Genomic DNA, 56,781 nt, shown 5'->3' with positions numbered 1-56,781 from the left:
TGGTGTTCCGGAAGTTGGGGCGCTGGTACCAGCAGGTGGAGGCAGGACAGCACTATGCCGCCGACCATCCAGCAAGCACATCCGGTGTCCTGGAAGCCGCTTTCGAACTGCAAGCCGCAGCACAGCAGGCAACCGAACTCCGGAGGACCCTTGGACGGGCCAGTAAGGCAGCAAGCAGGATCCGGTGGTGCGAGGACCAAACCTGACCAGCCCCTGAACCGCGGTATCACCCTTGTCGGGCCGACGCCGGGCAGGGCGGCCCTTCAACCCGCCCCGAAATAACCCGATTGACGATGCCAGGATGTGAGAAGCAACAGTGAAACACACACCAGTGAAGTTCGGTAACGACCGGCAGAACAACCACGCCGTCGAGGAACCAGACACCGCAGCAGAAACCGGTGCTGGTGCTGGTGCCGGTGATGCGGCGACGGTCACGAAGAGCGCACCGTTCGAGCCAGTGGTTGTCGGGTTGTTCCATGACCCGTTGGACGGAACCGGGTCACGGTCCCTGCCCACCAGCCCGCTACGGGTTGATACCCGCGGCTACAGCCAGTGGGACCACGGGTACGGCCGATCGTGACAGCAAACGCCGATGGGAAGTCCTTGAGGATTTTAGTTGCTGCGGATACGTATCCTCCGCATGTGAACGGGGCGGCAGCGTTCGGGTCCCACCTGGTTGCTGCGATGGCCGAGCGCGGCCATGATGTCCATGTGCTGGCCGCACGGCCGGAGCGAGGCCCTGTCCGGGTTGAGGTCACGGATCAAGGCAGAATCTACCGGTTGAGGTCCCGTGCGGCACCCACTCACGAGTATTTCCGGATCTGCCTGTCGTGGGAGATCCGGCGGGACATACGGCGTATCTTCGATGAGGTCCGCCCCGATGTGGTGCATGCTCAAAGCCATTACATGCTCGGCAGGGCCGCCATTGATGAGGCTTCCCGGCGGGGAATCAGGGTGGTCGCGACCAACCATTTCATGCCCGAGAACCTTGAGCCGTTCTTGCCGTTCCCGCAGTGGTTCCGCGACATCATCGCCAGGAACTCGTGGAAAGACATGGGCAAGGTTCTGGGTGCCGCGGACGTGGTCACCACCCCGACACCGTTGGCTGCGCAGGCGATGCGCGAGCACGCGTTCCTGCACGAAGTCATCCCGTTGTCCAACGGCGTCGATGCCGCCCATTACGAACTGGCACCGGGCGAAAGCGTTCCCGTGGCGGAGCACCCGGTGGTGCTTTTCGTGGGGCGCCTAGCGAAGGAGAAAAACATCGACGTGCTGCTCACAGCCCTTGCCCGGACGGACCCGGCCCTGAACGTACACGCGGAGATCGTCGGCGGAGGGGAGATGCTGGCAACGCTGCGGGCCCTGGCTGTCAGGTTGGGCGTGGAGCACCGGGTCAGATTCCTGGGCGTGGTCGACGATGAACAGTTGCGCCAGGCATACCTGCGGGCGACGATCTTTTGCCAGCCAGGGACAGCGGAGCTGCAGTCCCTGGCGTCTTTGGAGGCGATGTCCGCAGGCAAACCCGTTGTCCTGGCCAATGCCATGGCCTTGCCGCACCTCGTGGAGGACGGAATCAACGGGTACCTGTTTACCCCGAACGACCCTGCAGACCTGGCAGCGAAGCTGAACAACATCCTCGTCCAGAATCCGGACCGATTACAGGACATGGGTATCGCGAGCCATACCAAAGCCACGGACCATAGCCTGAAAGCGACCATGGATGCCTTCGAAAACCTTTACCGCAACGACCCCGCCCCACACCGACCCTAAAAGGACGCACCATCAGCAACGGCGGCCATCGTCCATTAGATGACAGTAACAAGCCGGCCCATAAGCCTGTCCACGAGCCACCCGGAAGCATCGCTTTTTGAGAGGAGTACTGATGAACATCCCGAGGTGCAACAAGTGCCAGACAGACCGTTTTCTGACGTTCACCGGGGCCGGTCACGGCCACACCGAATACCCCGACACCAACACCAGGGCCGACACCAACACCGACACTGACACTGACACCGTCACCAACAGCGTCACCGACACTGACACCGGCGCGGTCTTTGGCACTAACACTGAGAGCCTGACCGCAAGCCTGACCGGAGACAGGAACGGCCCTGTTGATCATGTCGTCCACTACTTCTGCCAAGCATGCGGAACCAACGACGGGCACGCAGTCCCGGAGGACTGGGTGCAACCGCCAGATGCCCCGGATGTTGCAGAGCTCAGAGAGCGTGGAGAAATTTGGCTTACTCCTACTCAACGAAGTGTACGCAAGGCTGACGGCCGCTGGATCACCTCCGTCGAGGTATAGCCAGAATGCCTGCACCCTTTCGCGGGACGGGGGTGTTCCTTGCTTTGGTGACGCAACTTCCGCCGGTCTCTGGCAGCCATCCTCGGTGCCGGGTTTTTGGGCCCGCGGTCAATCCCCACGGGGAAGTCGTCGTGTCTCGACCAAATGTGTCGTAACTTAACGGCGGTTGTGAGACGACAGTATTCACTGTCTGGGCGGTTCGCCGGACTTCTCCGTAAAACGTCCGGTGAGAAATTTTTAGTGAGCATTGCATGGTAGGTCTGCGCCGAAGTGTGAGCTGAAAGCGGCGGCGCCGGGGGAGCCGTTTATGGGGGTGGTAATCCGGGCACCGCTTTCTGTTCCCGTTTGAGGGGAGTAGGTGGTCCGGGGCATGACTGTCACAATCAACCCGATGTTTTGCCAGCGGAATAAACTCTAGTCCTCGTTGCTGAGGAGCCGTCGTCGGGCGCTGAGCAATTCCACTTCCGGCCGCGCCGCAACATACCGCTCCACACAATCCAGCACATTCAACACATGCGGCCGACCCCCTCCTACCAAACTCCCCCCGACAACAACCCGACGATGCAGCTCCTGGTTATCGGCTTCGGCTACGGCTACGGAAACTTTAAACTTCCGGCCCAAATCCGACACCAGTCGCCGTACCACCGACCGCTTACTTTGCAACGAATGAACGTCACCGAGCAATACATCGAACTCAACAAAGCCGATCCATATGACTGTCCTCCTCTTCGCTTTGGAACTTCTGGATACCTAGGCTGTGGCTAAATTCCTAATCTTCGATTCTGTTGCAAGGGTTGAACCAGTAGTGAAGTTAAAAGCGTTTACCCCGGACGCGTTCCGCTGGCCCTTTTCAGCCGCCGCCGGGGACCTGCTGGAGTACCGACAAAGACCGGTCGCACGGGTGGACCCTCTTTACGAGGGCTGGTATCCCCCTTAGGCAGGGCCGAAGTCTGCAAGCCTTAGCGAGACTCGAAGCAGCATGATCATCTCTGGGTTGAGTTGACTTGCCTCCCGGCTAACTCCCACGATGAACAGGACCATCAGCTTACTGACAATCCAAGGAGCCCCATGATCACCCCGGAAGTCGCCGAAGGAGTCCACTTCATCACCCACGCCCACGTCAACTGCTACATCATCGAGGACGACGAGGGTGTGACCCTGGTGGACGCGGGCTTACCGAGCATGTGGCCCATGGTCCTGGAAGCTCTCGAAAGCCGCGGCCGGCGCCCGGATGAAGTCAAAGCGCTGATCCTCACCCACGGGCATTTCGATCACGTCGGCTTCGCCGCACGTGCGCAGCAGGAATGGGATGTGCCCGTCATGGTGCACCCTCTCGACGTGCACCTGGCCGCTCACCCCTACCGGTACAAGCCCCAACGCAACCGCTTCCTCTACCCGCTCACCCACCCCAAATCCCTGCCGCTGCTGGGCCGGATGGCCGCAGCCGGCGCACTGACGGTCAAGGGCGTGAAGGACGTCAAGCAACTGCCCACCGGCACGATCCTGCCGGTACCGGGCCAACCGATCGCCGTGCACACTCCCGGCCACACCGACGGGCACTGCATCCTCCACCTGCCCGACCGCGATACTGTCCTCAGCGGAGACGCCCTGGTCACCCTGGATCCCTACACCGGGACGACCGGTCCGCAGATCGTCGCCTCCGCAGCCACCAAAGACACCCGTCTGGCCCTTGCATCCCTGGACGCCGTGGCCGCCACCGGCGCCACCACCGTGCTACCCGGTCACGGAGACCCCTGGACCCAGGGTGTTGACGCTGCTGTGCGCCACGCACTGGTCATCGGCCCACACTGAAAACCTGCGGCCTGGCCGCTCGTGTCGTGCCCGGCGGGAAAACAGAAGTCCTTTTGCCCCTGCCCAGGTGCTGGCGGTGAACACCGGTCGCAGGACCTGTGCGGCGAGTGTCTTCTAGGAGAGCGGCCTACCCGGCAATACCGTCGGCCCCTCCACCAGCTGATGACCACTGCAGTAGCCCTTGCAATGTTTGCCATATTTGCGGTGGTTGCGGATGCTGCCAGGTAGGACAATACTCGGCAGCATGCCTACCAAAGAGAAGCCTTCCGTAGTGGGGTCGATTACCCGCGGTATCGTCGCAGGTGTTGCCGGGACGGTGGTGATGACGGCCTTCCAAAAATTCGTCGAAATGCCGTTGACCGGGCGGAAAACCAGCTACGCGCCGGCGAATCTTGCCGTGCGTATCCTGCCCATCCACCCGAGGACCCAGCAGGGGCGCGAACAGCTGAACTGGGTGACCCATTTCGCTCTTGGGACCATGTGGGGTTCGGCCTACGCGATCACGGCCCGCACCGGTCTTCGTGGCGCCACAGCAGTCGCTGTCGTCTTTCCCGTCGTCTACACCGGCGACGTCCTGCTCAATACGGCCCTCGGACTGTATAAGCCCGGCACATGGAGCGGTCAGGACTGGGCCGTGGACCTGATCAACAAGTTCGTGCAGGCCGCAGCGACCGGCGTGCTTTACGACCACACTTTCCAACCAGCCAAAGCCCTTCAAACCTAGGAACGGATTCCCGAAAGTGCGCGACTACTCAAGCTCTGGCACCCAAGCAACCCATCTCATTACCCGGAAATAGTCATAGCTGATGATCAGGGACAGCTCGCCGTGGTTTTCGTCCGCGCTCGAAGCGGAAGACACTTCTCTCCTGCCCCTTTCAGCGGCAGCAATTGATGCCCTCGCTCGTGGGGACCTGAAGAGCGCGCAGACTTTCTCCGGCCTGGCTTTGCCCACATACCTGGTATCCGAGGAATGCAGAAGGTCCTGTCACATAGCGGGTGATGACCCGACAAGGACCGCGGCTCCGATGCCGAATGGTCGTTTGATCCTCGACTACGAGCATCAGCGTATCGTCGGACAGATCGGATTCCGCCGAATCGGCGATGAATCCGGCGTCCTGGAACTTGGTGTTGCTGTAGATCCAGCCCATCGACGACAAGGGTATGGAAAAGCAGCCCTGCAGATTTTGTTGGACATGGCCCGGAACTCGCCTGAAATTTGTGCCCTGCAAATACGTACTGGAACGGACAACACCGCTGCAGACTATCTCAGAACCCACTACGGCTTCACGGAAACCGTAACCCCTCACAGCGCTTTTCCAACTGTGTGGAGATGTTGGCGGAGCTGATCATCTCGCGGACGTACCAGTCGCCGCGGGTCTCGCCGTCGACCTCTTCATCCTTCTCCTTCTCCTCCGTGAACGTGTCCGTTCCGTCGCGGAAGTGGCCGCAAAAGATGACGGCGTGCGCCCAGAAGTTGTGAATGGCATTGGCGGCGAGCGTCCCGCAGGGGGCCTGTTTACCGGAATCGGTCACCATCACGCTAACGGGGGTGACCGCGTAGTCCTTGGGCTTCCGGCTCTTGATGGCGGTTATGACATGCGGTTATGACCTGCGGTTATGACCTGCGGTTATGACGTGCGGCTAGGACAGTCAGGCGATCCGGATCATGGAGATGGGGGGAGGCGCAGTTCGGGTGTGACGGCGTGCAGGATGCGATGCAGGCTCATGGATACTGAGCTGGCTGCGCCGAAGGGGGTTTCACGGGAGGCCGTGTCGTAGATGGTGGTCTCCAATACGCGTAGAGCCCTTTGAGCCGCAGTGAGCGTTTCGTCGTCATTTTCCTCCACGGTCCACAGATCGAGGACTTCCCCAACGGCTGTGATGGCGATCCGCATGGGAGCGCGGATCACAGGTGGCAGGGGTTTTTCATCAGGAGTTCCATGAAGTGCGTCCTGCAGCATGTTCGTGATGTTCAGCGTGTGGAAGGCCACGGTTTCCAGCACACCGACGTGCTGATAGTCCTGGCTGACGTCCCGCGGATGAAATCGCCGACGGATGTTGGCTTTACGGCTTTCCTCCGCATACTGGACGGCATTACGGGCGTTTTTGGCGGCACGGGTGAGGTCCTCGCGTCGCTCGGACCACCGCTGGTCATTGGCATCCCAGTTTTCTTCAAGCGCCTCGCCCATGTCCTGCAGGTGACGTGCAGCGGTTCTGCGCAGCTGACTAATCTGTCCTACGGCGTCGTTGAGGTGCAGGGGTGGCACGATGAACGCGCTGACCGCCAGTCCTACACTGACCCCGATGAGTGTTTGGATGAAGTAGCCAAGTGAGTACCCCAGATCATTGTTACCGATGATTAGGACGAACAGTCCGGCAGAGGCAATTCCTGATCCGCCGCCCGCGGTGCGTTTGAGCATCGCGGCTAGCAGCACCCCCATGCCGACAACGAACGCCACGGTCCACAGGTTGGGTTCACCGACCCAGAGGGCCAGATACGCCAGGATGATGCCGACCGTGAGCCCTATGACGGTCTGCAGTCCGTTTTTCGCCGTCCCGGCGACCGTCGGATACATTGCCAGCAGTGCGCCAAGCGGTGCGTAGTACGGGTACTGCGCTGGAGCTCCCGGCACAGCAAGCGCGATCGTCCACGCGATAGCCGCGGCAAGCCCTGCTTTCCCCGCCAGGAGGATGTGGGAAGAAGCCACGAACCGTCGCAGCCAGTGCCCTACACGCTGATACCACCGCTCGTCAGGAGGCCGCACTGTGGAGGACTTCGATAACTGCATCATGCTCGCAGCACCTCCTCATCGTTTGGTTAGACCACCGGCCCAAGCCAATGACCATGAAGTACTAACCGTAAAGGTTCTGACTTCTTCCAGGACTTGACCGATCTGCTGGCCGGGTATGAGTAAGTGGTGATGAGGATGTGGGTGTTCGCCCGGCTGGTTCGCGGGCCTTACGGCTGCGCTCCTCGCGCTCACGACGACGGCGTGCGCCTGGTATGAGCTACGCCGATGAACGAGCAGTGTTCGCCTGCTCACCCGGGGCATCAGCTCGACGATACCCTGGGCATCCGGTTCGGTTCTCGCTCATGGCGGCACTCGCGCAAGCCGAGGAGATTGCCTTCGCGTCCCTTGCGCCACCTGCCGGTGTCCGGCTCCGCGCTCAGCAAGCAGATAGCAGGCCTCGAGGTCGCCAGCTTTGTCAGGTACTCAAGGGCTTCATCGGCAAGCGGCCCTGGGCGTGGCTGAATATGACGAAGAACGGCGAGGTTGTGGGGCGCGATTAGTTGGCCTTATGGGAAGTCGCTGGCGGCCTCTGCCGTCAGCTGCGCGGAGAGACGCCGAGGTGGACGGAGTAGTTGTCCATGGTGCCGGGCAGTGGGCGGGACGGGTCCAGCGCTTGGCCTTTTTCGACCTGGAAATCATTCCCGCTGACGAGTGTGGCGACCGCTGCGCTGGTGAGGAGCAGCACCAGCTGCTTGCCCGGGCAAACGACGGGTCCGTCGCTGAAGGGTACGAGGGGCCAGCCGTCGTCCTCTTCGGTAAGCCAGCGCTCGGGTGAGAAGTTGTGGGCGTTGCGCAGGGAGCGGTCGTCGCGGTGGAAGTAGGGCGCGTAGATTAGGAGGCCGCAATTGGCTGGCATCGTGCCCTGTTCCCATTGGACCGGTGTGGTGGTCTGGCGGAGGATCATCGGGGTGGTGGGCCAGAGCCGCAGTGCCTCGAGGATGCTGGCGCGGAGGTATGGCAGGAAGCGCCTGCCTGAATCATCGTCGTCGGCCTCGCGCCTTGCCGCGGCCATTGCTTCTGGATGGGTTGCAAGGACGGTCAGGGTCCGGAAGGTCGCCATGCCGGCGGGATCGAAGGCGAACAGCCATTGGGGCACCTGCTGTGCGGGTTGGGTGCCGTCGGACTTCGGAGCCGCGGCCATGACGGCGGCGAGGCTCCCAGGTTCTGCGTTCGCCAACTCCTGCTCGATGCGCGTCATGAAGTGGGCGCGCGTCTTTTTGCGCACCGGTTTGAAAAAGGCCCAGTTACCGTCCTTGCGCAGGCGGATCATCATCGTGGTGAGTTCCTTGTCGTCGCGCGCATGATCACCGAACACCACGCGGCGCACCACGCGATACCAGGCGTCGAGGAAGTCTCCCCAGGGCAGGACACCGCTTTTCACCGCGTCGGTGAGGAGCTGCTGCATTTCCTCTTCCACTACAGGGACGAACTTGTCGGCGAGGTGATGCACGGGGTGGTCGGTGTCGAGGACCTGCTCCTGCAATGCTCGGCGTACCGTGCGTACGGTGCCCTTTGAGATGAGGACGTTATGGGGCTGAAAGTGGGACAATGCTGCCCGCTTCTCGGTGCTGGCCGGCGAGAAAGGCTCGGGAGACTGGGCCAGGACGGTGTTCACGTCATCCGGCGCCAGCACCACCGCCTGCTTTCGAATCGGAATCTTCAGCATCAGTGGGCCCTCCGGATGCTTCGCGTGGATTTTCTTGACGATTGCCACGGCCTTTGTGTCCAGCTCGAGCCGGGCGGAGAGCCCGACGGCCCAGGGGCGTCGGATGATGGGGCCCTTCGCGATGGTGGGCAGGAAAACTCCCAACAACAATCGTGCGGTGTCCAGTGCGGACGCGGTGGGGAGGGTCGGGGGAGGCATGGGGAGTCCGTCCTGTTGCTGTCGGATGTCCTTTCCACCCTGCCAAGCATGGGCCGCGACCACAACGCCTTTCAATACTCCCGCCGGTCGCGTCCGGTGCCACCGCTGGGTGTGATGGGTTTCGATGTTGTAGCCGTCGATGAATCGTGTCCCCTGATCTGTCCCATCGTCAACGATGCACGTCCTCGTGGTGGAGCCCTTTCACGCGGCGCCGCTGACTGCGTCGAATGCGCTGTGGCACAAGCAGATCCATGCCGCCCATGAGGAGCTTGTCGGAAGGAGTGGAGGAGACACGACCCCGATAGTCGGAGACTTGAACTACCCGTTCTTTATTCGCAGCCTCACAGACCGCCTGAAGGACTCAGGGTACGACCTGTCCCTGAGTGACTCAACGCACCTACACCCGGTACAAGGTATTCAGGGGAAACTTCGATGTCGTCACCTCGCTCAGATTGGACATCTCAGACGTGGACATCCTGCCACGGGGCAAGTCCAACCACATGCCCATTCTCATCACCGCGGGCTACCGATACTTACCAGCGATACTTACCAGCACTAACAAGCCCCGAGCAAGACCTGAGCAAGCCTCGAGCAAGCCCCGGACAAGAGCTGCCAGCGATCCGCCTGAATCTGGGGCTGCTCAGTCGTGGGAGGGGGCACGGACTTCGCTCCCGGTGGTGAGGGTGACTGCGGCAGCCACGACATCGGACAGGTTCCCGGTGGCATCAAGGATGCCGCGTTGCTGCTGCGCTCCCGTGCCGCGGGTGAGCAGCTCGCCAAGCAGGTTTTGGGCCATGGATTCGTCGCCGGCCTCGCTGAGGGCGGGACGGACATGTTCCATCAGTGCATGCACGGCATCCTGGGCAGGGCACGGTTTACCGGTCACGGGATGCAGCAAATCCCCGGTCAGGCCAAACCTGCTGGCTCGCCATGCTGCCATGGCCAGCACCGCGGCGGGTACCGGTTCCGGTGTTTCACCGGCTTCCCACCGCCGGGACGCAGTGTCCACCAGGGCACGAACGAGTGCCGCGAGCAGGGCGGCGTCCCCGGCGTGCAGACAGACATCGGCGACCCGGATCTCAACCGTGGGGTGGTGGGAGGAAAGACGTGCGTCGAAGTAAACCATCGCCTCATCCAGCGGGACACCGGTGTCCAGCAAATCCCGTACACGTCGGCGGTACGCAGCAGTGGATCCGAAGATTTCGTTGGGCCCTGTCGTGGGCCACCTGCCCCATACCTGGGACCGGAACCCGGCGTATCCGGTGTCCTGGCCCTCCCAGAAGGGTGAGTTCGTCGTGAGAGCGGTCAGGACAGGCAACCAGATCCTGATCCGGTCCAGGACCGCGACGCCTTCCTCTTCTGAAGCGATAGAAACATGCACGTGACAGCCGTTGGTCAGCTGCTCCCGTGCCGTCAGTCCGGCATGGGCGGTGATGGCATCATACCGCCGGCCCGGCGTGCCGGTGGGAGTGACCGGCACGGGAGAGGTCGCCAGAGCAGCGATTCGGGCACCGGCCCTACGGGCCGCCGTATCAGCGATCACCCGTGATCGCTGGACATCGGCAGCCAGCTCGCTCAGCGAGGAATGGACCCTGGTGCATGTCTCGACCTGTTCGAGTTGCAGCTCACTGCTCATCCGCCCACCCAGACGCAGACTCCTCATCCCAGCACCAGCCGGTTGCGGCACACCACTGGCGGGATCCACCAACAGGAACTCTTCCTCAATGCCGAACGTACGCATACCACATCCTCCTTCTACACCTCCCCGCGAAGGGGCCTCATAAAGCTCTTCTACGGCCGGTTCACCGTTCGGCACGGACAGAACGCCCCACCACTCGGCAATGCTGGTCGATACCGCTTCCACGGCCCACATCGTGCTGCCATCTAGGCAGACAGCTCCTCAGACACCCCTCCCCGATCACGCACCCCACTAGTCAGGCATTCCGGATGCCATTGACCAAATGCCCAGGCGAAAAGCAATCAGACGATCAGGCAGTCAGGCACTGCGGGCGCTCCGCGTAGCCCGAACACGGTTGGCACCTTCATCGACGGGAGGCTCGGTGAGTAGGTGGGTCTGGAGTTTCACCAGGGTGCGGGCGAGCATCCGGGAGACCTGCATCTGTGTCATCCCCAAATCTGCGCCGATAGCCTGCTGCGTCTGTTCACGAAAGTAGCGACGGAAAAGAAGCTCCTTCTCCTTCATGGAGAGCCCTGTGATCACGGCCCGGAGCATGATCAGGTCCTCGGATCTGCCCAGCCGGCCGTCCTCCAGGCCAATGCTGTCCGCCAACTGCCCGTCCTCCTGCCCATCTTCCCGCCCGTCACCGCTCTGCCCGCTGTCAAGGGATACCGGGTAAAGACAGCTATGGCATGTAAGGGCCTCGGCGACGACGGACCGTTCATGGCCGAGCTCGTCTGCGATCTCCTGCACGGTTGCTTCCCGGCCCAGACGCTGGGCAAGCGCCGGGGCAGTCCTTGCGATAACCGGGCGAAGATCCTGCAGGTGTCTTGGTGGACGGATCACCCACGAATGATCACGCAAATAGCGTTTGAGTTCACCGTGAATGGTGGGGGCGGCATAGGCGGGGAAGGGAACACCGATGGCGGCATCAAAACCCTGCACGGCCTTGACCAAGCCCAGATAAGCGACCTGACGAAGATCCGCCATGTCCCGGCCAGCACCCGTATAGGCTGCCGCTACCCGGTCCGCGAGCGACAAATTCCCGAGCACAAGCTCATCATGCAGCACCCGCTGCACGGCACCCTGGGCGCGTCGTGCCTGCCCGGAACGGGCAGTCCTACCACCGTTGGAAGCATCCTCGCCCATCGGCTCATCCTCCCTTTCCCGTCTCAGCCCCACTGATCAGGGAAACAGAAGGGTACTTATTGTCCAAATGCTGTTCCCGGTTCCACCCCGCTCAGGTTCCCTCGACGGCTGTCCTTCCTCCACCGGGTCGGCGAGAGATGTGGGTCAATCACCTGTCGGCCAGTGGAGTCCTTCTCCGGGTTCTGCATAGGATAGGAACTTCTTGTCGGCCCCGCTGGTCTCATGCGCTGTTCACGGGGTGGTAGCCACAGGTGTACTGCCAGTTATCGAGCCGGGAGTTTGTTCGTGAGTAGCCACAACAGCGTCGTGCCAGGTTTCATCGTCGAGCGAATCGACAGGTGTGCAGTCCTTGTGGCCCCAGATTCTCATGTCTTGGTCACCGCGGCGCACGCCGTGGCCATCCTCCAGCGTAGTTTCGAACTCACCGAACACCGTCAGTACGTCGTGCTTGTCGACATGGGAATGGTTGACGATATATCCCCTGAAGCCCGCAGGGCATTCATGTCTGCCAGACATATTTTGGCCGCTGCGATGCTTGGCAGGAAACCAATGGATCGGATGCTGTCAGCCCCCTACGAGGATGCTGTCTACCCGTCGGAATACTTCACCGATAAAGGAACAGCGGTGCAGTGGCTGAACCTTATGCACGACCTGATGTGTGAGGATCCGGTTGAGCACACCATGAGTCTGACCGTGGACCTCGACCCGTTCGGCACACGACCCCGATCACGCCAGCTGAACCTCATTTCGCGCAAGAGCGATCTGCCGCAGGAAGCGACGTACCCTCAAGCTGTACAACCTCGGTCAGCAGCCGAGAGTGTCAGTTGACGATGACGATGATGATGCCGTCACGAATAGGAGAGAGCGAAAAGCGCCTCAGCTCTCAGGGCGAGAGGCGTCAACAGGCTTACGCCATCAGCTCAATCCACCATCGGACGTGGTTCATGAACCGGACCGCGTTATCCATAAAAGACTAATCAAAGCCAACGGCCAGGAGCGGAAGCTGCTCGTCGTCACCGTGCGAACGGCAGCCCTGCAGCAGCTCCCCGGCAGTTTTTCGACAGCGCTAGGGGACCTGCGGGCGGGATGGGCATGCTTAGACTGGGGGTATCGGCTCAAGAGCCGGTCAAACGACCACTGAAGTCAACCGTAAGGAGAACATCATGGGACTGGACGACAAAATCGGCAACACCGCAGAGAAGCTCGGCGGGCAGGGCAAGGAAGCCGCCGGCAACGCTACCGGTGACGAAAGCCTGAAAGCCGAAGGCCAGGGCGATCAGGCCAAGGGCGACCTCAAGCAGGCCGGCGAAAAGGTCAAGGACGTCTTCAAAAAGGACTGACACTCCGTCTCTCCTACGGTTGACCTAGCCGCAGGAGATTGAACGACGTGAAAGGGGAGTGCACCCGGGTCGGGTGCACTCCCTTTTCCGTGCTGTCTTTTCTGTGCTGTCACGGGCGGCCAAAATTCCTTAACGTATTGATGCTGCCGCGCACAGCGGCGTAGAGCCATGTCGGATTCTGTAGTGGTGTGGGTACGTTTCACTTGAACCCGCACCTCGATGCTCACCTGGTTCACGCATCTGCTGAAACGGGCGTGGCCAGGCGACCCGCGTGAAGCCGCTCGAGCCGCCCGCTAAGTTTCAGGCGTCGTCTTGGTTGTGGCGTCGTTTGATGCGCCGTCTGATGAGCGAGGCGAGGGTGAGCAGGATGGCTGCGTAGACGGCGTAGTTCAGGTACTGGGAGTACTGGTCGATCAGCTGGTACTGGCTGCCCAAGAGGGCCCCGAGCCCGATCAAAAGGGCATTCCATGCAGCGCTACCGGCGACTGTGAAAATGCTGAAGGTCACCAGGTTCATGTGTTCGGCACCTGCGGGTAGGGAGATGAGGCTGCGGACGCCTGGCAGGAGCCGGCCGAAGAAGATCGCCGATTTGCCGTGCCGCTCGAACCAGCCTGCGGCCCGCTCAAAGTCGTGCCGGTCGACCAACGGTAGTTTGGACAGCCAGCGGATGGAGCGCTCGAGTCCAAGTCGTGCGCCGATGCCGTAGAGCAGGAGGGCGCCGAGGTAAGCGCCGAGGGTGCTGGTGATGAAGACCAGGACAATGTTCATGCTGCCCTGGCGGGTCAAAAAACCTGCCAGGGGGAGGATGACTTCGCTGGGGATGGGTGGAAAGACTGTTTCCAGGAAAGTGAAGAGGCCAACGCCCCATTCGCCCAGGGCTTCGATGGAGCGGGCGGCGAAACCGACAATGCCTTCCATCTCCTCAGTCGGGCTTGTCTGCTGTTGTGCGCCCTGCACTCTTCACGCTCCTCTCAGTACGGCAATCGGCGACCGGCGTTCGGCGTTCGGCAACCGTGGACCGTCATACGGCGGGAGTGTCAGGGGGTTTGAACGATTTCGCCGCTGAAACGGGTGACGGGCGGCTATGACGTTGTCAGTACAGTCTTCAGCCAGCCTTCCTCGCGACGGTCGAAAGTCAGGTAGGCGTCTACGACGTCGGTGATGGGTTCGTGCTGGGTGATGAAGCGGGTCGGATCGAAGACGCCGGAGGCGACGAGGTCCAGGAGCGGTGGCGTGACGGAGCGGTGGTCGCAGTTGCCCATCCGGATCGTGAGGTTCTTGTTCATGGCTTGCCCGATCGGGTAGGACATCATCTGCGGACTGTAGACACCGATGATCCCGATACGCCCGTACTTCCGGACCGTCTCCACGCTCCACTGAGAGACCTGCGAGGGCGCGTTGCCCGGCACCCAGTTCTCGCCCTGCACGTTGGTCTTCGGGGCGACCTCGGCGACCTCCCGGGCGAACTGGTCGGCCTGCTGCTCGCCGGCAGCAGCCGCCGGACCAGAGGAGGGCCTTTGAGCGTCCACGCCGACGGCGTCGATCACGGCGTCTACCCCGATCCCGAGCGTGGCCTCCATCAAAGCTTGCACGGGGTCCTCGCGGTTGAAATTGATGACGTCAGCGTTCTGCTCCAGGGCCTGAACGAGGCGGGTTTCGACACCGTCGATCGCAAATACCCGGGACGCACCTTGGCGGAACGCGGAGGCGATGGCGAACTGCCCGACAACGCCCGCCCCGTACACGGCGACCGTGTCACCACGCTGGACACCCGCGAGTTGAGCGCCGAACCAGGCGGTCGGGAAGATGTCCGAGAGCAGGATGGCCTGTTCGTCACTGACAGTGTCGGGCAAGGCTGTCAGGGTGTTGGAGGCGTAGGGGATGCGGGCGTACTCGGCCTGCAACCCGTTCACTGGGCCGGTGGTCTGCGGGCCGCCGAAGAAGCAGGTCCCGGCCTGGGGGCCGTTGGGGTTCGCGGTGTCGCACTGGGCGGTGTGTCCGGCACGGCACTGCCAGCACACGCCGCAGGACATGGTCGAGGAGACGACGACCCGGTCACCGGGGGCGAAACGGCGCACTGCTGCGCCGACGGCGGTGACTTCTCCGACGGCTTCGTGGCCGAGGATTGTGCCTTCCTTCATGCCCGACATGGTGCCGCGGATGAAGTGGAGGTCCGTGCCGCAGATCGCGCTGCGCGTGATCCGGACAATCGCGTCGTTCGGGTCCAGGATGGTCGGATCATCGACGGTATCGAGGCGGATGTCGCCTTCACCATGCCAGACAAGGGCTTTCACGATGCGTACTCCTTCTGCGGTGCAGGGCCGCGGGTCGGGTGCTGCTCATCCAGCACTCCCTACGCTAAGAGCCCTGTCATGAACCGACAACCATGGAAGAAGGAAAGCGACCCTCGTTGTGACGTGAGCCAGGCCCGGGTACGAAGTAATTTGTATAGCTCGAATCCGCGGCCAGGTGAATGAACGCCGCGATCGGCTCCGGTCGTTGCAACACTAATCACTCGATCGCATCGCGAAGCTCCGACGGAACGAGTTCCGTGCCGCAGTCAGCCCATTGGAATCATTGCAACCTGGTGGATGTGGATCGACGTGGATGCAGATCGACGCGATACTTAGCAGCCCGCCGAGGTGGGCTGCGGTTGCAGCGAGGCCGTCCTTTGTGCGGTCAGCTCATAAGATCATTCTCGAACACAGAGACTCTCCGCGAGCAGGGACGGCCGGGACGGAGAGTGTGTGAAGGCCGTCCGCCCCGGCTACCCGGCAGCGAGTCTAAACCAAACTGGTGCCTGAGGCACCGAAACACTCTCCCTGCCGTAAATCGAGGGGGACGCATCTCAGCGGGGTGCAGGCCGAAGGATCGCCACAAGAGGCAGGGGATGCTTCGAGCTGACCAGCCCGCCCGAACCTGCTGGAGACAACACCGTGTGCGTGAAATGTGGTCACGCCTCTGGTTTACAGGATGGGTCGCCCTCCGGTGACAGCGATGCGGGAGCCTGACATGTAACTGCCGTCTTCGGAGGCGAGCAGGACGTAGGTCGGTGCCAGTTCGGCGGGCTGACCGGCCCGTCCGAGCGGGACGTCATCGCCGAAGGACTGTACTTTTTCCTCGGGCATGGTCGCTGGAATCAGTGGGGTCCAGATGGGGCCCGGAGCCACGCTGTTGACTCGGATTCCTTTCTCGCCCAGCAACTGGGCCAGGCTGGCCGAGAAGTTCGCTATCGCAGCTTTGGTTGCTGCGTAGGGAGCAAGCGTGGGACTGGGCGTGTCGGAGTTCACGGAGGAGCTACCAATAATCGATGATCCTGGTGCCATATGTGGGACGGCAGCCTTGACAAGATGGAACATCGCACCGATGTTGACTTTGAATGTATAATCCCATTCCTCATCCGATATTTCATCCAAGGACTGATGGTTCATCTGATAGGCGGCATTGCTTACCAGGACATCGACTTTCCCGAATTCGTTTACTGCACGATCGATAACAGCGCGGCAGTGGTCGGCTTCGGACAGGTCGCCCGGCACCAGCACGGCCCGTCGTCCGGCTTCTTCGACGTATCGGGCAGTTTCCTGGGCATCTTCGTTCTCGTTGAGAAAGGAGATCAGTACATCCGCGCCTTCCCTGGCGAAAGCGATCGCCACAGCACGACCGATTCCGCTGTCACCACCGGTAATGACCGCTGCCTTGCCCGCAAGCTTTCCCGAACCACGGTAACTGAGCTCACCACAGTCCGGGATGGGATCCATGCGGGCCTGAATACCCGGAACGTCCTGCTGCTGCTTTGGCTGACTCATACCCACGAACTCCTTCGGTAAATTTGATACTTGGTGAACTTTCGGCGGGTGGACCAGTGACATCACTCTGCTGGACCTGGATTGTTCAACGGTAGATGCCCCCGCTTGCTTATAAAAGGTGATCATCAGCTTTGACATCCACGCAAACACGCAAAGTGGGTACCAGGTGACCTGTTGGTCGAATTCACGCCCCGTTACGCAAGTCGTCACTTTGTCCGATCGTCGCGAGGTGTGTTGCGACATCATTGAGTGCTTGGCCGGTTCAGGTGGCTAGGACCGTGGGGTTATCGCCGTGTGAGGATGCTGCGGATCCTTGCGCTGACGCCCCTTGAATCGGGTGTGCCGGCTCCGTTCCTGCCGGGAGTGTCTGGGCCGCTGCCGGGGCCGGCACGCCACCCCATGGGGTTGACCCTGCCGGCGAGTCGTCCGGCAACGTTTCTGATGGTGTTTGCTAAGCCCATGAGGGTTTCCTTCCGATCGATAATGATGTGCTTGCGGTGCCGAGAGCTTTCTGACTATATGCATCCTGCTGGGCTACGACCACAAGGAACTGCCATCGCACGCCAATAGGGGGAAGGTAGAGCCTGATTATGTGACTGTTTAATCGCCGGTGGGCCATGTGGCCATCTCCAGACCCTGCCCGGTAGCGGCCAGTGGTACGAGGGGCGTTGTCTGATCGATCCAGAGGAAAGCGTCGTAGCGGCGGTTGAGCACTGTCGGTACGTAGTTCCCCTGCCGTTCGGCGTCGGGGTGATACACGACGCCAATGGCACGGTGGGCGCGGCTACGGCCGGCCCACCCTGTCTCGCCGCTGTTGAAGACAAACAGCGCCGATTCACGCTCCGTCAGCGCGTCATGGAGCAACTGCTCGATGCTTCCGTCCCTTGCCGCAGGCACCGGCATCGCCGCAACATGCCCGCCCCAACGATCGGCGGCCAGGACGTGCCCTTTGCGGGATCCGAAGCCCACGAGGATGACGCCGTCCTCGGAATGCTTCTCCCGCACGAGCTGGCCGACGTTGACCATGCCGGCAGCGGCCATGTCTGTCCACCGGGCATCACCGATGTGGGTGTTGTGTTCCCACACGATGGCCTTGCTGTGCGGCCCGTGGTGGTCCATGAGCGCATCAAGGGTCTCGGCCATGTGGCGGTCGCGGATGTTCCATGATTCCGGCCCGCCTTGGACCATGGCCCGGTAGTAGGCTTCGGCGCCTGCCGCCGAACGGGCGTTTCGTGTGGCGTTGAATTGGGCATCCCGTCCGGTCCCGCCTACGGGCCCGGACGAGTTCAGATTACGGAGGAGGTCCACCACTTCCTGTTCGCACCCGGACGGAACCCACCGGGTTGAGCGCGCGTAGGATTGGGCGTCCTCCGCATAGGGCTCAAAACACCGGAAGGCCTCAAGAGCCGACTCAACGTGCTGCGGCTGGTGTTCCTCCAGATACTGCAGGGTAGAACGCAACGAATCCCACAGACTGTAGACATCGAGTCCGTAAAAACCGGCGCGTTGGCCCGGTTTCTGGCCTAGATTGTGGGAGCGCAGCCACCGGGTGAAGTCGACGACGTCCGTGTTGGCCCATAACCAGGTCGGCCAACGGTTGAAGCCGCCCAGGACTTCGGCCGGATCTTCCGGTGCCCCCGCTGCCGCAGTGACTGAGCGATGCACGTCCCAGCAGTCTGGCCAGTCGCCCTCAACGGCGACAAAGGAAAACCCGTGCTCCTCAATCAGCCGCCGTGTCAAGGCAGCGCGCCAGGCGTAGAATTCGTGGGTGCCGTGGGACGCCTCACCGAGGAGCACGTACCGGGCATCCCCGATCAACTCGAGCAGCGGGTCCAGATCGGCTGCTTCCCTCAGCGGCAAGGCCGCGTTCCGGATATCAACTACATCGTTCATGCTTGGACCTCTTTCTTGTCAGCTGTACGAGCTTCATCAACAGTCGCCCACCCGGCAAGAAGGGAATGGACCTCGTCATCACTCGTCTGCCCAAAATGCTCATACTCGGCACCAACAGCACGGAAGTTCTCCGGTTGCCATGGGCAGACGATGTCGTCGGTCAGCATCTGCACGTGTCGTACGGCGGTCGGCGCACCCACGGGTGCCGCAGCGATAATCCGGTCAGGGTCGAGGGTGCGTAGCGCGGCTACGGCCGCGCGCATGGTGGCACCGGTAGCCAGCCCGTCATCAACGACAATTACCGTGCGCCCGTTGACCACCAGGGGAGGGCGCTGCCCGCGGTATTTCCTTTCACGCCGGGCGAGCTCAACGGTTTCTCGGGCGAGCGTTTCCTCGAACAACCGGCGCCCGTCCGCGAGCTTGTCGAGTTCGACCATGAGGTCCTGGTTCCTCACCAGCTCGGTTGTTCCGGCCGCCGACGCCAATGCCGCCATAGCGACTTCCGGATGCCCCGGGAACCCGAGCTTGCGCACTACCACCACATCCAGGTCAGCTTCCAGTTCATGCGCTATTTCGGCTGCTACCGGAACGCCCCCGCGGGGAAGACCCAGCACGAGGGGGTTCCCGGACATCCACGCACCCAGAAGGTCGGCCAGTTCTCGTCCCGCGGCGCGCCGGTCGAAGAATCGGGGCCTACTCACACTCTGTCCTCTGCCCCCGGAGCAGCCTCCTGCCTGGAGCAATGCGCACAGCAGAAGATGCTGTGCCCGACTTCCACACCGTGTCCGAGGATCCGGCATCCGCAGTGAGCGCACAGCAGGGCCATCGCTTGGACCGCACACTCGAAACTGTCGAACGTCCCGGTTTCCGTACCCCTGGTGATCGTGAATGCTTTGTCGTAGTCGTTGCCGCAGGTATCACAGACGGCCATCAAACCCTCCTCGTGTCACAGGCGTTCCCACACTTCCTCACCGTTGTGCAGGTTGTGCCCCGAATTTTCGCAAGCACGCGGTTCCTAGTAAGAGATGAACTCCACGAGTTCCCCGACCCGTTCATCCGGAAAGTTCCGGGCGATATCGGCTTGGGTCAGAATGCCGACGAGGTCGTGTCCGTCGATGACCGGCAGCCTGCGTACCTGGTGTTCCTGCATGGTCATGATGGCCACGTCGATCTCATCATCGGCGCCGATGGTCACGGGTTTGCCCTGCCCTAGATCGCCGGCCGTCACGGTCTTCGGGTCGCCACCATCGGCAAGGCATTTGACGACGATGTCGCGATCGGTAATCATCCCTTTGAGCCGCTGGTCCTCCCCGCAGATGGGTAGGGACCCCACGTTCAGGTCCTTCATCTTTCGGGCTGCCTGCTCCAGGGTTTCCCGTTCACCGACGCACTCCACGCCGCCGGTCATGATGTCTCGCGCACGAACTGGCATTTCATCCTCCACAACATGTGTAGCTTCTAGACGTACCTAACAGGTGTATGACAATCCCGGCCCGCACCGTGGCGCTGGTCCTGCTCCACGAATGTAAGCCTGCTGTCCATCATTGTCCTGACCAGCCCGAAAAGTAACCCCCCGTTCTACCCTCGACGTCCAGCACTAGCTTTTAGGAGCGACGTGTCCGCTCGGCATGTGGGAACTGGTGGCTTGTTTATTGTGGTGGGGCAGCGGGATGACCCGGTCATCGTTATGTCGGTGCTGAAGGGGCACAAGGCCCGCCAACTCGGGGTGATCGACGATAAAATCATCGACTTCTCGACAGAAGGACGTTGCGGCGAGTCTGCGGTGGTGAAGGTCGAGGATGACATGTCGAACCAGGGAAGCTTCGACACCAGCATTCACAAATCGTGGGTCGAGGACCATGTGAAGGAGGGCAACGTTCCCGCCCCGGATCCGGTACTTCACGTATCCGGCGACGATGCCGTCACGGATTAACTCGAACGTGCTTGACCACTGGTTGTCCCTGAAACGTTCCCTTGGATGTGTGCGTCCGGGCTTGCGGACAACTGCTTCCCGCGTTTCCAGTACATCAATCATCTCCTGGTACAGGTACACCGTCTCGAGGGAAGGCTGATCCGCATCCAAAGCCTCATACGTCCGGTTGCACAGTGCCCGCAGATCCTGCAGGGGCATCGAGGTGAACTGGGATTCGTCGACTACGGCCTGTAGAGCGTGGGTCTCATCATCGCGAGCTCCGGTCAGGGCGGGACCATCAGCGGGTGATGTGTCACCGGCATGTGGGGGCTGACTGGGGGAAACCGTGTATGCGGACCATTCCATGGTGAACTCCGAATCGTTCCGGTTTTCCATGGCCCTCTGCTAGACCGTCCACGGAGTTTAGTTCCAAGGCCGGTAAAAGGAAACTGGGCAAGGTCCGGTGAGTGTCTTCACCGGACCTGTCGTGGGCCTCGTCCAACTTTTGTGCATGAGTAGGTTGCTGGCCATTGTGTGCGCGGCGTTCTGGGGGCGGAACACTGTGCCCTTGTCACCAGGCAGATGAACTGGCGCTGTACGGGGGTGGCGAGCAGCCGTTCGGCAAGGTCCTTCTGATCGATAATCTCTCCCGTCACAGGATCGATCATCTCCTCTGTCTTGTTGATCGTGAAGCCAGTCACGGCCGTCTCCTTTCGGATCAGGCCGGACCCTCACACACCGTTTTTCTTACAGTCCCTATACTTCAGGTACGTATACCCGGGCGCACGGAATGCACACCCATCGAGCGCAGGCGAGTTGTACCCGTGCTGGCGTAGTGCCTGCTGGTGTTCGCCAGCCAGCACTATGTCTCAGGACGGTAAGAGGAAGATCGTTTGTCAGGTGAGGTTGGCGAGGAGCTCGGTGCAGGCCCGTTCGGCTTGTCGGCAGGCTTGGCCGCAGACCTGGCAGTGACTGTGGTGGGAGTGTTTTTCGCATTCCTGGGCACAGAGAGCGCAGATGAGGCGGCATGTTTCCAACAGTGCCCGTGTGTAGTGGGAGTCGGCAGCGGTGCGTCGGATCAGTGAGTTCGCCGTTGTTGTGCACATGTCCGCGCAGTCCTGGTTCGTCCGAATGCACCCCCTCAGTGGCTCGACGGCGTCCTCGGACAAGCAGGCATCGGCGCAGGCTGTGCAGGTCTGCGCACATTCCAGAAGGGCTTGAACTGCGGCAAGCAGGGCACTTGTGTCCATGCCGTCTGAAACCGGAGTATTTTCCTGCTTGTGGAGTGGGTGGGTGTTCAGCATCTGCTGCAGGCTCATAAGTTGCTCCCAACGTAGACGGTTTCCACATGTTTCGTGGCGTAATCGAACTGGAAAATAAGGTCCCCTTCGGCGAGTAAATCAAGTTCGATATCAGCACCGTGTGGGACACCGAACATGCCGTAGTTTTCCTCCCATGATCGGTTGATCGCAACCTTGTAGTGGTAGAGGGCTGTGGGCAGGTGCACGCGAAGCTTCCACAGCCGATCTGTTGGATCAAAGGTCATTTGAACCTTGTCCAGGTGCGGCACCCAAATTTCTGTAGGACGGAGGAACGGCTCGAAGTCACCCGCGATGGACACAGCATCTGGCTGCTGTCCTGTTGGTAGGCCGGGATCAGTGACGAGTGAACGAACAGTGTCACGATCATCATCATCGCCATCACTGTTGGACCGAGTATCAAGGTTGCTCCCTAATGCTCTAACGCCCTCGGTGTTCAGAGGCGCTTCCTCGGCAGGACTCAGGGCGGATGTGGTGGTGAGTGTCGGCTTCGTGAGCTGTGCTAGTGGAGGACGTTTTATCAGGGGCGACAGGCGGAGCCGAGGGTAGCGGGGTATTAGGAGGGACGGACTTCGCGCTGCTGATCGCATCCGAAAAGTCGGCAGTGGTGGGGAAGGCGACAAGGGCGCGTAACCCTTCATGTGTGATGATCCACCCGCGGCGGTGCTTGATGAGCCAGCCTGCTTTGACGAGATGCGTTGTGGCGGTGACAAGTTGTTTGTATCCGCGCGGCACTCCTCCGCTCAGCAGTTCACTTTCCCGCTCGTCGAGGGGCAGCTCCGTGATGACCATGGCCAGAAGTGTTGTCGGCGGCACGATTGTCTTCGACCATGCGTGCGCGGCCAGGAGCTCCAGCACAGCCCGCAACCGATGATGAACCCGGGCCTGTGAATTGTTCATCGCGTGCTACCTCCTTAGATACAGTTCCCAAGTGGCTGAGAGAAAGCCACACGGAGAGCAATAGCCGTGCCAGCCTACTCTGCGGGGTACCGGAAGGTGCGCAGGGCGCGGGCGAGATGTGCGGCATTCCGGGCGAGGCCGGCGTTGGTGGAGGCAACAGGGTCAGGGACCCGGTCGAGGTCCTTAAAATCAGTGGTTTGCATGGCTTCGCCTACCCAGTAGGTGCCACCCTGGGCAGGGAGGGTAAAGCCGACGTCGTTGAGGCCCTGCATCATGTCGGCAATGGTCTTGTGCGCTCCGTCTTCATTGCCGACGACGGCGACGGTCGCGACCTTCCCATACATGATGGGTCGGCCCTGGTCATCTGTTTCGGACAGTTCCGCGTCAAGTCGCTCCATGACCTGCTGGGCGACGCTGCAGGGGTGGCCCAGCCAGATCGGGGTGGACAGGACAAGGATGTCCGCGGCCAAGATCTGCTCGCGAATCGTCGGCCACTCGTCGCCGTCGCCCATATCGGTCAGAACCCCGCGTCTTACATCATGGTCCACGATGCGCACGGAGGACGTGCTGACATTCTGTCCTTTGAGTTCGTCGAGGATGTGCTGGGCCATCAACTCACTGCTAGAGGGTTCGGGGGACGGGGTAAGGGTGCAGACAAGGGCGAGGGCTGAAAGATCAGTCATAAGGTCCTTTCACGATAGTGCTCACGTCTGTGAAGGTTGCACGAAGCGCTAATTGAGCGCTCGGTGCAGATCGAGTGGCAGCTGTGACATGGGGTACAGGCCGCACCCACCGCGCGAGGCGATGAATGCGACCCGTAAATTAGTTCAGCGATGGTGCGACCGAGGTGAGGCAGCATCTAGGGCGCTTCCTCTTCCTGTCTCGCTGGGCGCACGCTGTTGAGGAAGTGGAGCGGGTTACGGATGGAGGAGAACTTTGGTCCATCCGTCCTCGCGCTTGTCGAAGCTGGCGTATGCTTCCACGGCCTCGTCGAGGGACAACTCGTGGGAGACGATCCAAGAAGGAGTCGAGCGGCCTCGGATAATCAGGTCGCGTAGCTCCCGGTTGTACTTTTTCACCGGGCACTGCCCGCCGGCGATGCTGATTCCCTTGGTGAAGGCCTGCCCGTAGTTGAAGCCAATCCGCCCTTCCTTTGCGCCGTCGTTGGACGCCTTGGGATCCTCGGGCACGTACACCCCGACGACACCGATGTGGCCGGTCGCCCGAACGACTTTGACTAGGTTGTCGAGGACCATCTCCGGGTGTTCTTCCCCTGTGTGGTCATGGGCCTGATAGCCAACAGCTTCGACACCGCAGTCGGCCCCGAACCCGTCGGTTCCTTCCATGATCGCCTCTGTCGGGTCGGTGTCGGCGAAGTTGATGGCTGTCGCACCGATCTGTTCCGCCAGGGCTAGCCGGTCCGGTTCCTTGTCGACGACGAAAACCTGGGCGGCACCGCGCAGGAACGCACTGTGGGCGGCCATCAAGCCGACAGGGCCGGCGCCGAAGACAGCGACGGACTTCCCGGGAGTGACCATGGCCAATTCTGTTGCATGGTAGCCGGTGGGAAAAATGTCCGAGAGCATCGTGAAATCGGCTTCGTGCTCGGTGCCTTCGGGAAGTTTGAGGAGATTGAAGTCCGCCCATGGGACACGGAGGAGTTCTGCTTGGCCGCCCCAGTAGGGTCCCATCATGGGGTAGCCGTACCCAGCTCCGGGCTGGCCGGAAGGGTTGGCGCGCAGGCAGGCGGAGGTGTATCCGTTGTTGCAGTTCCGGCAGGTGCCGCAGGCCAGATTGAAAGGGACCGACACCCGATCCCCGACGCTGATCCGGTCGACGCCGGCGCCGACGGCTTCGACGACACCCATGTTCTCGTGGCCGAGCACCATCCCCGCGTCCAGGTCAGCCCGCCCCTCGTAGGGGTGCAGATCGGACCCGCAGATATTGGCTGTCGTGATCCTGATGACCGCGTCCAACGGGCCTTCGATCTTCGGGTCGTCGACGGTCTCGATGGCAAGTTCGTACGGGGCTTTGAAAACTACGGCCTTCACTACATCTCCCTTACTCGTTGAGGTTCCAAGGAACTGACCAGACCAGATTGCGCATCACTGCCTGAATATGTCAACGCTATCCAGGACCACTAAGACGGCTTGATTCAGGACCATCCTGCGACCAGCGTCCCTCGGCGCAAGTGCTGCGCGGGGCGTTCTCTGTGTACGGAACGGCTAGCGTAAGCGTGGTCTACGACGTCTTGAGTAGGGCGTGCTTGATACCGACTGCAGTTCAATTTTGCTAGTTGATGGGCTTTAGCAGATGCTCCCGGTGGTGGTCGCCATGTGGTCTTCGAGGATCAGTTCTAGCCCTTGGGCTTCAGAGTGAGCGACCCTATCGAATTTGAGAGGTTGAGATTCACTTCGTCCCACTCATACTGAAGGGGTTTTTGAATAAACTGATGCACCCAACGGTCATAGTCTGCCAACGGTGGCTCACAGTACAGTGCGCTGATCTGCATTGCCCCTTGGTCCACGGTGACCTGGCTCTTTGTCACTGTTACCTGGGCCCTGAAACCTCCGCACGCTGTCCCGACCCTGACAAATTTTTTACCGTTTTGCTCCGTAAGCAGCCATCGCACGGGGTGGTCAACGATCCAGGGGAGCTCACCGGACGCGTCGGAACCCGACACGGCAATCAATTGAATGTTCTTCATCATCGGTTCCTCGGGGTCGCACATCCTGATGTTGTTGACACGGCTACCGCGACAACGAATGAGGCGAGAGCCTGCCGTGTCGTGGTCACAGCTCAAGTGGAACACGGCTCTGGTGGGCGAGGGTATGGGCGAGGCGGTAGGAGTCGGTGCCGGTTTCGATGATGGCTCCGTTGAACGTGAGCCGGTCGACGATCGCTGCGCAGAGGCGCGGGTCGGTGAAGGTCTTCGTCCACCCAGAGAAGGACTCGTTGGACGCGATCGCGATCGAGTTTTTTTCCTCGCGTTCGGTGAGGACCTGGAAGAGCAGCTCGGCGCCGCGTCGGTCAAGTTCCATATAGCCGAGCTCGTCGATGCAGAGCAAGTCCACCCTGCCGTACCGGGCGATGGTCTTCGCGAGCATCTTCTCGTCGGCGGCTTCGACGAGTTCGTTCACGAGCCTCGTGGCGAGCGTGTATTTGACCCGGTACCCCTTCTCCGCGGCCGCGGTGCCCAGGCCGATGAGGAGGTGGGATTTTCCGGTGCCTGAGTCCCCGATGAGGCAGAGAGGTTGTCCTTTGCGGATCCAGTCCCCGGTCGCCAACGTGTGGATCGTCGCGGCGTTGATGTTGGGGTTCGCGTCGAAGTCGAAGTCCCCGAGCCACTTGTCCCGCGGGAAGTTCGCGGCTTTCACCCGTCGGCTCGAGGATCGACGGTCACGGTCGTCGCACTCGGCCAGCAGCAGCTCGGCCAGGAACCCCTGGTAGGAGAGCTGTTCCTTCCCCGCGACGGAGAGGGCTTCGTCCAGGACCGCCCGGATCGTAGGGAGCCGTAGCCGGCGGCAGGCCTGGTCCACGGCCGCGACGGCGGCCTGCTCGGTTAGACCGCGGCGCCGGCGCAGCGTTGGGGTCACGGTGGTAGTTGAGGTGGTGGGGCTCATGAGATGTTCTCCTTCGACATGCTGACGGACGGGCTGACAGAGGTGCCTGCGGACGTGCTTGCTGGGTCCGACGGAGCCCGTTTGGCGAGCAGCTCGTCGTAGGAGCTGACGGACGGGATCGGGCGGCTATCGGGTGGAAGGCCGGCGATGACAGCGGCCGGGTCCATGAGACGGCGTTGGGTAAGGCTGACAACCCGTTGCACTTTGACCTCGGCGTGAGCACCACGATCATCATCGGAAGGACGGCCCGAGCTGGACCCACTTACCCCTGCTGGGTCCTGGCGTGTGTTCGGGTTTTCGGTTGCGTGTCGGCGTGCTTCGACCGCGACGACGTCGGCGCTGACCGCACCGACCCCGAGGGCTGCGCTGATGCCGGCCTGGATGTCGTCGGGGTGCATGAACCGGTGCAGGAGAAGGACGTCGATGAGTTCACGGGTGCCGTCCGCGTCGCCGTTGACCCGCCGGGACGCCCCCCAGAACGCGTCATGAGCGCTGGTGAATGAACCAGCCTCCCGTGCCCTCGCCAGGGCGGTGGAACCAGGGAAAGCACCGGGCTTGGCTTTGAGGACCTCGAGGTAATGATCGAGCTGCACTGATTGCCCGTGTTTGACGGTGATCCGTTGATGCCTGGCGACGATCGTGCGGCCATCGAAGACCACGACCTCGGACGCCCGTAGCGAGACCCGGACCTTCCGACCGATGAACCGTGCCGGTACGGAGTACTTCACCATCCGGACGGTGATCATCGAGGACCGATCCACCCTCGGCGTCAGGACCAACCCAGGATCGAAGATCTCCGCCGGCAGCGGCGCGAGATGCGGCTGTTCGGAGTCGAAGTCCTGACCGACGGTGCGGATCCTGTCATTGATCCGCCGCCCGTCGTCCTCTGCCTCCCAGACCCGAATGCGATCATTGAGCTCATCCAGGGATGCGACGACGGGCATCGGGGAAAGCCTGTTGCGCCGGAACCTGCCCACCTCACCCTCGACCCCACCCTTCTCGTGGGCGCCGGTAATACCGGGCTGGCAGTAAAAGGCGTCGAAACCGTAGTGGGAGCGAAACAACACCCACCGGTCATTCTCGACCCGCTGCCTGCCCTGCCCGAACACCACCGACGTGACCGCGCTGGTGAGGTTGTCGTAGCGAATGTGTCTGGTCGGGACCCCGCCCAGAGCGGTGAACGCGTCGATGTGTCCCTCGAGGAACGCTTCCTGCGCCTGCGTCGGATAGACCCGGTGAACGGCCTTTCCAGAGTGGGAGAGCCGGTAGACGAACATGTGGCACTTCGTCTTTACCCCGTCCAGAACAACCCAGACCTCACCGAAGTCCACCTCGGCTTCCGCCCCTGGCGCGTGCTCCTGCGGGACGAACACCTCGACCCTGCGGCCGGCCTCAACATCGATTTCCGCACGGCGAACCCGCACGTAGTCCCGCACCGTCGAATACGAAAGATCCCCGGCGCCGTGCTCCTCGATCAGCCGGGCAAGAACCCTCCGGGCGGTATGGCGTTGCTTCCGTGGCGCCGTCGTGTCCTCGACGAGCATCGCGTCGATCGCTTGCTTGAACTTGTCCAGGCGGGGCGCGCTACGTACTGGCACCTTCCGGGCTGGCGGGACTGGACTCGCGAGGGCCTGACGGACAGTGTCTCTGCCGACCTGATATCGCTTGGCCAACTCACGGATCGAAGCGCCCTCAACTCGGGCATCTCTTCGAATGCTGGCGAACAACTCCATACGCAACCTCATCCGAACCTCCACGAGCTCGTCCCATCAGATGGAACAAGACTGGAGGTGGTCCTGAATCAAACCGTCACAGGGAACCGGCGAGTCGCAGGTGGTCCTGGATCAGACCGTCCTAGTGGTCTCGAATGAGGCTGTCACGCTCAACTGCCTGGTCATCTTCCCGGCGGTCCTAGCTCCGGGGCCGCGTCTTGACCCGAGAGCTAAGCACACTGTGCAGTCTTCAGGGTGCACGGTGCAGGGTCAACGCAGTGTGCGCCTGCCGCCCTTCCTTGACGGGCAGCAGCCGTGATTAAGGGCAATCCACTCACCTCCGCATCGCACGCGATCCGATGACACCGAGTGCGTGATACCGAGTGCGTGATGCCCAATTACTCGATGTCGGATGAAGGAGCGGGCCATCCGAACGACAGTCGGCTGACGAATGGTTAGGGTGGGTTCAACTGGATGCAACCCAGCTACCGGGGGTCGATCCCACGGCCGATAGTGGAGGCTAAACCATGACGGAAATTACTGCACATCACGGACTGTTCAAGGACACCAATCTGCACGTGGATGACACCGGAGGGTCAGGCAGGCCCGTCGTCCTCATTCACGGGTGGCCGTTGTCCGGGGAGGCGTTCACAGCGCAGATCCCTGCCCTGCAGGCAGCCGGCTACCGGGTCATTACCTACGACCGGCGTGGATTCGGGCGCAGCGACAAGCCGCTGACCGGTTACACATATGACACTTTGACCGAGGATTTGCACGCCCTGCTCGAGCAACTTCAATTGACGGACGTTACCTTGGTTGGTTTCTCAATGGGTGGGGGAGAGGTGGCCCGTTACTTTAGTAAGTACGGTACGGAACGGCTGCGCAGCGTGGTGTTCGCCTCCGCCGTCCCGCCGTACATGATGCAATCCCACGACAACCCTGACGGCCCGCTCACGAAGAAGGAAGCCGCGAAAATGACGGCCGACCTCACAAAGGACGAGGACGAGTTCTATGACGGGTTCACCCGCGAGTTTTTCTCCGTCAACGGAGAGCTGAAAGTCAGCGAACAGCAGCGCCAGGAAGCCCTGGCCCTGTGCAAGCAGGCAAACAAAAAGGCCGCTTTGGCATGCATGGCCGCCTTCGGGGGAACAGACTTCCGTGATGACCTGCTGAAGGTCACTGTTCCCGCACTCGTCCTGCACGGCGACGGTGATGCGACCGTCCCCTTCGAGGGATCCGGCCAGCGCACCCACGCAACCCTGCTCGGCAGCGACCTACATGTCATCCCAGGGGCACCGCACGGGTGCAACGTCAGCCACCCCGACGAGTGGAATGAAGCACTGATCCGGTTCCTGGCAAAGTAACCCTCCGCACCAGCGCAGTCGTCGCTTGGCTCTTACGGCCGGTAGTGCCCCGAACATTCATTGCGGGACACTACCGGTCATGGGTGTTGCACCTCAGAACGTGGGCACTTCACGTGCGGAGTCAGCCGGATTGATGCTGACAAAATGTGCTCCTTCTTGGGACGAAGGAAAAACGGGTTTCATCGTCAGTCATCCGGACGGATGGAACCAGTGCTGCTTTGGCTTTCGGTGGCAGTCCATGAAGGTGGGCGGTCAGGGCAAGCGTCGCGATTCGCGCAGGGCGGTCAACTCAGTACGGTCAACAATGTAGATTTTTGAATTCTCCTTGTGACTTGGCGGGCGACGGCGGTGGACTAGAGAGGCATATCAGGTTCTGCTCGAAACCGTGTTCCTTTGCTGCACTAACCGGGAGATTGCCGATGTCACTGTCGAAAGATGAACACCGCGCGTGGAACGAACTGGAACGGGCTCTTGCAGATGATTTTCCCAGCGCTCCTGTCAGGGGCGAGGAGGACGAGTCGTGGATTATGACCCTCCCTCCTGCTTCGTTACGCATTCTGCTGCCTGAGCTAACAGTTGTCGTGGGAGTTATTGTCCTCATTGCGGCGTGCGTGGTGCAGGTGCTGCCGCTGGGGCTCGCCGGTCTCGTGCTGACCTGCATTGGCGTCGATCACATCAGACAACGGTGCTCCGGCCGGGTCTTACCTGCGGGAACCACGAAAGACTCGACATGGAACACATGGCCCTGGTCGCGGATGCGTGAGCGAGCGGCGCCCACCCAGTCCAGCCCCTGCAGGTAGTCATCGATGCTGTGAGTGAGGGGGTCCGGCCCGGTTCCGTCGTAGGTAGTGGCGCGGGCGTCCATGAGGTTCGCTACCGCCCCGCGGAGGTTCTTGATGCCGTCGCGCAGGATGCTGATAGATATGACCAATGCGGCCACGGCGTCAGCCCACCACCACCCGATGCCGATGCCGGCCACCCCGACCGCTGCGGCCAGGGCTGTCATCCAGTCGGCCTTGTTCATGTCAGCGTCCGCGTACAGAACCTTGTCGTGCAGGGTCCTGGCAAGCTTCATCTTCACCCGACCGAGATACACCGGCGGGGCGGCGGTCAGGATCATGGCCGCGATCATGAGCCAGCCCAGCCAGAACGTCTGCCCGAACAGTTCAATACCGCCGATGGTGGGATGCTCACCGGTGACCAGTCCCAGCCCGGAATCGACGATCAAATACCCGCCCATCACCGTCAGGGCGACTGCGGCCACCAGGTGTGCAACCCCAACAGCACGGTGGTATCCATAGGGGTGCCGCTCGGACGGCCGGCGCCGGATGATTCGGGTCGCGACCAGGAAAGCGATCGGGGGCAGGAAAGAGAGCAGGTCCTCGATCCAGGCGGCTTTCATGGCCTGAGAGTTTCCCAGCACCAGGTACACCAGGCCGGTCGACACGGTCAGGAAAGCCAGGGTAATCCATTCAAACTTCACGCCCCTGCGCAGGGCCTGTTCCTGTTCGGCAGGCAGCGTTGTGTGCCCGAACCGTGCCTGGTTCCCTCCGCTTCCACCGTTTCCACCCTTTCCGGTGTTCCCGTCATTGCCATGGTCCCGGCCGTCTTGGGGGTGTCCGTGTTCGGGATTTTTGCTGCGGGCGGTCATGATGCGGATTCCTGCTCGAGCAGGAACGTATCGAGTTCCAGGAGGAACGCGTTCTCACCTAAGGGCACGAGCATCACGTGTTTCTCCGTTTTTCCCTGTTCATCAGTGCTCTCGGTGTAGGGGCGGGTCATCCCAGCGTCTGTCGACCACGGAGTGTCATCGGTGATCCCGCCGACGACAACGTCGACGTCGCCATCCTTCAGGCTCTTGACGAGCTCCTGTTCACTGCCGGAAATCCAGCGAGGCTCCGCGCCCAGAGAATCGGCAAAGCCCCGGACAAGGTCCGGCTCGCTACCGGTCGGATTCTGGCCCTGCTCCAAGCGCACCCATTCGCCGTTGTCTGTCACTCCAACCCGCATCGTCCGCCCGGACACGCGCTCAAGAGTTCCATCAGGATCAGATGGCATGGCCATCCCACACCCGGCGAGCACCCCACAGCACAACAACCCCACCAAGAGCCCGGAAACACACGTGTACTGCCTATTGCTACCCATGCCCCCACCCTTCACATCGTCCGCGTAATCCTCATCGTCAACCTACAGCTTCGTCCACCCGCAGTCGTTTGTGTGGCTTGGGCGCAGCGTTAGGTTAGAAACCCCTAACGCACTGCAGAGGGGGTCTGCTGCACGGACCGTTGGAAGGAGAGTGTGTAAAGCAGCCGAAAGTCCTGGCCCTGATCCTGGCGTGTGGCTCCGGTGGCAGGATGGGCATGCTGACGGATCATCGTGCCAAGCCGGCTCTTTCGGTTGCCGGCACATACCGGATGATTGGCCTTGCTTCGTCGAATCTCCACCGAAGCGGGTACTCCGATGTGTGGATTGTGGAGCAGCACCAGTCCAGGTCAATCAATGATCATCTTGCCAACGACCGTCCGTGGGACCTGGACCGGACCAACGGCGGACTCAGGGTCCTGCCGCCCTTTCAAAGCAAGGACGGCGAAGGCTTCGCCGAAGGCAACGTGGATGGCATCTACCGGCAGGCCGACTTCATCCGTGAGTACGACCCGGACCTGGTGCGGGTCATCGTCGACGCCGGAGCCCATATTGCATCAGGGCGCAGGATTGACGGCCCACAGCAGCTGACAACAGTTGACGGTTCAGGCCGTGAACATACATAACTATGCCGACACGGACGGCCCCCTTCCACACACCCTCATGAGCTGATACCCATCAGCTGTGCTGGTCCTCGCCCAGCAGGACGCGTAAGGTCAAGAGCTTGGTCGGGACGCGGCAGCCCAAGGGCTTGCGGCCTCCGGAGCCCGGGATGAACCTGACGGTACGAAAGCCCAGGCCAGCAGCACAGCAAACGGGTATCGAATCGTTTACGAGAGGGGCACGGTATGGAACCGACGCAGATTGAGAAGTGGTGGCCACGTGTTGACACTGATGTGAAGCAGTGGTTGAGGGAACACCAGGCTTCCACCGACATTCCGGATCATGTTCAAGCCGGAATTGTTGACGCCGGTGGGCCAGCTGGAGCCCGCCTTTTGGCAGACGATGATTGGCAGTTCATTCGCACCCAGTCCGAGGCCGTGGATTGACGCCACCGTAAGAACCAAGTCTGCCGGTGGTGGTCTTAATGCCATAGCATGACGGCTGCCAACTTTTCGTGCCGCATGCAAGTACTCACAAGGGCCGCAGTCCTCGCCTACATCTCACCAAGGTGTCAGAAAGAGGAGAATCGCTCCGTGATGGTGGTCAGCATGACGTGGGCGAGCTGGTCCTGTTGTGTCTTTGCGCGGTCTTTGAGGCGTTGCATATCGGCTGCACTGATTCGGTCATCACAACGCGATAGCTCAAGCAGGGAAACCCACAGGTTCTCCTTACCGTTAACGGCTGACTGCAGGGCTTCAAGCTCGAGCTGGCCAGCAATGCCGCGGTTTTTTCTCAGCAGGTTCAGCGGACCTGCCTTGCTGATCTGGGCGCCGAACCATCCCAGAGCAGTCTTCACGGGTCCTTGGTTGTATCCCAGCTGATGCACCAGTTTCACCAGATCATCCCGATCAGCGGCAATGTCGCTCCGCAGTCCGGAGAAAGTGGTTTTGAAGGGCGTGTTGCTCCACGTCTGTTCCGCCGAGATGAACAGCTGCACTCCTGACTCAGCAGCTATCAGGTGGTCTTCGAGGTATGCAGACAGTTGGTCATCGTTCATCATGCACTCATCATCCAACATTCAAAAAAGTGTGAGTTTTTTGGGCGTGGCGGTTTTCTGACGGCTTCTTGGCGGTAGGGCTGACTTCCTCACCCTTGATGGCACCCATTTGGGGTACGCCTCACATTGACGAACGTCGGCCGGCCCGCTCGGCGAATGCGTCGATTGCCGCGAGCACCTCGTCGCTACGCCAGAAGGGTCCGAGCTGGTGCTCGGCCTTCGATTTCGCGATGCCCGACTCGACGAGCGCCCGAAGCGGCGGGTACACGTTCGGCTGCTGCACGCCGAGCTCTGAAGCGGCGGCGGCGCTGTTGAGGACGGGACGACGAGCGAGGACGTCGAGGAGCTTCCACGCGTTCGAGTCGCGCCGCGCGTTGAGGCGCTGGTCCCAGCTTCTCCGTATGTCGTCGATGTCCTCCACCAGTTGGCGAGCATTGTGGACAGCACGCAGCGACGCGGCGGCGAAGGAGAGAACTATGGGGTCCACTTCTCCGGCTCGGTAGGCCGTCAGGGCAGCGTGATATCCGTCGACGTCGGCAAGTAGCCCTGCAGAAACGGGCACGGCCACGTTCCTGGTTACTCCTTTGTGCCGCAGCATCGACTGCGCCAGGGCCCGCCCTGTTCGCCCGTTGCCGTCACTGAAGGGATGGATTGTCTCGAACTGGGCATGCCCCACAGCAACAGACACCAGCGGCAACACCGTGAAGTCGTTCACGAAACCCACGAGGTCCCCCATGAGATCCGCTACGTGCTCATTGTGAGGTGCGACGTACGACGCCCCGACCGGACTGTCCGAACGCGTGCCGATCCACACGGGTTCATCCCGCCACTGCCCCGGTGTGTGGCGTGGCTGATGCTCCATAAGCACAGCGTGCAACCTTTTGACGGACTCCACCGAGAGGTCACGGGCCAGGTCAAGAGCAGCCCGCATGGCTTGCGTATTCGCCGCGATGTCTTCGGCGTTCCGACTTCCCCGTACCCCAAGCTCTGCACTGAAAATAGCCCGAGCCGACGCGGTCAGGTTCTCAATCTGCGACGACGACGCTGCCTCCGAGCGCAACAGCACAGGAGCGAATGCCGCGACCCGTTTACCGAGTTCCGCGTCGAAACGGGTCAGTTCACGCTCGGCCTCCTCGGCCGCCTCGCGGGCATGGGAACTCGGTGACGGCGCACGTCCCGCAATATGCGCAACGACCGCCGACTGGTAGTAAATTCCTGCGACCACGTGCTCCGCACGCACACCCCAGGCAGCATGTGCACTCGGGACCCACCTGCGCTCCTCGTACCCGACTGGGGGCCACTCACCCTGCGTATCCATACCCCATCCCCTTGAAATTATGAGTTGCACGAGTATCTCATAATCGAGCTGGGCGTGTTTATGACGTTACCCGCGATCCACTTGCCAGTTCATACCTCGGCAGCGACGCAGCTTCCAACGACCCTGTACAGGTGACACCCTTTAAGGTGCTGTGAACCATCGCTTGTGAGCGTGTAGGTACCTAAGGTGCTCAGCATGCGCGCATACGAGACCGTCCATGCTGAGCCCCGAGATTTCCTTGATTCGCCGTCCTATCGCGTCAACTTCTGGGAACAAGCATCGCCTCGCTGCGGCTGGGCTTTGGACGCTTGTGTTCTAAATGAAGCGCTTTAAGATTTGAAAGCTCTGGACCTCGGGAACGAGGACAGAGTCATGGCAGGACATCAAGTGTCGAGGGCATCGATGGGTCGCCGATGATCGGCGGAGGAGAAGGCTGCTGCAGTCCGGATGATGCGGACGTTGCGGGCGGAGTTAGGGACCGGGGCCGGAATAGTGCAGCGGGTCGCCTCGCAGCTGGGGTATGGGACGGAGTCGGTGCGGTCGTGGGTGCGGCCCGAAAGCTGGCCTAGGTCAGCCGATATGCCAGTGGCGGCGAATAAGCTCTTCACGAGCAACCTCGTCTTTGGCGGGCTCCCCGATCAGTCCGGCGTCGTCGGTGTCGCGTAGGCCCACGAGCAAGGCGTCGATGAGCTCGCCCGGGAAGACGCCGTCGGCCTCGAACATCTCGCGCTGAGCCTCGAGCGCGTCGGCCGACTCCGCGCGCGAGGTAGGCAGGTGCTCGAAGTCGTCATGGTTTGTGGTGCTCAACCGCTCGGCCAACTCCAGGCTCCCGGGATCACTCAGGCCGCGCTTCGCCGCGACGGCCATACCAGCGAGCAGCAGGTGCACATCAGCCGACCCGTCACCGAGTCGAAACTCGACGGTCTGAGGATGGATGGCAGGCTCGGGAACGGTTTCGGTGCTGCCGGGATTGGCGTGAGCGATCATGTCGGCCAGCACATCCCCGCCCCAAGCCAGTGGAACCCGAACCAGGCCGGTACGGTCCTTCATACCCCAGCAGATGCCCTCAGGGGACTCATCCCCGCCGGTGAACCGCAGGTAGGACGTGGGGACCGTGTTGCCGAACGCGGTCAACGCTTTGGCCGCCGAGAGGTAGCCAGCGATCAGCCGGCGCCCGGTGTCGGTGAACCCTTCCTCGCCAACAATAGTGCTGGCACCTTCTTGTACCAGCCGGCTGTGGATGTGGAGCCCGTTTCCTGCGCCCTTGCTGCTCACCAGAGGGGCGAAGGTCACCTCCAGACCGTGGGAGTAGGCGACTTCGCGCACCACCCACTTTGCCAGGACGAGGTTGTCGGCTGCCTGAGCCAAGGGCACGGGTTGGAGTTCGATTTCGTGCTGGACCAGCTGCCGGTCGTCCTCGAGGATGTTGCCGACCTCCCCGTGGGCGTACTTCAACGCCACCCCCATGGTGCTGAGGTGACCCAGCACTTGCTCCCGGACCCGCTCACCTTTGGAGAAGGGTCCTGACTCCTGATAGCCGCGTTCCTCCTCGACGGGGTAGATCCGCTCGGGTTCATCGACGAGGTAGTACTCCAACTCGCCGAACGCTTCGAGCGTCATACCGGTCTCCTGCGTCAGCGCCTCGGCGCCGCGGCGCACAATCTGCTCGCGCGCGTAGGGCAGCGGTTTGCCCGCCTCGTCGTAGAAGGAGCACAACACGTCGAGCGAGTCCCGCTCACCGAAGGGGTTGATGAAAGCGGTGCGGTGCCGCGGAACGATGTAGACGTCACTGGCACCGGCATCGGTGCCGGCAAAGACACTCGATCCATCCACGCGCTCGCCCCGCGTCAGCACCTCGATGAGATGGTCGCGCGAGTTGATGGGGAAGGCCAGGGTCTTCAGGCGCCCGTCGCCGCCGACATAGCGTAGGTTAACCTGGCGCAGCCCCAGCTGTTCGATTGCCCGCACGAGGTCGCCGGCAGTGAACTCGGCCGAGGGCTTGTCGAGCAGGCGAACGATTGGGTGAGGTTCGAGCGCATCGATAGTCATACTCCGTTCTACCAGCGTCACCCCGCAGAGGCCCTACGGTGGGCGACTGGATCCGCGAGAGACGCTGGCCGCGTATCGAGTCGGTCGCACAAGTACCGCGCCCGGTAAAACATGTCGTCTGGTGGTGTCTATCTGCGGTACACCCAAATGCCACAGTGTAAGTCGCCTGAGATCGCGTTGTTCAAGGGTCCTCTGACGACTTTCGCCACACAAACGTTCGAGGGTCTAGACATCACGCGACACTGCTCTGAGGTGCAGTACGCGAGGGACCTCATGTGGCACTGGCCGTAAACCCCCGTTTTTGGCCAGTGTGCCGATGAGCTGTCAGATTCTGAAGTCGACTGCACTGGGAACCGCGGAGTGGCGGCCGGAGTGCAAGGGACTGCGGTCGCCGGATTGTCCGAAGTCCTGTGCACCAGGCGCCATTTTGACCGAAGTCGCGCTTGTGCACGTTTCAGCTCGTCGGGTGGAGCCGAGCAACGCTGTATCGGCATCAACAAGCTCTAACAATCAGTGAGAGTACGACGACACAAAAATGAGGTTTTTTCCGCTGCGCTGATCGAACACCGGCCAGTGCAGACGACTTCGGACGGCAGTGCAGTCGACTTCGGAATCTGACATTTTGCATCACTCGAACCCGCGCGTTTTTTGGCTCTCTAACCAAGTGCGAAACGTGTACTGTCATAACGCGAGGGTGAGACGGATTCTGCGACCCTCCGACCTGGGGGAGGACACATGGAACGACCGGAACGTCTCGAAGGCGTCGAAGAGCCGCGGCTGGTGCCTGACGGGGTCCTGATCGGATACGCCCGCGTGTCCACTACGGACCAGAACCTCGAGGCGCAGACCCGTCAGCTGGTCGACGCCGGTTGCTATGACGTCTACGCGGACCACGGGAAGTCCGGCGCGACGATGACGCGACCCGAGCTGGAGAAGTGCCTACGCGCACTGCAGCCAGGCAATACCCTCGTGGTGACCAAGCTCGACCGGCTCGGTCGGACAGTGCGCGGCCTCGTGGAACTCCTCGACTCACTGCACGAGCGGGGCATCATGTTCCGATCCCTTGGTGAGGGCATTGACACCACCACTGCTTCGGGCCGGCTGATGTTCAACATCATCGCCAGCGTCGCGGAGATGGAACGCGAGCTGATCCGGGAACGGACGAAGGCCGGCCTCGCCGTCGCGACGGGGAAGGGCGGTCGACCGCCGCGCCTCCAACCCCACGACGTCGTGGAAGCGCGACGGCTCAGGGAGGAGAAGTGGACTGTCGAAGCCATCGCCAAGAAGTTCAAGGTCCACCGCTCCACAATCATTCGCGCACTGCGCACCGATGGTCTCGCTGGTGCCGCCTACAAGGGACCGGCGAACCGTAAATAGAGGACCGATGCCGATGTATGTGAACCCTCCCCGAAGTGGGGTCGGGCGCTCGGTACGGTGGGGAAAGTATTTCCACCGGCACCAGGGGGACCGAAGATGGCGCGATCGCGCAAGCGCAACCAGATTGATGGACAAGCAACTCTCGACCTAGATGCATTTCTTTTCGCACCACCAGAGGAGGTTCTCGATGAACAAGTACGGCAAGTTCGCGCAGGAGACGTGGAAGATGACCGCGCCGTCGCAGTACGCCCTGATTCCGGACCCGGACGAGTGGTTCCGGAAGCTGGGAGAGGAAGCGATGCGTCAGGTGGGGGAGCTGCAGTACCAGATCGCGGGACCGGATCCGGATGGCGAGACGTACCTGGAGAAGGTGGGTCGGCTGAACGCCTCGAGGATGCAGGCCGAGGAGATCGTGCGGGCGGAGATGTTGACGCCGGAGACGATGGAGACGGAGGGCGACGAGACGGAGGAGGACGAAGTCGACCGTCGGCAGCGAGAGATTTGGGAGACTCACCGCTCGATAGTTCGGTTGCAGCAGGAGCTGCTGAACGAGTACCGGGAAGTCGAGATGGATCAGTACAACCAGAAGTCCTAGAGCCCACCGTTGAAGCGGACTCCCGCTTCATCCCTGTGCGGCAGGACGACCTCGCCCCGTCCGGTGCTCGTGCGCGCTTCCAGGCCAACGTCGCTGCGCTGCGCGTCCTGCGTGAGCTGCAGGAGCAGGATCGGGCAGCCACCGCACAGGAGCGCGCCGTGCTGGCGCGGTGGGGGAGCTGGGGTGCCACAGGTGTGGCTGAGGTGTTCGATGAGACTCGCGCCGAGTACGAAGCCGACCGCGCCGAGCTGCGCGAGCTGCTGAGCGAGGACGAGTACCGGGCCGCGAACCGGACCGTCATCAACGCCCACTACACCGACCCCGCCCTCGCCACGGAACTCTGGCAGACCCTGGGCACTCTCGGCTTCACGGGTGGCCGCGTGCTCGAACCGGGATCCGGTGCCGGTACCTTCATCGGCCTCGCACCCGAGACCGTATCTATGACTGGTGTGGAGCTGGACCCGATCACCGCGGGCATCTCCCAGGCCCTCTACCCGGACGCTGATATCCGCGCCGAGTCCTTCGCTGACACGCGCCTGCCTGCCGGTTACTTCGACGCTGCCGTCGGTAACGTGCCCTTCGCCAAGACCAGGCTGCACGACCCGCGACACAACGCGAGCAACCACTCGATGCACAACCACTTCATCATCAAGTCCCTGGACCTCACCCGACCCGGTGGCGTCGTCGGCGTCATCTCGTCCGCGTTCACCATGGACGCACAGAACCCGGCCGCCCGCCGCGAAATCTACGAGACAGCCGACCTGCTCGGCGCGGTCCGCCTGCCAACCGGTGCGCATCGTCGCGCCGCTGGCACCGACGCCCTCACCGACGTGCTGATCTTCCGCAAACGACTCCCAGGCGAGGAACCGCTCAACTCGCAGTGGCTGGAATCGCGCGTCCTGTCTCAGGGCGACGACCAGAACGCCGCGCAGGATGTACTGCTCGACGCGAGCCAGGACGTAGCCCGGATGAACGCCTACTTCATCGAGAACCCGCAGCGGGTGCTGGGTGAGCCCGTGGTGGGTAACGGCATGTATGGGTCAGCGACGCTCACTGTGCGCAACGAGGACCTGTCCGCCGTACCGGAGCAGCTGCACAACCAGTTGCAGGACATCGCCCTCACCGCTGTCGACGCCGGCAGGGGAGCCGCAGAGCGTCAGCCCGGGCAGACCATCGAGTCCGTAGCCATCGTCCCTGCAGGCAAGCAACTCCAGGTCGGACACATCATGTCCGAACCGGACGGCACCTTCCGCCAGGTCGACATCGACGGATCAATCGCCCCGCTGAAGGTCCCCGCAACCCAGGCACGAGAACTGCGGTCCCTGCTACGGCTGCGCGACCTCGCCCGCTCCGTGCTCACCATTGAGGCGAGCAACGTGGAGGACACCCCGGAGCTCGACGCCGAACGCACCAACCTGCGCGACTCCTACCGCACCTACGTGGACACCTACGGTCCGATCAACCGGTTCTCCGAGCGTCGCACCGGGAAGGTCAACGGCGCCGGCGAGGACATCATGGCCAGGGTCACGCCGAAGGCGGTAGCACTCTTGCGCAATGACCCCTTCGGGCCGATCGTCCCGGCTTTGGAGCGCTTCGATGAAGCCAGCCAGGCCGCGATCCCGGCAGCACTGCAGCGAGGCCGCCAGGTCCAGCCACGCCAACCCATCCGAGGCGTCGACACCCCAGCCGAGGCCCTTGCCGTCACCCTCGACACCCGGGGCGAAGTCGACCTCACCGAAGTAGCCAGTCTGCTCGGCGTCGACCCAGCAGCGGCCAGAGACGCACTGGGGGACTTGGTCTACGACATACCGGGTGAGCCAGGCGTTATGGAAACACGTGCCGAGTACCTCAGCGGCAACATTCGGGAGAAGCTTGACGTCGCCACGGTCGCCGCGGCAGAGGACGAACGGTTCCTGCGCAACGTCGAGGACCTCAAAGCTGCCATGCCTCTGCCGCTGGGTGCAGATGAGATTGAGGCCCGAATCGGGTCCATCTGGATCTCGGCCGACGTGCATCAGGAGTTCCTGCAAACCATCACGCGCGATCGGCAAGCACGCGTGGACAGGGTGACAGGGGCGAACTGGGACGTCCAGGTCAACAGGCACAGCTTCACCGTCCGCAACGACTGGGGTACCGAGCGGATGCCTGCGGGCGAAATCTTCAAGTGCCTGCTCGAGCAAAAGCGCGTCCAGGTCACGGATCCGGATCCCGACCCCGAAAGCCAGCGACGCATCCTCAACCCCGTCGAGACAGCATCCGCGCAGGAAAAGGCCCAGCTGATGCAGGACCGGTTCGCGGAGTGGGTGTGGGAGGACGCAGACCGCGCCATCGCCCTCACAGACGAATACAACCGCAGGTTCAACTCGCTCGTGTTGCGCGACTACACCGTGGAAGGTGAACGCCTCACCCTGCCCGGGCTCGTCAAGGACTGGACCCCACAACCGCACCAACGCGCCGCCGTAGCGCGCATGATTTCCGAGCCATCTGTCGGCCTCTTCCACGAGGTCGGGGCGGGCAAGACCGCTGAGATGGTCATGGGTTCCATGGAATTGCGACGACTTGGCATGGCCCGGAAACCTGCCGTCGTCGTACCGAACCACATGCTTGATCAGTTCGCTCGCGAGTGGCTGCAGATCTACCCCCAGGCGCAGATCCTCGCCGCATCCTCAGCTGACCTCGCCGGCGACAAGCGCCGACAGTTCGTGGCCCGCGCGGCCGCGAACGACTGGGACGCGGTCATCATGACCCGCACCGCATTCGAACGCGTGTCCTTATCGTCTGAGTCTCAAGCCGAGTACCTTTCCCGCGAGATTGATCGCAAGCGCCAGGAGATTCTGGCCGCGAAGGAGCGTGCACTCGCAAGTGGCGGCAAAGCGATGAGCGTCAAGAAGCTCGAGGCCCGCCTGCAGTCCGAGGAAGAGAAGATGAAGCGCCTTCTCGACTCTCCCGTCGATCCTGGCATCACGTTCGAGCAGACGGGCATCGACTACCTCATCGTGGACGAGCTCCACGACTTCAAGAACCTCGCAACGACCTCGAACATCCAGGACGCGGCGATTGACGGATCCAACCGCGCCTCAGACCTACACGCGAAGGTCGAGTACCTCCGCGACACGCACGGTGACAGGGTGATGACCGGCGCGACGGCGACGCCGATCGCCAACAGCGTCACCGAGATGTACGTCATGCAGCGCTACCTGCGCCCAGACCTGTTGGAGCAGGCCGGCATCAATGACTTCGACACGTGGGCTGCGACCTTCGGTCAGGTTGTTACCGAGATGGAGATGACCGTCGCCGGCGGTGACAGCTTCAAGATGAAGGAACGGTTCTCGAAGTTCCAGAACGTGCCCGAGCTGCTGAAGATGTTCCACACTTTCGCGGACGTGAAGACCGCTGAGGACCTGCAGCTGCCGGTCCCCGATATCGAGCAGCGCGACGACGAACGACGGCTGCCGCGCATGGTGGCGGTGGAACCGACCATCGAGCTCGAGGCGTACATCGCGGATATTGCTGACCGCGCCGAGAAGATCCAGGCCCGCCTGGTCGATCCGACCGAGGACAACATGCTGAAGATTTCCACGGACGGCCGGAAGGCTGCCCTGGACATGCGCCTGGTCGACCCCGACCTCAATGTACTCATCGGGGAGACGAAGATCAGTGCGACAGCGGACCTCCTAGCGAAGGTCTACGAGGAGAACAAGGACCGCATCTACGACGACCCGGCGACGAAGGAACCACACCCCACACCAGGCGCCTTGCAGATCGTGTTCTGCGACCTCGGCACACCGTCGGACAACTGGAACGTGTACGGGCAGCTGCGTGAGGACCTGGTGCAGCGTGGGGTTCCAGCAGAGAAAATCCGGTTCATGCACGAAGCCAAGAACGACGCCGAGAAGGGCCGGCTGTTTGCGGCCTGCCGGACAGGGGACGTCGCGGTGCTGGTCGGATCGACCCAGAAGATGGGTACGGGTACGAACATGCAGGCCCGTGCCGTTCACCTGGTCGACCTCGACGCGCCATGGCGGCCGGCCGACGTCGCGCAACGCCACGGCCGTATCATCCGACAGGGAAACCAAAACCCCGAAGTGGCCATCTCACAGGTGGTCACCAAGGGATCGTTCGACACTTTTATGTGGCAGACGCTGGAGCGCAAGAGCAAGTTCATCGACCAGATCATGCGCGGCCGCCTCGACGTCCGAGAAATCGAAGACGTGGGAGACAGCACCCTGTCCTTTGCGGAAGTCAAAGCAATCTCCAGCGGCAATCCGTTGATCTTGGAGAAGTCCAAAGCCGACCAGGAGCTGACCCGACTGCAGCGCCTCGAGCGTGCTTGGCACCGCAACCAGGCAGCGCTCAGCCGGCGCAAGGACAGCTCACTCGTCCGAGGTCGCGCATTGGTCGCTGAACTGCCCGCGCTGAAGGAGGCCGCCGCACGCACAAGCCCCGATGTTGGATGCGACGCGTTCCGCATGACCATCAACGGTAGGACCGTCGACAAGCGCACTGACGCAGTGGAAGCGCTGCGCACGTGGGCGGACAGGAACGCAGCAGGACGACCCCCTATCCAGGGGTCGAAGGACCTTGGTGTGATGGCATCCATTGGTGGTCACGACATCAGGTTCGTGCAGGGCCAGGCGAACATGGTCGAGATGGGCGCATCTCGTGTTGAGTTGCAGATCGAGGGCGCGCCTGGCGTCGCGGTGGAGCTCAAACGCAATGACGCTCTCTTCCCGACTGTCGGGGTCATTCAGCGCCTAGAGAATCAAGTCACGCGCCTGCCTGATGAGGTGGTCAAGCGTGAGCGGCAGCTGGAGGAAGCACGGCAGGAGTACCGCGACGCGGCGAACGCACTGAAGCAGCCGTTCAAGCACACTGAGGCACTGGAAAAGGCCAAGTGGGAAGTCGAGAGGATTAGTCGTGAGATGCGTGGAGAAGATGCCGCACAGACAACGCTCACCCCTGAACTGGAGGAACTGAAGCGCCATATGCGGATGGCTTTCCCGAACTCTCCGAAGCCCGGGCAGGCAGCTGAGAGAACGGGAGCGCAGACCCGGCCGAGCCATCTGTCGGGTCGGAATATTGAGCAGTCGGGTGGATTCGAACGCTAGGGTTCACACATAGTAGGAGGGCGGTTCCTACCGGGTAGGGACCGCCCTCTCGTCGTCTAGGGTCAGCTGTTCGCCGCAGTGCTGGGGGCCGGCGAAGTTGCTTCCTCAGAGCTGGCAGGGCGCCGTGAGCGACGCTTAGCAACACCGCCGACCTCGAGGCCGAGCTTCTTCAGTTCGTCCTCACTCCATCCGTCCTTCGTTGCTCGGACGTACGCCTTCTTGTCTTCACGTTCGGCATCGGCGAGCTGCTGGCGCAGCTCGTCTACGCGCTTGCGTGCGATCACCAGGTCGGTGACAGATTCGATGCGGGAGTCGAGGAGTTTGCGCGCCTGGTCTTTGGTGGTTTCGAGGTCGATGGTAGCCATGCTCATCACCCTAACGCCGTGCACGGACGAGCGTCACGAGACACAGCCTTTATCGGCCGGCAGGGTAGTCGTGGAGGTACCCATTAACGGGATCGTTGAACCAGTCCTCAATATCGCCGGAATCATATCGGACGGTGTTTCGTCCCAGTGTGAAGTAGGGCGGTCCCAAGTTGGCCCGCCGCCACTGAGCAAGCTCCTGGTTTGTCACTCCGTACAACTCGGCCACGTCCGCAGGTTTCATCATCGCGCCTACCATGAGTCCCTCTTTCATCTTTGCCCTGCGTTCCTTTCGGCAACGCCGTCATCACTTGGACGCGAAGTGAATTGGCAAGGTGGAGAGGTCGGACCGTGGAATACCGGAGCGGAGCGAGGATATGCCGCGAAAGCCGTCCTTGGAGCCTTGCCAAGAGAAGGGCGGACAGTACATTCACAAGCCGAAACGGAACGGCGCAGCCGTGAGAATCAATTCAGACGCGAAGCGTCTCCCGAAAGATAGAACACCCGACCCGGCACACCCCGCCGGGAAGCGCGTTCTCAACCACCTGCAGAGCAAGCTATGTGTTTATGTGCCATAAACGCGGGTTCGGCTGGCGCCTGCAGCTGGGCGGTGACACACTTGGGGTGTGGGGCCTTGAGTTGGAGGGGCGCTGCGCTGGGCCTGAGGGGGAGTGCGAGCAGTGTCTGAGCAGGGGAGCGAAAGCCAGGAGCAGGAGCCCGCTGCGCGTCCTCCTAGTGCCGGCAAGCGGCACGTGTGGTCTTCCCGGCGCAAGCGCATCGAAGGTAAGACCGTGTACGTGAGGGTCTCGATGTCCGAGATGGAGCGTGCCCAGCTGCTGCAGCTGGAGGCTCAGACAGGTTTGTCGCCGTCCGCGATCCTCGTGGACGCCGCGCTCGGTTCGGGGGATCCGGCCGTGTTGACGGTGAAGAAGCAGGAGGTCGTAACGCTGCTGGCGATCCGTCGTCTCATCGCGACGGCGGCCAACAACATGAACCAGATCGCGCGCCATGCGAATGCGACCGGTGAGGTCAAGGACTACGCCGCTGCAGCGATGCAGGAGACTCGCCAGCTGATGCGTCAGATCGAGGCGAAGATGTACGAGCTGAAGCCGTGATTCCGAACATCACGAAGGGCTCCCGCACCGTAGGGCTCATGAAGTACCTGGTCGGCCCAGGGAAGAGCAACGAGCACACCGACCCGCACCTCGTCACTGGTAGCCCGACGATCATGGCGTGGTTCGGGGACGCACAGCTGGGCGATCAGTCGGCGGTCCTCGCGGCACAGGAGATTGACCTCAACAAGCGGATCAACGACGTCGAGATGGACCAGCACGTCTGGCACTGTTCCCTGTCGCTACGGGCCGACGAACGGCCTGTCAGCGACCGCGAATGGGCGGACATGGCGGAGAAGTTCATGGAAGACATGGGCTTCACCGAGGCAAGCGGGAAGGCCGCGTGCCAGTGGGTCGCCGTGCACCACGGCACGAGCACCGCCGGTAACGACCACATTCACATCGTTGCCTCCCGCGTCCGCGAGGACGGCACGAAGTGGAGTGACTGGTCGGACTTCCCGAAGGCGCAGAGCGCGGCCCGGAAGCTCGAGAAGCAGTTCGGGCTCATGGAGCTGGGTCAGCACTCCGAACGCGGACTGAAGCCCGCCGAGCAGCTGGCAGACCGCCAGGTTGGAGGAGCGAAGGAACCAGCTCGCCATCGCCTCGAGCGGACTGTTCGCTCCAGTGCCGTCGCTTCCGTTTCCGAGGCTGAGTTCGTGCGCCGGTTACGCCGCCAGGAACTACTCGTCAGCGCCCGTTTCGCTGACGGCGGCCGTTCCGTTGTCACCGGTTACTCGGTGGCTGAACGGCCACCGGCCGGCATGGACCCGGTGTGGTTCGGCGGCGGGAAGCTCGCGAAGGATCTGACCCTGCCAGCATTGCGTACTGCGTGGAGTGATACCCCGGAGGCGGCGCAGGAAGCAGCCGAGGAATGGTGGGCAGCGAAGCGTCAGCAGAGGATTGTGCACCGGGACGCACCGGACATGACACGAGGTGCCCGGGTGTCGATGATCGGTGGTCAGGCCGTCGATGAAGTCGCTGCGCGCAAGCTCGCACTGGATCTAGCCAAGGCCCGTCAGACAATATCGTCTGTGGCCCCCGGGGATCATCAAACGTGGGCGCACGTCGCGCGTGAAGCATCCGGAGTGTTCGGTGCCTGGTCGAAGGCCACCGAGTCCGAGCCGGGACCGCTTGCGCACGCCTCGCGCGTCCTGGCGCGATCCGCGCACCGGTCTGGTGTCACCATCAGCGAGCCGGTGAACCCGCCGCTGCGGATGGCAGGCACGGCCGCGTTCCTGCTCGCCGCATCGACGGCACCGTCGCCTGTCGCTCAGGCGATGATCATGCACCAGATGCTGCGCACCATGAGGGCCCTGCACAACATGCAGCAGAGCAACAAGGAGCTGCGCGAGGTGCAGCTGCTGAACGAGACCGTGAGCAAGCACCTGAGCGTCGTGGCAGAGCCTTTGCCGGAGATTGTCCAGCCGCGTCTGGCAGCGCCGCAGGCGGCACCGGAGCCGGCTCTCGGTGTACCGCAGAAGGCGGTCCCAGATCTGGCCGAAGCGCAGCGTTCACGGATGTCCGCACGCCGCACGCAGGGCGCCCTGAACGCCGGCAAGCACGATCGAGAGATGGGGAGATAGATCATGCACGACAACACACCAGATGGTGCCGACGGGATGTTCCGTCCGCAACTGCAGTCGGCCATGGCTTTGGCGGGACGATTGAGCGAGATGCTCGCCCGCCAACGGGCGGAGCGGAACGAAGAAATGCTCAGGGCCGAGGGAGCGAGGCGCAAGCAGCTCGAGGAACGGTTCGAAGCCGAACGGGCAGTCATGCGCACCCAGCTCGGCGCCGTTCACCAACCCCAGTTCTGGGAAGGAGCGAAGCCCGAAGACATCGCCGCGCAGTACGCCCTGGCGCAGCAGTGGGAGCCGTTCGACGACATGGCACGGTTGTCCCGCGAGCACATCCATGGCGAGATCCGCACCAGGTACAAGCTGACGCCCGAGGAGTACCTCCAAGCGAACAACCCCACACTCGAGGCCGAGGCCGAGGGAGAGCAGCTCGACAAGGAGGTGCAGCGGGATCACACCGAAGCGGAACGGCAGTCCGCCGCGATCGTGAATGCAGTGGTCGACGGGGACGTGCAGAACGACGTCGACACGCAGAATGCCGCCGCCAACGCGGCTGAGCTTTGGGACTCAGGGGACCGGCGAACCCAGCTTGCCGATACACTCATGGATCGGCTCGGAGACACCCCGCTTGGACGCGAAGCCGTCGCCGCAGCACTCGCGACAGATCTCAGCAACGGCACTCCGCCCTCCTCAGCTGTGAAGGGTCGTGCAACAGCGCACCGACGGGGTAGGACGCCAGGGCTGGAACAGTCGAGATCGCGCGGCTTCGGTCGCGACTAGTGACGATAGCTAACGCATCGAGAAGAGGGGCGACCAATGGTGAACTGGTCCCCGGAAGTTGGACTGGCTAAGTAAGTAGGTTAGGCCGCGAGGGTCTGAGCACGGTATTGCACCGGGCTCAGGCCCTCGAGCTTTGTGGAGATCCGTTCGGTGTTGTACCAGCGGATGTACTCGTGCAGGGCGTCGGTGAGGGCGTCGGTGAGGGCGTCAGTGCCGATGAAGCGGACCCGGTGGAACAGTTCTTCCTTGAGGTGTCCGAAGAAGTTCTCCATGACCGCGTTGTCGTAGCAGTTGCCTTTGCGGGACATTGACTGGTGTGCTCCGGCCTCCTGGAGCAGATGCCGCCAGGAGGCGTGCTGGTATTGGAAGCCCTGGTCCGAGTGGACCAACGGTTTCTGCCCGCACCCACCCGCCGGTGTTGCCGGTGTCGTCAGTGTCGTCAGTGCCTGGCGCAGTGAGGTGTTAGTCAGCTCCAGATTCGGCGACAGTCCCACCGTGTAGGAGATGATCTGCCGGTCGAAGAGGTCCATGACCGGTGAGAGGTAAAGCTTCCGGTCGCCGACGCTGAACTCGGTCACATCCGTCACCCACTTCTGGTTCGGCGCGTCGGCCGCGAAGTCCCGGTCCAGCACATTCGCAGCAGTTCTGCCGGGCTCACCCCGGTAGGAGATATGGCGCTTCCTCCGCCGGACCTTGCAGACCAGGCGCAGCGACCGCATGAGCTTCAGCACGGTCTTCTTCGCCACCGTCCAGCCCTGCCGGGTGAGAACGGTGTGAATGCGCCGGTGCCCGTACCGGCCACGATTCGTGTCGAAGACATCCCTGATCGCGTCCTTGAGCTCCTGGCGAGGATCCGGTGCCAGGAGCCGGGCCTGGTGATAGAAGAACGTGGACCGGGCCAGGCCGGCGGCCTGCAAAAGCACCGGAAGGGGGAAGTCGGCCTTGAGGGCGATGACGGCCTGAACCTTTACCGTCGTGGTTGCGCTCTCAAGGCCCGCACTTTTCCCAGGTACGCCACTTCCGCCCGCAACCGCTCGTTCTCCCGCCGCAACCGCTCCAGCTCGGAGGGCTCCTGCGGTGGTGGTGATTCGGGGCTCCTGGGTCTGCCCTTGGGTTTGGGCCGCAACCCGTCCGCACCCTCACGGCGATACACCCGAACCCACCCCTGAAGGAGCAAAGGAGAAGACAGACCGGCTTCCGTCGCCAGATCTAGGGATGTCTCACCCGCGATGAACCGCTCCACCAGGGCGAGCTTGGTCTCGAAGGAGTACACCTGTTTCGTCGGCTTGGTCACCAGCGCTCCTCGACCTCGGATCTTCCACCGCTCATACAAACGACCGACTGGCTGATGAGCCACGCCCAGCAGGCCGGCTGTCGCTCTCACCGCGATGCCCTTCTCAAACCACGCTACAGCGGCCTCACGCTGCTCCACCGACAACGAACTACGTGCATACATAAAACTGCTCCCCGGGAGTCGAAACTGAATTTCTCAGTCCAACTTCCGGGGAGCAGTTCATGGTCACCCCTCTTCTCGTTGTGCCGGCTCCGCGAGGTTTGTTGGCCCCGCTCGTAGGCCACATGTCCTAGTGGATGATTACGTCGGTAGATCCGGTATTGGCGGCGCGTCGCCGCTCCCACAGCTCGAGGCAGTCTATGCGTCGGTGCTCGACGATCTCGGTGGCCCCTAGGCCCCTTGGCGCCTGTGGCGTAGCAACAGCTGCGAGTTCGGCGTCTGATGTTCCATGAGCCGCAACTTCCAGGACAAGTTCGACGGCGATAAGGACGGGATCGGCTGCGACAGCTAGCAACTCGCACCACAACGAACGACGGCGGGGCAGCCACCTCAGGTAACTGCCCCGCCGTCGTTGTCCGGCAAGAAGCCCTACATGCTCCAGGGCTCCGCATGAACGTCCGTTTCGTCGGACCAGCGGCGATGCAGAGCGAACAGTTGGTCGACTATGTCGCGCGTCAGAGGCTCGATGCTCCGGCTGAAGGAAAGGAGTTCCCGCAGGTTTTCTTCCCTGCTTGTGGATCCGACGGTGGACACCACCTGCGGGGTGCTATGCGCGAAGCGGATGCAAAACTCGGCCCAGCTTGCGACACCTGACCGCTCGAAGATCGGCGCCACCTCGACGGCGCGCTCCTGGAGGTAGGGCTGCCAGGCTGCGCCAGGGACGTCGCGCAGGGTGTGGACCGGGGCGCCGGCCACGGTGCGCATCGAGATGATGGCCTTGTCCTGTGCCAGCAGTTCGTCCCAGAGTTCGTTCGAAGCGAAGCGCTGCAGCGGGTTGAGGTAAAAGATATAGCCGTCGATCAGCCCATCCAGGTGCCCGGCCCGGAGAGCGGCGAGGGGTGCCTCGGAGGTCCAGGGGAAGATCTCGAGGACGAAGCGTCCCACGAGGCCCTCGTCCTTGATGCGCTGCAGGTCGGTGAGGATGGGTCCGCCCGTGACCATGTCCTCTGCGAAGGCGCCAGTACCGGAGAGCTGGCCGATGTCGACCGTGCTGATGCCCAGGGGCTCGATGTTCTCGGTGATGGTGGCGCGGACGTCGTCCGCGGTGCCGCCGCCGAGCTTCACGATGACCGGAGGGACGTTGCCGGGGTCGTCGGCGAAGGCTGCACCGAGAACTTCGAGGGCGTGGTCGTACTGCCGGGAGGTGTGGAGCCAGAGGCCGGCGTCGATCGCGGTGCGGGCCATGTGCACCTGCTGCTCGCGGGGGACGTCGTCGTGCCCGAGCCGCGTAGTGCCGTAGATGTACGGGGGAAGGTCCGCCAGAGGTTTCATTGCCTCAGGCTACCGGAGGGTGCGAACTTGTTGTGCTCTAGAAATCGGCGACGGGTTCGCTCTAGTCGACCAACCTTGGCTGGACGCATGACATCGTTGCCGGTTCGAGGGCCCTGCAGGTTATTGGTCCGACGCTTGATCTCCGCCCCGGTTCATCACGCGTCCGGTGCCCATCAGAACTCGCACGTCGTCCAGGGTGTTGTGCTCCGTGAGGAAATTTGTCCAGGTCATGTACCAGCTCCATAGGGGCTGGGTTTCGAGGATGTCCGGCGTGGGCATTACGCCGACCTCGCCGAGTGCAACTGGCTTGCCTTCGGCTAGTGCAACGAGTTCTTCATAGCTGTCTTGGCCGTACATGTTCTCGTACACGTCGAAGGCGAGGATGTCGACGACGTCGTGGCCCGGGTAGCAGTCGATGTAGGGAGCCACGTTCTCACGCCGCGCGTTCGCGTTCCACACCCAGAGCAGGTTGGTGAGGCCGTGGACCTCGGTCAGCCGCTCGAACAGCTGGCGGTAGAGCGCCTCGTAACCGCGCGGGCCCGGGCGGGTGCCCCACCAGAACCAATCGCCATTCATTTCGTGGTACGGGCGCCAGAGCACGGGAATGGATGCGTCACGCAGTTGCGCGAGGAATCCGGCGATGACGTCGACCTGCTTCTTCCAGCGCTCATGCGTCGTCGTGCCCGGAGTAAGGAGGTCCTGCCAGTCCTGATCGGATAGCTTCCCGTTGCAGATGCTCCCCTCGAACGTGACGGGCTCATCTTCCGTGGGCCGCACAGCATGCCACATGAGCGTGATGATCGAGCCCGCCTCGTGCTGGCGCCTGGCCTCGTCGATGATGCCCTGGCGGAAGTTGACTCCGTCCATGGTGCCATCAGCGGCAAATCCGAAGTCCTGTCCCCACACGGCAGGATAAGCCCCACCGATCGATGCTGCCTGGTCGCTGTAGTCCGACATTTCGCGCGGGGTGTTGTGCTGGCCCGATAAGGTCCTTTGGCCCTGAAGTGCGTAGAGCTTCGCGAGCAGCCCGGTGGCTTCAGCCGTGACGTTCGGGGTGACGGGCAATCGGGAGGTCATGGTGCTCCTTATTGGAAGGTCGAGCGCTGCGGGGTTTGGGGACGACGAGGTGGGTCAGGCGAAGGACACGGAGCGCAGTGTTCGCGGCGACAGCCGGTCCTGGAGCACGAGGGTAGCGGCCCCAAGGGCCGCGGCATCGTTTCCGTTGACCGATATGCGAACTTCAACGGGGTGGATGGCCCGTGCCATCGCCCGATGAGCGAGGGCTTTGGAAATGGTGTCCACATAGAAGCTGCCTGCGGTCGAGAAGGCGCTGCCGGCAAGGACGATCAGTTGCAGGTCCAGGAGGTTCACCATGGAAATCACGGCACTCGCCACGTATTCGGCTGAGTCCTGCATGAGCCGCAGGGCTGTGGCGTCTCCGTTCGTGGCTGCAGTACCCACGGCAGCGAAGTCCTCGGAAATCACCCCTGTCAGTGCGATGTCGAGATTGCCCCGCGCGGCTTCCTCCGCGGCCTGCGCTACGACGACCTTGGGGCTTGCATACAGCTCGAGGCAGCCGATATTGCCACAGGGGCACGGGAGGCCTTTCGCGTCCACCGTCACGTGGCCTATCTCCCCGACGTTCGAACTCACGCCCTGATAGATGGTGCCGTCCATGACGATGCCGGAGCCGATGCCGGCGCCCATATAGACGGAGGCGTAGTTCTCATAGCCTTCTGTGGCTCCGAGCCAGTACTCGCCGATGGCGGCCGCGGTCGCGTCATTGTCGAACTCGCAGTGAAACCCGGTGGTCGATGCCAGCGCTCGACGAATGGGGAAGTCAGCCCACATTTCCAGCGATGGTGCATTGCGGACGGTGCCGGCAACGCGATCCAGAGGACCGGGTGTCGCGATGCCCATTCCGACGATGCTGCTGCGGGTTACGCCCGACTCTACGATCAGGGCCTCGATATCTTTGGTCATCCGGCTGACCACCATCAAAGGGGAGGTGTCTCCCGGTCCGCCGACGCGTCGACGACCGATGACGTGCCCGCGGAGGTCGGCGATGATGTACGTGATGTAGTCCTGGCCGATGTGCACCCCGACGCCGACCCGCGAAGCGGGGTTGAGTTCCAGGAACATGCGCGGTTTGCCGCCCGTAGATTCACCACGGCCTGATTCGACGATGATGTTTTCCGTCAGGAGGGCACGGACGAGGGTCGAGATGGTGGCCTGAGTCAGTCCGGTCCTCTCGGCGAGTTCCACCCGACTGATGGGTCCGCTGGAGCGAATCAAGTCGATGACCTTGCCCCGGGAAGACTCCCGGCGGCGGGTCTTCTGAGTTCCGGTCGGAGGCTGCTCAGGGGTCAGCAGGGCCGAGGAAGCCTGTCCGTTCCAGGTCGGATCCTGTGCCGATGTCATGGCCCGGTCACGGCCCGTAGCCAGGCCGCGGCAATTTCCTGGTGGCCACGTGCTGTCGGATGCACTCCGTCTGCGGCCAGGGATGCAGCTCCCATCGATCGGGCGAGGTGGTTGAGAATGCCGTCGAGTGGAACCAGCACAGCGCCGAACTCCTCCGCGAGAATGCGGACAGCATCGATCCGCGGGTCGAGATCCCGCCGCCATTCCTGCTGTTCATTGCCGACCGGAATAACGAAGGGCTCCATCAGGACAAGCCGCGTGACCGCGGGAAGCGTAGCAAGCATCGCGTGATAGCGGCGACTGAACGCGGAGATATCGGACGGTTGCCCGCTGTCGAAGTGCCGCCACGTGTCATTGATACCGATCATCACCGACACCACATCAGGTTCGAGGGTGAGTACGTCCTGATCCCAACGCTGTTCAAGGTCCTCCAGCCGGTCCCCACTGGTGCCCGCGTTCACCACGTGACACTTCGCGAGCTGATTGGAGGCGGCAAGGCGGCGCACGTAGCCATGACCGAGTTGCTGGTGGTCATCCCGCCAGCCACAGTCGGTGACGCTGTCACCGGCAAAAACGACATGCCCCTGCAATTCCATCTACCCTCGCGATAATCGGCAACTATATTTAGTCTTCTAACTTAGTTCATCCGGATGCCCCAAGGATAGTAAGGACCCCAATGCCGCTACCTGAGTCAACACCACTGCACCTTACTGCAGGTGGAGTGAGCGTCGTCGTGCATTGTCCGGCATCGGGCCTGCCGGAGGTACGGTACTGGGGCTCCGAACTCGGCAACCTCTCCCCGGAGGAACTAGCGGCGGTGGCTGATCTCAGTTCGCCTCTGCTTGAGAACACGACGGACCTTCCTGTGCGTCTGGGCGTTCTCCCCGAGCACGGCGCGGGCTGGATGGGTACGCCGGGGTTGACCGGGCACCGGGCCGGGAAGGACTGGTCCCCGCTTTTCACCAAGGTGGTGCACACTCTTAAGAAGCGGTGTCTCGAGGTCGTTGCCGAGGATCCGATCACCCGCCTTGCTCTCCGGTTCACTTTGGAACTACTGGAGTCCGGGCTCGTGCGGACGCGGGTGGTACTCACCAATCTCGCGCCGGAGGAGTACGAGCTCCAGAAACTGGTTATGGCCCTGCCCGTTCCGGCCGAGGCCAGCGAGATTCTAGACCTGGCGGGCCGCTGGGCCAAGGAACGCGTGCCGCAGCGGCATCCTCTGACAGTAGGGACGTATCTCCGTGAGGTGCGTCGCGGCAGGACGGGAGCAGATTCACCGACAGTGCTCACGGCAGGGGCCCCTGGTTTCGGTTTCCGGTCCGGGGATGTGTGGGGTGTCCACGTGGGATGGAGCGGGAACCACCAGTCATTCGTCGAGCGGATGACCAGCGGGAGGACGGTCCTGGGTGGTGGTGAAGTCCTGTTGCCCGGAGAAGTGGTCCTGGGAGAGGGCGAGGTGTATACGAGCCCGTGGCTCTATGCAGCATATGGCTCCGGCCTCGATGACCAGGCGGGGCGCTTTCACCGGTGGTTGCGCGACCGCCCCAGTCATCCGGCCACACACCGTCCTGTGACGCTCAACGTCTGGGAGGCCGTGTACTTCGACCACCGCCTCGAGCCGCTACTCGAGCTTGCGGAGCGTGCCGCGCAGGTCGGTGTCGAGCGTTACGTGCTGGACGATGGCTGGTTCCGGGGGCGCCGCGATGACTCCGCGGGCCTCGGTGACTGGTTCGTCGACCCCACGGTCTGGCCCGAGGGTCTTCATCCGCTCGTAGACCGCGTTCGCTCACTCGGCATGCAGTTCGGTCTCTGGTTCGAGCCGGAAATGGTGAACCCCGATTCCGATGTTGCCCGGGCCCATCCGGATTGGATTTTGCAGGTGAACGGCCGATTACCCTTGGAAGCGCGGCGCCAGCAGGTCCTCGACCTCACGGTGCCGGAAGCGTACACCTACGTCCTGGACCGGATATCAGCACTTATCACCGAGTACGGGATCGAATACCTCAAGTGGGACCACAACAGGGACCTCATCGACGCGGGCTCGGCCGCAACGGGAGCTGCCCGTGTACACGAGCAGACGCGTGCGGTGTATGCGCTCCTCGACCTATTGCGCCTGCGGCACCCGGGCATCGAGATCGAGTCCTGTTCTTCCGGGGGAGCACGCGTGGATCTCGGGATCCTCGAGCGTACCGACAGGGTGTGGCCAAGTGACTGCATCGATCCACTGGAACGTCAGCAGATCCTGCGCTGGACGGCCCAACTCATACCGGGCGAACTCACCGGCACCCACGTAGGCAGCGCCACCTCGCACACCACGGGCAGAACATCATCCCTGGATTTTCGGGCCATCACTGCCATGTTCGGTCACTTCGGCATCGAGTGGAACATCAACGAGCTCGACGGCGGCGAACTGGCGGCCCTGGCCGAATGGGTGTCCGTGCACAAGCGCTTCCGCGCCCTGCTGCACTCCGGCACGATGGTTCGCGGCGACTCTGCTCTCGACGAGTTAGCCCTCACCGGGGTGGTCAGCACGGACGGCTCGGAGGCCCTTTTCTCGCTCGCGCTCCTGGCCCGCCCGTCGACCTGGCCTCCGGGGCCCGTGAAAATCCCAGGACTCAACCCGGAGATTCGTTACAGGATCGAGCAGATCGGCGGCCCACTCCCGTCAGATTCCCCCCACGCGGCGCCCGCCTGGCAAAGCGGCAACCTGACAGCGCCCGGCACTGTCCTGGGATCGGTGGGCGTGCAGGTGCCCCTGCTGCAGTCCGAGCAGGCTGTGCTCCTGCACGTTGTATCGGCACCCTGAGCGGCGCCAGGGCACGATTCAGGACGGCATATTCCGCTTGTATGCTCTCGCTAGGACCGGAGGTTCCATGGGAACCGGTTGCTGGCACGGGTGTCAGGAGGTCGTAGGCAGATTCGGCATTTCAGGGCGTCGGGGAACGGGTGACTGTGACAGCCTCGTTCGAGACCACTAGGACGGTTTGAGTCAGTACCACCCGAGATTCATTGGATCCTTGTGACGGTTTGAGTCAGGACCACCGTCAGTCTTGTTCCATCTAATGGGACGATCTCGTGGAGGTTTGGATGAGGTTGCGTATGGAACTGTTCGTCAGCATTCGCAGAGATGCCCGAGTCGAGGGTGCCTCGATCCGGGAGTTGGCCCGGCGGTATCAGGTAGGTCGGGACACCGTCCGCCAAGCACTGGCGAGTCCCGTTCCTCCACCTCGTAAGGTTCCCGTACGTTCCTCTCCACGATTAGATGCGTTCAAGCCCGCGATTCGCATCCAACGAGTCCTTCTCCGGGTGGACGAAAACCTTCACCGACCCCAGGCTTTGCGCCGCGATCGTCGACCGGCTCACCTTCAACGGGACCATCATCGAAACCGGTACCGACTCCTACCGCCTCGCCTACACCCTCGCTCACGCCTCCGTCGGATAGCGCCGCGTGCCAACAGCACAGACTGGTACTCGAGACTGCGGTGACCTTGGCGGGTTGGAGGAGTTCCATCTCCCGTAGTCCCTGTGATCCTAGACGGGGTTGACGTACCCGAGCCGTAGGCTGGAGCCATGACGGGCTTGCGCCAGGGCGCTTTCTGGGACTTCGACGGGACTCTGGCACAACGAGATGGCACGTGGCCCTCGATCCTCCGGGAAGCGATCATCGCGACCGATCCGACGAATACAGTTACAATTCCAGCACTCGCACTGGGGTTGCAGCGAGGATTCCCGCATTGGGGACCAAAGGGAATGCCCTCCTACTCGGACGCGGCTTCTTGGTGGGCGGAGGTTTCCACCCCACTTCTCGACGCATGCCTACGGGCCGGTGTTCAACGGTCGGTAACAGTGGCCGCAGTCGCCGAAGTGCCACGCGTGTACTACCAGCCAATCCGTTGGCGCCTTCTGCCCGGTGCTCAGAGCGCACTCCAACAGACCTTCGATGCCGGAATTACTAACGTGATCCTCAGCAACCATGCTCCAGAACTACCTGAGTTGGTCGTTGCGCTCGGGTTCGCACCACTCATC

The 56,781-nt window shown here is 62.3% G+C and carries 54 protein-coding genes and 5 pseudogenes (1 of these 59 only partly in view); 25 read left to right on the top strand and 34 right to left on the bottom strand.

The window, feature by feature from the left end; genetic code table 11:
- The 4 genes from AC1MFI_RS19200 to AC1MFI_RS19185 all read left to right on the top strand — a co-directional run.
- On the top strand, positions 1-206 hold the 3' portion of the coding sequence (locus tag AC1MFI_RS19200) for a hypothetical protein (RefSeq protein ID WP_479821347.1). Its footprint begins 151 nt before the window's first position; 206 of the gene's 357 nt are visible here — the last part of the coding sequence; the start codon falls outside the window, past its left edge; it ends in the stop codon at positions 204-206.
- A 110-nt stretch (positions 207-316) separates the two neighbouring features.
- Complete coding sequence (locus AC1MFI_RS19195; RefSeq protein WP_479821346.1) at positions 317-580, top strand: hypothetical protein; 264 nt, start codon at positions 317-319, stop codon at positions 578-580.
- A complete protein-coding gene (locus AC1MFI_RS19190; RefSeq protein ID WP_479821345.1) occupies positions 577-1,770 on the top strand; it encodes a glycosyltransferase in 1,194 nt (397 codons plus the stop codon). Before AC1MFI_RS19195 ends, AC1MFI_RS19190 begins: the two co-directional genes overlap by 4 nt.
- Before the next feature lie 112 nt (positions 1,771-1,882).
- The gene (locus AC1MFI_RS19185) at positions 1,883-2,305 is read left to right on the top strand and encodes a hypothetical protein (RefSeq protein WP_479821344.1); all 423 of its coding nucleotides are present in this window, start codon (positions 1,883-1,885) and stop codon (positions 2,303-2,305) included.
- 414 nt (positions 2,306-2,719) lie between these two features.
- Here AC1MFI_RS19185 and AC1MFI_RS19180 read toward each other — a convergent pair whose 3' ends face one another.
- Entirely contained in the window at positions 2,720-3,019 is a 300-nt protein-coding gene (locus AC1MFI_RS19180; protein ID WP_479821425.1) for a DUF503 domain-containing protein, read from the bottom strand.
- A 354-nt stretch (positions 3,020-3,373) separates the two neighbouring features.
- Between AC1MFI_RS19180 and AC1MFI_RS19175 the strand changes: the two genes are divergently transcribed.
- Positions 3,374-4,117: an MBL fold metallo-hydrolase gene (locus AC1MFI_RS19175; protein ID WP_479821343.1), complete on the top strand. Its 744-nt coding sequence runs from the start codon at positions 3,374-3,376 to the stop codon at positions 4,115-4,117.
- A 244-nt stretch (positions 4,118-4,361) separates the two neighbouring features.
- A complete protein-coding gene (locus tag AC1MFI_RS19170; protein ID WP_479821342.1) occupies positions 4,362-4,841 on the top strand; it encodes a hypothetical protein in 480 nt (159 codons plus the stop codon).
- A 151-nt stretch (positions 4,842-4,992) separates the two neighbouring features.
- On the opposite strand, the gene AC1MFI_RS19165 is transcribed toward AC1MFI_RS19170, so the two are convergent.
- On the bottom strand, positions 4,993-5,265 hold the full coding sequence (locus AC1MFI_RS19165; protein WP_479821426.1) for a hypothetical protein: 273 nt from the start codon (positions 5,263-5,265) through the stop codon (positions 4,993-4,995).
- On the opposite strand from AC1MFI_RS19165, the gene AC1MFI_RS19160 reads away from it, so the two are divergent.
- Positions 5,158-5,463: a GNAT family N-acetyltransferase gene (locus tag AC1MFI_RS19160; RefSeq protein WP_479821424.1), complete on the top strand. Its 306-nt coding sequence runs from the start codon at positions 5,158-5,160 to the stop codon at positions 5,461-5,463. The two genes, AC1MFI_RS19165 and AC1MFI_RS19160, sit on opposite strands and share 108 nt — an antisense overlap.
- Here the strand turns inward: AC1MFI_RS19160 and AC1MFI_RS19155 are convergent.
- From AC1MFI_RS19155 to AC1MFI_RS19135, 5 genes and pseudogenes are all read right to left on the bottom strand, one after another.
- A pseudogene (locus tag AC1MFI_RS19155) lies at positions 5,444-5,683 on the bottom strand (acyl-CoA desaturase); the annotation flags it as partial. The gene AC1MFI_RS19160 and the pseudogene AC1MFI_RS19155 sit on opposite strands and share 20 nt — an antisense overlap.
- Positions 5,684-5,781: 98 nt before the next feature.
- Positions 5,782-6,909 (bottom strand): FUSC family protein, encoded by a 1,128-nt coding sequence (locus AC1MFI_RS19150; RefSeq protein WP_479821341.1) that lies wholly within the window; start codon positions 6,907-6,909, stop codon positions 5,782-5,784.
- Positions 6,910-7,444: 535 nt separating this feature from the next.
- Positions 7,445-8,623, bottom strand: coding sequence for a cytochrome P450 (locus AC1MFI_RS19145; RefSeq protein ID WP_479821340.1), 1,179 nt, complete (start codon positions 8,621-8,623; stop codon positions 7,445-7,447).
- Positions 8,624-9,413: 790 nt separating this feature from the next.
- Positions 9,414-10,514 (bottom strand): glutamate--cysteine ligase, encoded by a 1,101-nt coding sequence (locus AC1MFI_RS19140; RefSeq protein WP_479821339.1) that lies wholly within the window; start codon positions 10,512-10,514, stop codon positions 9,414-9,416.
- Between the two features lie 255 nt (positions 10,515-10,769).
- A complete protein-coding gene (locus tag AC1MFI_RS19135) occupies positions 10,770-11,600 on the bottom strand; it encodes a sigma-70 family RNA polymerase sigma factor (protein WP_479821338.1) in 831 nt (276 codons plus the stop codon).
- Between the two features lie 285 nt (positions 11,601-11,885).
- Here AC1MFI_RS19135 and AC1MFI_RS19130 point away from each other — a divergent pair, with 285 nt between their 5' ends.
- Together AC1MFI_RS19130 and AC1MFI_RS19125 are read left to right on the top strand one after the other, a co-directional pair.
- On the top strand, positions 11,886-12,428 hold the full coding sequence (locus tag AC1MFI_RS19130) for a DUF7793 family protein (RefSeq protein WP_479821337.1): 543 nt from the start codon (positions 11,886-11,888) through the stop codon (positions 12,426-12,428).
- A 335-nt stretch (positions 12,429-12,763) separates the two neighbouring features.
- Entirely contained in the window at positions 12,764-12,940 is a 177-nt protein-coding gene (locus AC1MFI_RS19125; RefSeq protein WP_479821336.1) for a CsbD family protein, read from the top strand.
- 300 nt (positions 12,941-13,240) lie between these two features.
- On the opposite strand, the gene AC1MFI_RS19120 is transcribed toward AC1MFI_RS19125, so the two are convergent.
- The 7 genes from AC1MFI_RS19120 to AC1MFI_RS19090 all read right to left on the bottom strand — a co-directional run bounded on the left by AC1MFI_RS19120 (position 13,241) and on the right by AC1MFI_RS19090 (position 20,071).
- Entirely contained in the window at positions 13,241-13,858 is a 618-nt protein-coding gene (locus tag AC1MFI_RS19120; RefSeq protein ID WP_479821335.1) for a DedA family protein, read from the bottom strand.
- A gap of 164 nt (positions 13,859-14,022) precedes the next feature.
- Complete coding sequence (locus AC1MFI_RS19115) at positions 14,023-15,234, bottom strand: zinc-dependent alcohol dehydrogenase (protein WP_479821334.1); 1,212 nt, start codon at positions 15,232-15,234, stop codon at positions 14,023-14,025.
- Positions 15,235-15,906: 672 nt separating this feature from the next.
- Positions 15,907-16,746 (bottom strand): SDR family oxidoreductase, encoded by an 840-nt coding sequence (locus AC1MFI_RS19110; protein WP_479821332.1) that lies wholly within the window; start codon positions 16,744-16,746, stop codon positions 15,907-15,909.
- Between the two features lie 600 nt (positions 16,747-17,346).
- On the bottom strand, positions 17,347-18,639 hold the full coding sequence (locus AC1MFI_RS19105; protein ID WP_479821331.1) for an erythromycin esterase family protein: 1,293 nt from the start codon (positions 18,637-18,639) through the stop codon (positions 17,347-17,349).
- Positions 18,636-19,253, bottom strand: coding sequence for a phosphoribosyltransferase (locus AC1MFI_RS19100; protein WP_479821330.1), 618 nt, complete (start codon positions 19,251-19,253; stop codon positions 18,636-18,638). Before AC1MFI_RS19100 ends, AC1MFI_RS19105 begins: the two co-directional genes overlap by 4 nt.
- 83 nt (positions 19,254-19,336) lie before the next feature.
- The gene (locus AC1MFI_RS19095; protein WP_479821329.1) at positions 19,337-19,570 is read right to left on the bottom strand and encodes a hypothetical protein; all 234 of its coding nucleotides are present in this window, start codon (positions 19,568-19,570) and stop codon (positions 19,337-19,339) included.
- An 84-nt stretch (positions 19,571-19,654) separates the two neighbouring features.
- The gene (locus AC1MFI_RS19090) at positions 19,655-20,071 is read right to left on the bottom strand and encodes a CBS domain-containing protein (RefSeq protein ID WP_334211746.1); all 417 of its coding nucleotides are present in this window, start codon (positions 20,069-20,071) and stop codon (positions 19,655-19,657) included.
- A gap of 183 nt (positions 20,072-20,254) precedes the next feature.
- Between AC1MFI_RS19090 and AC1MFI_RS19085 the strand changes: the two genes are divergently transcribed.
- Positions 20,255-20,572: a hypothetical protein gene (locus AC1MFI_RS19085; RefSeq protein ID WP_479821328.1), complete on the top strand. Its 318-nt coding sequence runs from the start codon at positions 20,255-20,257 to the stop codon at positions 20,570-20,572.
- Positions 20,573-21,447: 875 nt separating this feature from the next.
- On the opposite strand, the gene AC1MFI_RS19080 is transcribed toward AC1MFI_RS19085, so the two are convergent.
- The 8 genes from AC1MFI_RS19080 to istA form a co-directional block, all read right to left on the bottom strand.
- Complete coding sequence (locus AC1MFI_RS19080; protein ID WP_479821423.1) at positions 21,448-21,801, bottom strand: four-helix bundle copper-binding protein; 354 nt, start codon at positions 21,799-21,801, stop codon at positions 21,448-21,450.
- A 65-nt stretch (positions 21,802-21,866) separates the two neighbouring features.
- Complete coding sequence (locus tag AC1MFI_RS19075) at positions 21,867-22,172, bottom strand: pullulanase X25 domain-containing protein (RefSeq protein ID WP_479821327.1); 306 nt, start codon at positions 22,170-22,172, stop codon at positions 21,867-21,869.
- Between the two features lie 118 nt (positions 22,173-22,290).
- Positions 22,291-22,770, bottom strand: a complete 480-nt coding sequence (locus AC1MFI_RS19070) for a hypothetical protein (RefSeq protein ID WP_479821326.1) — start codon at positions 22,768-22,770, stop codon at positions 22,291-22,293.
- Between the two features lie 74 nt (positions 22,771-22,844).
- Positions 22,845-23,453, bottom strand: a complete 609-nt coding sequence (locus tag AC1MFI_RS19065) for a flavodoxin family protein (protein WP_479821325.1) — start codon at positions 23,451-23,453, stop codon at positions 22,845-22,847.
- Positions 23,454-23,687: 234 nt separating this feature from the next.
- The gene (locus AC1MFI_RS19060) at positions 23,688-24,821 is read right to left on the bottom strand and encodes a glutathione-independent formaldehyde dehydrogenase (RefSeq protein WP_479821324.1); all 1,134 of its coding nucleotides are present in this window, start codon (positions 24,819-24,821) and stop codon (positions 23,688-23,690) included.
- A gap of 305 nt (positions 24,822-25,126) precedes the next feature.
- On the bottom strand, positions 25,127-25,480 hold the full coding sequence (locus tag AC1MFI_RS19055) for a hypothetical protein (protein ID WP_479821323.1): 354 nt from the start codon (positions 25,478-25,480) through the stop codon (positions 25,127-25,129).
- An 82-nt stretch (positions 25,481-25,562) separates the two neighbouring features.
- A complete protein-coding gene (gene istB, locus AC1MFI_RS19050; protein ID WP_479821322.1) occupies positions 25,563-26,393 on the bottom strand; it encodes an IS21-like element helper ATPase IstB in 831 nt (276 codons plus the stop codon).
- A complete protein-coding gene (gene istA / locus AC1MFI_RS19045) occupies positions 26,390-28,138 on the bottom strand; it encodes an IS21 family transposase (RefSeq protein ID WP_479821321.1) in 1,749 nt (582 codons plus the stop codon). Before istA ends, istB begins: the two co-directional genes overlap by 4 nt.
- A 494-nt stretch (positions 28,139-28,632) precedes the next feature.
- Between istA and AC1MFI_RS19040 the strand changes: the two genes are divergently transcribed.
- Entirely contained in the window at positions 28,633-29,469 is an 837-nt protein-coding gene (locus AC1MFI_RS19040) for an alpha/beta fold hydrolase (protein WP_479821320.1), read from the top strand.
- 419 nt (positions 29,470-29,888) lie between these two features.
- Positions 29,889-30,125, top strand: a pseudogene (locus tag AC1MFI_RS19035) (DUF3040 domain-containing protein); the annotation flags it as partial.
- Between the two features lie 14 nt (positions 30,126-30,139).
- Here the strand turns inward: AC1MFI_RS19035 and AC1MFI_RS19030 are convergent.
- Positions 30,140-31,120 carry a cation diffusion facilitator family transporter gene (locus AC1MFI_RS19030; protein ID WP_479821319.1) on the bottom strand — a complete coding sequence of 327 codons (981 nt, stop codon included), beginning with the start codon at positions 31,118-31,120 and terminating at the stop codon, positions 30,140-30,142.
- Entirely contained in the window at positions 31,117-31,527 is a 411-nt protein-coding gene (locus AC1MFI_RS19025) for a transporter substrate-binding domain-containing protein (RefSeq protein ID WP_479821318.1), read from the bottom strand. The genes AC1MFI_RS19030 and AC1MFI_RS19025 overlap by 4 nt, the downstream gene beginning before the upstream one ends.
- Positions 31,528-31,754: 227 nt before the next feature.
- Between AC1MFI_RS19025 and AC1MFI_RS19020 the strand changes: the two genes are divergently transcribed.
- Together AC1MFI_RS19020 and AC1MFI_RS19015 are read left to right on the top strand one after the other, a co-directional pair.
- Positions 31,755-32,237: a sugar phosphate nucleotidyltransferase gene (locus tag AC1MFI_RS19020; protein WP_479821317.1), complete on the top strand. Its 483-nt coding sequence runs from the start codon at positions 31,755-31,757 to the stop codon at positions 32,235-32,237.
- A gap of 222 nt (positions 32,238-32,459) precedes the next feature.
- A complete protein-coding gene (locus tag AC1MFI_RS19015; protein ID WP_479821316.1) occupies positions 32,460-32,660 on the top strand; it encodes a hypothetical protein in 201 nt (66 codons plus the stop codon).
- 125 nt (positions 32,661-32,785) lie between these two features.
- On the opposite strand, the gene AC1MFI_RS19010 is transcribed toward AC1MFI_RS19015, so the two are convergent.
- Both AC1MFI_RS19010 and AC1MFI_RS19005 read right to left on the bottom strand, forming a co-directional pair.
- Positions 32,786-33,274 carry a hypothetical protein gene (locus tag AC1MFI_RS19010; RefSeq protein ID WP_479821315.1) on the bottom strand — a complete coding sequence of 163 codons (489 nt, stop codon included), beginning with the start codon at positions 33,272-33,274 and terminating at the stop codon, positions 32,786-32,788.
- A 118-nt stretch (positions 33,275-33,392) separates the two neighbouring features.
- Positions 33,393-34,496, bottom strand: coding sequence for a Fic family protein (locus AC1MFI_RS19005; RefSeq protein WP_479821314.1), 1,104 nt, complete (start codon positions 34,494-34,496; stop codon positions 33,393-33,395).
- 510 nt (positions 34,497-35,006) lie between these two features.
- Between AC1MFI_RS19005 and AC1MFI_RS19000 the strand changes: the two are divergent.
- Positions 35,007-35,141, top strand: a pseudogene (locus AC1MFI_RS19000) (IS3 family transposase); the annotation flags it as partial.
- Positions 35,142-35,159: 18 nt separating this feature from the next.
- On the opposite strand, the gene AC1MFI_RS18995 reads toward AC1MFI_RS19000, so the two are convergent.
- Complete coding sequence (locus AC1MFI_RS18995) at positions 35,160-36,638, bottom strand: glutamine synthetase beta-grasp domain-containing protein (protein WP_479821313.1); 1,479 nt, start codon at positions 36,636-36,638, stop codon at positions 35,160-35,162.
- Positions 36,639-37,373: 735 nt separating this feature from the next.
- Between AC1MFI_RS18995 and AC1MFI_RS18990 the strand changes: the two genes are divergently transcribed.
- The 3 genes from AC1MFI_RS18990 (at position 37,374) to AC1MFI_RS18980 (ending at position 43,718) form a co-directional block, all read left to right on the top strand.
- Positions 37,374-38,015, top strand: a complete 642-nt coding sequence (locus AC1MFI_RS18990; RefSeq protein WP_479821312.1) for a recombinase family protein — start codon at positions 37,374-37,376, stop codon at positions 38,013-38,015.
- A gap of 187 nt (positions 38,016-38,202) precedes the next feature.
- Complete coding sequence (locus AC1MFI_RS18985) at positions 38,203-38,610, top strand: TnpV protein (RefSeq protein WP_479821311.1); 408 nt, start codon at positions 38,203-38,205, stop codon at positions 38,608-38,610.
- 35 nt (positions 38,611-38,645) lie between these two features.
- Positions 38,646-43,718: a helicase-related protein gene (locus AC1MFI_RS18980; RefSeq protein ID WP_479821310.1), complete on the top strand. Its 5,073-nt coding sequence runs from the start codon at positions 38,646-38,648 to the stop codon at positions 43,716-43,718.
- A 62-nt stretch (positions 43,719-43,780) separates the two neighbouring features.
- On the opposite strand, the gene AC1MFI_RS18975 is transcribed toward AC1MFI_RS18980, so the two are convergent.
- Complete coding sequence (locus AC1MFI_RS18975; RefSeq protein WP_479821308.1) at positions 43,781-44,083, bottom strand: hypothetical protein; 303 nt, start codon at positions 44,081-44,083, stop codon at positions 43,781-43,783.
- 677 nt (positions 44,084-44,760) lie between these two features.
- On the opposite strand from AC1MFI_RS18975, the gene mobC reads away from it, so the two are divergent.
- From mobC to AC1MFI_RS18960, 3 genes are read left to right on the top strand one after another with little or no spacing between them, the layout of a single operon-like run.
- On the top strand, positions 44,761-45,195 hold the full coding sequence (gene mobC / locus AC1MFI_RS18970) for a plasmid mobilization relaxosome protein MobC (RefSeq protein ID WP_479821306.1): 435 nt from the start codon (positions 44,761-44,763) through the stop codon (positions 45,193-45,195).
- A gap of 38 nt (positions 45,196-45,233) precedes the next feature.
- Complete coding sequence (locus AC1MFI_RS18965; protein WP_479821422.1) at positions 45,234-46,775, top strand: relaxase/mobilization nuclease domain-containing protein; 1,542 nt, start codon at positions 45,234-45,236, stop codon at positions 46,773-46,775.
- A gap of 3 nt (positions 46,776-46,778) precedes the next feature.
- Positions 46,779-47,549 (top strand): hypothetical protein, encoded by a 771-nt coding sequence (locus tag AC1MFI_RS18960; RefSeq protein WP_479821305.1) that lies wholly within the window; start codon positions 46,779-46,781, stop codon positions 47,547-47,549.
- A gap of 80 nt (positions 47,550-47,629) precedes the next feature.
- Here AC1MFI_RS18960 and AC1MFI_RS18955 read toward each other — a convergent pair whose 3' ends face one another.
- From AC1MFI_RS18955 to AC1MFI_RS18930, 6 genes are all read right to left on the bottom strand, one after another.
- Positions 47,630-48,472 (bottom strand): IS3 family transposase, encoded by an 843-nt coding sequence (locus tag AC1MFI_RS18955; protein WP_479821304.1) that lies wholly within the window; start codon positions 48,470-48,472, stop codon positions 47,630-47,632.
- 44 nt (positions 48,473-48,516) lie between these two features.
- Positions 48,517-48,843, bottom strand: coding sequence for a helix-turn-helix domain-containing protein (locus tag AC1MFI_RS18950; RefSeq protein ID WP_479821303.1), 327 nt, complete (start codon positions 48,841-48,843; stop codon positions 48,517-48,519).
- A 588-nt stretch (positions 48,844-49,431) separates the two neighbouring features.
- Positions 49,432-50,334, bottom strand: a complete 903-nt coding sequence (locus AC1MFI_RS18945; protein WP_479821302.1) for an aldo/keto reductase — start codon at positions 50,332-50,334, stop codon at positions 49,432-49,434.
- A 120-nt stretch (positions 50,335-50,454) separates the two neighbouring features.
- On the bottom strand, positions 50,455-51,411 hold the full coding sequence (locus tag AC1MFI_RS18940) for a glycoside hydrolase family 26 protein (RefSeq protein WP_479821300.1): 957 nt from the start codon (positions 51,409-51,411) through the stop codon (positions 50,455-50,457).
- A gap of 54 nt (positions 51,412-51,465) precedes the next feature.
- The gene (locus tag AC1MFI_RS18935) at positions 51,466-52,755 is read right to left on the bottom strand and encodes an ROK family transcriptional regulator (RefSeq protein WP_479821298.1); all 1,290 of its coding nucleotides are present in this window, start codon (positions 52,753-52,755) and stop codon (positions 51,466-51,468) included.
- The gene (locus tag AC1MFI_RS18930) at positions 52,752-53,351 is read right to left on the bottom strand and encodes an SGNH/GDSL hydrolase family protein (RefSeq protein ID WP_479821297.1); all 600 of its coding nucleotides are present in this window, start codon (positions 53,349-53,351) and stop codon (positions 52,752-52,754) included. Before AC1MFI_RS18930 ends, AC1MFI_RS18935 begins: the two co-directional genes overlap by 4 nt.
- An 80-nt stretch (positions 53,352-53,431) precedes the next feature.
- Here AC1MFI_RS18930 and AC1MFI_RS18925 point away from each other — a divergent pair, with 80 nt between their 5' ends.
- The 4 genes and pseudogenes from AC1MFI_RS18925 to AC1MFI_RS18910 form a co-directional block, all read left to right on the top strand.
- Complete coding sequence (locus tag AC1MFI_RS18925; protein WP_479821295.1) at positions 53,432-55,561, top strand: alpha-galactosidase; 2,130 nt, start codon at positions 53,432-53,434, stop codon at positions 55,559-55,561.
- 281 nt (positions 55,562-55,842) lie between these two features.
- Positions 55,843-56,037 (top strand): annotated as a pseudogene (locus AC1MFI_RS18920) (IS21 family transposase); the annotation flags it as partial.
- Positions 56,033-56,197, top strand: a pseudogene (locus AC1MFI_RS18915) (ATP-binding protein); the annotation flags it as partial. The pseudogenes AC1MFI_RS18920 and AC1MFI_RS18915, both read left to right, overlap by 5 nt.
- A gap of 404 nt (positions 56,198-56,601) precedes the next feature.
- On the top strand, positions 56,602-56,781 hold a 180-nt coding region (locus AC1MFI_RS18910; RefSeq protein ID WP_479821294.1), incomplete at its 3' end, for a hypothetical protein.

It is taken from the genome of Arthrobacter sp. BC5 (genome assembly GCF_056680255.1).
Note: the sequence above shows the minus strand (reverse complement) of the source record. Positions and strands in the feature narration are given on the sequence as shown.

Bases quoted from the DNA above. Each gene is read 5' to 3' on its own strand.
- AC1MFI_RS19185 (WP_479821344.1), top strand. From the start codon at position 1,883: ATGAACATCCCGAGGTGCAACAAGTGCCAGACAGACCGTTTTCTGACG.
- AC1MFI_RS19175 (WP_479821343.1), top strand. From the start codon at position 3,374: ATGATCACCCCGGAAGTCGCCGAAGGAGTCCACTTCATCACCCACGCC.
- AC1MFI_RS19170 (WP_479821342.1), top strand. From the start codon at position 4,362: ATGCCTACCAAAGAGAAGCCTTCCGTAGTGGGGTCGATTACCCGCGGT.
- AC1MFI_RS19165 (WP_479821426.1), bottom strand. From the start codon at position 5,265: ATGGGCTGGATCTACAGCAACACCAAGTTCCAGGACGCCGGATTCATC.
- AC1MFI_RS19150 (WP_479821341.1), bottom strand. From the start codon at position 6,909: ATGATGCAGTTATCGAAGTCCTCCACAGTGCGGCCTCCTGACGAGCGG.
- AC1MFI_RS19140 (WP_479821339.1), bottom strand. From the start codon at position 10,514: ATGCGTACGTTCGGCATTGAGGAAGAGTTCCTGTTGGTGGATCCCGCC.
- AC1MFI_RS19135 (WP_479821338.1), bottom strand. From the start codon at position 11,600: ATGGGCGAGGATGCTTCCAACGGTGGTAGGACTGCCCGTTCCGGGCAG.
- AC1MFI_RS19125 (WP_479821336.1), top strand. From the start codon at position 12,764: ATGGGACTGGACGACAAAATCGGCAACACCGCAGAGAAGCTCGGCGGG.
- AC1MFI_RS19120 (WP_479821335.1), bottom strand. From the start codon at position 13,858: ATGGAAGGCATTGTCGGTTTCGCCGCCCGCTCCATCGAAGCCCTGGGC.
- AC1MFI_RS19110 (WP_479821332.1), bottom strand. From the start codon at position 16,746: ATGAGTCAGCCAAAGCAGCAGCAGGACGTTCCGGGTATTCAGGCCCGC.
- AC1MFI_RS19105 (WP_479821331.1), bottom strand. From the start codon at position 18,639: ATGAACGATGTAGTTGATATCCGGAACGCGGCCTTGCCGCTGAGGGAA.
- AC1MFI_RS19095 (WP_479821329.1), bottom strand. From the start codon at position 19,570: ATGGCCGTCTGTGATACCTGCGGCAACGACTACGACAAAGCATTCACG.
- AC1MFI_RS19090 (WP_334211746.1), bottom strand. From the start codon at position 20,071: ATGCCAGTTCGTGCGCGAGACATCATGACCGGCGGCGTGGAGTGCGTC.
- AC1MFI_RS19080 (WP_479821423.1), bottom strand. From the start codon at position 21,801: ATGGACACAAGTGCCCTGCTTGCCGCAGTTCAAGCCCTTCTGGAATGT.
- AC1MFI_RS19070 (WP_479821326.1), bottom strand. From the start codon at position 22,770: ATGAACAATTCACAGGCCCGGGTTCATCATCGGTTGCGGGCTGTGCTG.
- AC1MFI_RS19065 (WP_479821325.1), bottom strand. From the start codon at position 23,453: ATGACTGATCTTTCAGCCCTCGCCCTTGTCTGCACCCTTACCCCGTCC.
- AC1MFI_RS19055 (WP_479821323.1), bottom strand. From the start codon at position 25,480: ATGATGAAGAACATTCAATTGATTGCCGTGTCGGGTTCCGACGCGTCC.
- istB (WP_479821322.1), bottom strand. From the start codon at position 26,393: ATGAGCCCCACCACCTCAACTACCACCGTGACCCCAACGCTGCGCCGG.
- istA (WP_479821321.1), bottom strand. From the start codon at position 28,138: ATGAGGTTGCGTATGGAGTTGTTCGCCAGCATTCGAAGAGATGCCCGA.
- AC1MFI_RS19040 (WP_479821320.1), top strand. From the start codon at position 28,633: ATGACGGAAATTACTGCACATCACGGACTGTTCAAGGACACCAATCTG.
- AC1MFI_RS19030 (WP_479821319.1), bottom strand. From the start codon at position 31,120: ATGACCGCCCGCAGCAAAAATCCCGAACACGGACACCCCCAAGACGGC.
- AC1MFI_RS19025 (WP_479821318.1), bottom strand. From the start codon at position 31,527: ATGCCATCTGATCCTGATGGAACTCTTGAGCGCGTGTCCGGGCGGACG.
- AC1MFI_RS19015 (WP_479821316.1), top strand. From the start codon at position 32,460: ATGGAACCGACGCAGATTGAGAAGTGGTGGCCACGTGTTGACACTGAT.
- AC1MFI_RS19010 (WP_479821315.1), bottom strand. From the start codon at position 33,274: ATGATGAACGATGACCAACTGTCTGCATACCTCGAAGACCACCTGATA.
- AC1MFI_RS18995 (WP_479821313.1), bottom strand. From the start codon at position 36,638: ATGACTATCGATGCGCTCGAACCTCACCCAATCGTTCGCCTGCTCGAC.
- AC1MFI_RS18990 (WP_479821312.1), top strand. From the start codon at position 37,374: ATGGAACGACCGGAACGTCTCGAAGGCGTCGAAGAGCCGCGGCTGGTG.
- AC1MFI_RS18985 (WP_479821311.1), top strand. From the start codon at position 38,203: ATGAACAAGTACGGCAAGTTCGCGCAGGAGACGTGGAAGATGACCGCG.
- AC1MFI_RS18975 (WP_479821308.1), bottom strand. From the start codon at position 44,083: ATGGCTACCATCGACCTCGAAACCACCAAAGACCAGGCGCGCAAACTC.
- AC1MFI_RS18965 (WP_479821422.1), top strand. From the start codon at position 45,234: ATGAAGTACCTGGTCGGCCCAGGGAAGAGCAACGAGCACACCGACCCG.
- AC1MFI_RS18960 (WP_479821305.1), top strand. From the start codon at position 46,779: ATGCACGACAACACACCAGATGGTGCCGACGGGATGTTCCGTCCGCAA.
- AC1MFI_RS18945 (WP_479821302.1), bottom strand. From the start codon at position 50,334: ATGAAACCTCTGGCGGACCTTCCCCCGTACATCTACGGCACTACGCGG.
- AC1MFI_RS18940 (WP_479821300.1), bottom strand. From the start codon at position 51,411: ATGACCTCCCGATTGCCCGTCACCCCGAACGTCACGGCTGAAGCCACC.
- AC1MFI_RS18935 (WP_479821298.1), bottom strand. From the start codon at position 52,755: ATGACATCGGCACAGGATCCGACCTGGAACGGACAGGCTTCCTCGGCC.
- AC1MFI_RS18930 (WP_479821297.1), bottom strand. From the start codon at position 53,351: ATGGAATTGCAGGGGCATGTCGTTTTTGCCGGTGACAGCGTCACCGAC.
- AC1MFI_RS18925 (WP_479821295.1), top strand. From the start codon at position 53,432: ATGCCGCTACCTGAGTCAACACCACTGCACCTTACTGCAGGTGGAGTG.